The sequence below is a fragment of the Enterococcus sp. S183_ASV_20 genome (genome assembly GCF_018919685.1).
In the GTDB taxonomy this organism is placed as follows: Bacteria; Bacillota; Bacilli; order Lactobacillales; family Enterococcaceae; genus Enterococcus; species Enterococcus faecalis.
In genome coordinates this window covers 1-46,059 of sequence record NZ_JAHLRI010000022.1, presented here as the reverse complement: position 1 = coordinate 46,059, position 46,059 = coordinate 1, and the positions used below count along the sequence as shown (strand labels likewise).

The 46,059-nt window shown below is 36.1% G+C and carries 53 protein-coding genes and 3 pseudogenes; 6 read left to right on the top strand and 50 right to left on the bottom strand.

From position 1 onward, the window contains the following. From KQI94_RS09360 to KQI94_RS09275, 18 genes and pseudogenes are all read right to left on the bottom strand, one after another. The coding region (locus tag KQI94_RS09360) for a virulence-associated E family protein (protein ID WP_216454378.1) at positions 1-2,031 on the bottom strand (2,031 nt) is incomplete at its 3' end. Positions 2,032-2,049: 18 nt separating this feature from the next. Next, entirely contained in the window at positions 2,050-2,229 is a 180-nt protein-coding gene (locus KQI94_RS09355; protein WP_002417784.1) for a hypothetical protein, read from the bottom strand. 6 nt (positions 2,230-2,235) lie between these two features. Beyond that, complete coding sequence (locus KQI94_RS09350; RefSeq protein ID WP_002417785.1) at positions 2,236-2,535, bottom strand: hypothetical protein; 300 nt, start codon at positions 2,533-2,535, stop codon at positions 2,236-2,238. Between the two features lie 18 nt (positions 2,536-2,553). After that, complete coding sequence (locus KQI94_RS09345) at positions 2,554-2,793, bottom strand: hypothetical protein (RefSeq protein ID WP_002399686.1); 240 nt, start codon at positions 2,791-2,793, stop codon at positions 2,554-2,556. Positions 2,794-2,805: 12 nt separating this feature from the next. Then, positions 2,806-4,767 (bottom strand): DNA polymerase, encoded by a 1,962-nt coding sequence (locus KQI94_RS09340; protein WP_002399687.1) that lies wholly within the window; start codon positions 4,765-4,767, stop codon positions 2,806-2,808. Then, positions 4,764-5,312: a hypothetical protein gene (locus KQI94_RS09335; RefSeq protein ID WP_002418131.1), complete on the bottom strand. Its 549-nt coding sequence runs from the start codon at positions 5,310-5,312 to the stop codon at positions 4,764-4,766. The genes KQI94_RS09340 and KQI94_RS09335 overlap by 4 nt, the downstream gene beginning before the upstream one ends. Beyond that, positions 5,299-5,541, bottom strand: coding sequence for a hypothetical protein (locus KQI94_RS09330; protein WP_002416140.1), 243 nt, complete (start codon positions 5,539-5,541; stop codon positions 5,299-5,301). The genes KQI94_RS09335 and KQI94_RS09330 overlap by 14 nt, the downstream gene beginning before the upstream one ends. Positions 5,542-5,575: 34 nt before the next feature. Next, entirely contained in the window at positions 5,576-6,151 is a 576-nt protein-coding gene (locus tag KQI94_RS09325; protein WP_002418132.1) for a DUF2815 family protein, read from the bottom strand. A gap of 26 nt (positions 6,152-6,177) precedes the next feature. Then, complete coding sequence (locus tag KQI94_RS09320) at positions 6,178-6,507, bottom strand: hypothetical protein (RefSeq protein WP_010815244.1); 330 nt, start codon at positions 6,505-6,507, stop codon at positions 6,178-6,180. A 1-nt stretch (position 6,508) separates the two neighbouring features. Next, on the bottom strand, positions 6,509-7,681 hold the full coding sequence (locus KQI94_RS09315) for a DUF2800 domain-containing protein (RefSeq protein ID WP_002418134.1): 1,173 nt from the start codon (positions 7,679-7,681) through the stop codon (positions 6,509-6,511). A gap of 2 nt (positions 7,682-7,683) precedes the next feature. Beyond that, complete coding sequence (locus tag KQI94_RS09310; RefSeq protein WP_002418135.1) at positions 7,684-8,163, bottom strand: hypothetical protein; 480 nt, start codon at positions 8,161-8,163, stop codon at positions 7,684-7,686. Then, positions 8,150-8,332 carry a hypothetical protein gene (locus tag KQI94_RS09305; RefSeq protein ID WP_002392906.1) on the bottom strand — a complete coding sequence of 61 codons (183 nt, stop codon included), beginning with the start codon at positions 8,330-8,332 and terminating at the stop codon, positions 8,150-8,152. Before KQI94_RS09305 ends, KQI94_RS09310 begins: the two co-directional genes overlap by 14 nt. Before the next feature lie 43 nt (positions 8,333-8,375). Then, positions 8,376-8,669 (bottom strand): annotated as a pseudogene (locus tag KQI94_RS09300) (DUF1642 domain-containing protein); the annotation flags it as partial. A gap of 26 nt (positions 8,670-8,695) precedes the next feature. Continuing rightward, positions 8,696-8,872, bottom strand: coding sequence for a hypothetical protein (locus KQI94_RS09295; protein WP_162837300.1), 177 nt, complete (start codon positions 8,870-8,872; stop codon positions 8,696-8,698). A gap of 17 nt (positions 8,873-8,889) precedes the next feature. Then, positions 8,890-9,078: a hypothetical protein gene (locus KQI94_RS09290; RefSeq protein ID WP_002417359.1), complete on the bottom strand. Its 189-nt coding sequence runs from the start codon at positions 9,076-9,078 to the stop codon at positions 8,890-8,892. Positions 9,079-9,080: 2 nt separating this feature from the next. Then, the gene (locus tag KQI94_RS09285) at positions 9,081-9,845 is read right to left on the bottom strand and encodes a Rha family transcriptional regulator (protein WP_002418136.1); all 765 of its coding nucleotides are present in this window, start codon (positions 9,843-9,845) and stop codon (positions 9,081-9,083) included. A gap of 14 nt (positions 9,846-9,859) precedes the next feature. Next, positions 9,860-10,189 carry a DUF771 domain-containing protein gene (locus tag KQI94_RS09280; protein ID WP_002417361.1) on the bottom strand — a complete coding sequence of 110 codons (330 nt, stop codon included), beginning with the start codon at positions 10,187-10,189 and terminating at the stop codon, positions 9,860-9,862. Positions 10,190-10,200: 11 nt separating this feature from the next. Beyond that, the gene (locus KQI94_RS09275; RefSeq protein ID WP_002417800.1) at positions 10,201-10,392 is read right to left on the bottom strand and encodes a hypothetical protein; all 192 of its coding nucleotides are present in this window, start codon (positions 10,390-10,392) and stop codon (positions 10,201-10,203) included. Positions 10,393-10,681: 289 nt separating this feature from the next. On the opposite strand from KQI94_RS09275, the gene KQI94_RS09270 reads away from it, so the two are divergent. From KQI94_RS09270 to KQI94_RS09255, 4 genes are all read left to right on the top strand, one after another. Then, complete coding sequence (locus KQI94_RS09270; RefSeq protein WP_002417801.1) at positions 10,682-11,074, top strand: helix-turn-helix transcriptional regulator; 393 nt, start codon at positions 10,682-10,684, stop codon at positions 11,072-11,074. A 14-nt stretch (positions 11,075-11,088) separates the two neighbouring features. Further along, entirely contained in the window at positions 11,089-12,009 is a 921-nt protein-coding gene (locus KQI94_RS09265) for an ImmA/IrrE family metallo-endopeptidase (RefSeq protein WP_002417373.1), read from the top strand. 84 nt (positions 12,010-12,093) lie between these two features. After that, the gene (locus KQI94_RS09260) at positions 12,094-12,411 is read left to right on the top strand and encodes a hypothetical protein (protein ID WP_002417372.1); all 318 of its coding nucleotides are present in this window, start codon (positions 12,094-12,096) and stop codon (positions 12,409-12,411) included. 64 nt (positions 12,412-12,475) lie between these two features. Then, the gene (locus KQI94_RS09255) at positions 12,476-13,606 is read left to right on the top strand and encodes a site-specific integrase (RefSeq protein WP_025188598.1); all 1,131 of its coding nucleotides are present in this window, start codon (positions 12,476-12,478) and stop codon (positions 13,604-13,606) included. 223 nt (positions 13,607-13,829) lie between these two features. On the opposite strand, the gene KQI94_RS09250 is transcribed toward KQI94_RS09255, so the two are convergent. From KQI94_RS09250 to KQI94_RS09200, 11 genes and pseudogenes are all read right to left on the bottom strand, one after another. After that, positions 13,830-14,015, bottom strand: coding sequence for a hypothetical protein (locus tag KQI94_RS09250; protein ID WP_002384733.1), 186 nt, complete (start codon positions 14,013-14,015; stop codon positions 13,830-13,832). Then, positions 14,000-14,511 (bottom strand): annotated as a pseudogene (gene entV, locus KQI94_RS09245) (enterococcin EntV). Before entV ends, KQI94_RS09250 begins: the two are co-directional and overlap by 16 nt. A gap of 813 nt (positions 14,512-15,324) precedes the next feature. Then, entirely contained in the window at positions 15,325-15,777 is a 453-nt protein-coding gene (locus tag KQI94_RS09240) for a hypothetical protein (protein ID WP_002369645.1), read from the bottom strand. 113 nt (positions 15,778-15,890) lie between these two features. Beyond that, entirely contained in the window at positions 15,891-16,241 is a 351-nt protein-coding gene (locus KQI94_RS09235; RefSeq protein ID WP_228841246.1) for a hypothetical protein, read from the bottom strand. Positions 16,242-16,302: 61 nt separating this feature from the next. Then, positions 16,303-17,619, bottom strand: a complete 1,317-nt coding sequence (locus tag KQI94_RS09230) for a trypsin-like peptidase domain-containing protein (protein WP_253296164.1) — start codon at positions 17,617-17,619, stop codon at positions 16,303-16,305. 129 nt (positions 17,620-17,748) lie between these two features. Next, positions 17,749-18,063 carry an LPXTG cell wall anchor domain-containing protein gene (locus KQI94_RS09225; protein WP_002369649.1) on the bottom strand — a complete coding sequence of 105 codons (315 nt, stop codon included), beginning with the start codon at positions 18,061-18,063 and terminating at the stop codon, positions 17,749-17,751. Positions 18,064-18,091: 28 nt separating this feature from the next. Next, positions 18,092-18,766, bottom strand: coding sequence for a hypothetical protein (locus KQI94_RS09220; RefSeq protein ID WP_002369650.1), 675 nt, complete (start codon positions 18,764-18,766; stop codon positions 18,092-18,094). A gap of 106 nt (positions 18,767-18,872) precedes the next feature. Next, on the bottom strand, positions 18,873-19,316 hold the full coding sequence (locus KQI94_RS09215; protein WP_228770515.1) for a hypothetical protein: 444 nt from the start codon (positions 19,314-19,316) through the stop codon (positions 18,873-18,875). 80 nt (positions 19,317-19,396) lie between these two features. Beyond that, complete coding sequence (locus KQI94_RS09210; RefSeq protein WP_002369653.1) at positions 19,397-22,417, bottom strand: hypothetical protein; 3,021 nt, start codon at positions 22,415-22,417, stop codon at positions 19,397-19,399. Between the two features lie 268 nt (positions 22,418-22,685). Continuing rightward, positions 22,686-24,224, bottom strand: coding sequence for a helix-turn-helix domain-containing protein (locus KQI94_RS09205; RefSeq protein WP_002390027.1), 1,539 nt, complete (start codon positions 24,222-24,224; stop codon positions 22,686-22,688). Positions 24,225-24,466: 242 nt separating this feature from the next. After that, positions 24,467-24,670, bottom strand: a complete 204-nt coding sequence (locus KQI94_RS09200) for a DUF378 domain-containing protein (protein ID WP_002381996.1) — start codon at positions 24,668-24,670, stop codon at positions 24,467-24,469. Between the two features lie 193 nt (positions 24,671-24,863). On the opposite strand from KQI94_RS09200, the gene KQI94_RS16795 reads away from it, so the two are divergent. Then, positions 24,864-25,157: a hypothetical protein gene (locus KQI94_RS16795; protein WP_002369654.1), complete on the top strand. Its 294-nt coding sequence runs from the start codon at positions 24,864-24,866 to the stop codon at positions 25,155-25,157. A 67-nt stretch (positions 25,158-25,224) separates the two neighbouring features. Here KQI94_RS16795 and srtC read toward each other — a convergent pair whose 3' ends face one another. The 4 genes from srtC to ebpA form a co-directional block, all read right to left on the bottom strand. Next, positions 25,225-26,079: an Ebp pilus assembly class C sortase gene (srtC, locus tag KQI94_RS09195; RefSeq protein WP_002369656.1), complete on the bottom strand. Its 855-nt coding sequence runs from the start codon at positions 26,077-26,079 to the stop codon at positions 25,225-25,227. 93 nt (positions 26,080-26,172) lie between these two features. After that, the gene (gene ebpC, locus KQI94_RS09190; RefSeq protein ID WP_002360608.1) at positions 26,173-28,056 is read right to left on the bottom strand and encodes an endocarditis and biofilm-associated pilus major subunit EbpC; all 1,884 of its coding nucleotides are present in this window, start codon (positions 28,054-28,056) and stop codon (positions 26,173-26,175) included. After that, positions 28,022-29,482 carry an endocarditis and biofilm-associated pilus minor subunit EbpB gene (gene ebpB, locus KQI94_RS09185; RefSeq protein WP_216454376.1) on the bottom strand — a complete coding sequence of 487 codons (1,461 nt, stop codon included), beginning with the start codon at positions 29,480-29,482 and terminating at the stop codon, positions 28,022-28,024. Before ebpB ends, ebpC begins: the two co-directional genes overlap by 35 nt. Before the next feature lie 3 nt (positions 29,483-29,485). Then, entirely contained in the window at positions 29,486-32,950 is a 3,465-nt protein-coding gene (ebpA, locus tag KQI94_RS09180; protein ID WP_002369660.1) for an endocarditis and biofilm-associated pilus tip protein EbpA, read from the bottom strand. Positions 32,951-33,124: 174 nt separating this feature from the next. Between ebpA and KQI94_RS09175 the strand changes: the two genes are divergently transcribed. Beyond that, positions 33,125-34,546, top strand: coding sequence for a helix-turn-helix domain-containing protein (locus KQI94_RS09175; RefSeq protein WP_002382000.1), 1,422 nt, complete (start codon positions 33,125-33,127; stop codon positions 34,544-34,546). Between the two features lie 185 nt (positions 34,547-34,731). Here the strand turns inward: KQI94_RS09175 and KQI94_RS09170 are convergent, their stop codons facing one another. From KQI94_RS09170 to KQI94_RS09090, 17 genes and pseudogenes are all read right to left on the bottom strand, one after another. Beyond that, a complete protein-coding gene (locus KQI94_RS09170; protein WP_002358131.1) occupies positions 34,732-35,127 on the bottom strand; it encodes a DUF805 domain-containing protein in 396 nt (131 codons plus the stop codon). A 70-nt stretch (positions 35,128-35,197) separates the two neighbouring features. Then, on the bottom strand, positions 35,198-35,911 hold the full coding sequence (locus KQI94_RS09165) for a DsbA family protein (protein WP_002369662.1): 714 nt from the start codon (positions 35,909-35,911) through the stop codon (positions 35,198-35,200). A 139-nt stretch (positions 35,912-36,050) separates the two neighbouring features. Then, positions 36,051-36,497, bottom strand: coding sequence for a GNAT family N-acetyltransferase (locus KQI94_RS09160; protein WP_002390030.1), 447 nt, complete (start codon positions 36,495-36,497; stop codon positions 36,051-36,053). A gap of 369 nt (positions 36,498-36,866) precedes the next feature. Further along, positions 36,867-37,109, bottom strand: coding sequence for a hypothetical protein (locus tag KQI94_RS09155; protein WP_002369664.1), 243 nt, complete (start codon positions 37,107-37,109; stop codon positions 36,867-36,869). Between the two features lie 70 nt (positions 37,110-37,179). Continuing rightward, complete coding sequence (locus KQI94_RS09150; protein ID WP_002391595.1) at positions 37,180-37,611, bottom strand: universal stress protein; 432 nt, start codon at positions 37,609-37,611, stop codon at positions 37,180-37,182. Positions 37,612-37,663: 52 nt separating this feature from the next. Continuing rightward, entirely contained in the window at positions 37,664-37,969 is a 306-nt protein-coding gene (locus KQI94_RS09145; protein WP_002358136.1) for a hypothetical protein, read from the bottom strand. Between the two features lie 17 nt (positions 37,970-37,986). Next, entirely contained in the window at positions 37,987-38,184 is a 198-nt protein-coding gene (locus KQI94_RS09140; protein ID WP_002360617.1) for a hypothetical protein, read from the bottom strand. A 71-nt stretch (positions 38,185-38,255) separates the two neighbouring features. Next, on the bottom strand, positions 38,256-38,645 hold the full coding sequence (locus KQI94_RS09135; protein ID WP_002358138.1) for a hypothetical protein: 390 nt from the start codon (positions 38,643-38,645) through the stop codon (positions 38,256-38,258). 4 nt (positions 38,646-38,649) lie between these two features. Then, entirely contained in the window at positions 38,650-39,966 is a 1,317-nt protein-coding gene (locus tag KQI94_RS09130; protein WP_002358139.1) for a Y-family DNA polymerase, read from the bottom strand. A 151-nt stretch (positions 39,967-40,117) separates the two neighbouring features. Then, on the bottom strand, positions 40,118-41,272 hold the full coding sequence (gene emeA, locus KQI94_RS09125; RefSeq protein WP_002358140.1) for a multidrug efflux MFS transporter EmeA: 1,155 nt from the start codon (positions 41,270-41,272) through the stop codon (positions 40,118-40,120). Between the two features lie 192 nt (positions 41,273-41,464). Beyond that, on the bottom strand, positions 41,465-41,905 hold the full coding sequence (locus tag KQI94_RS09120) for a GNAT family N-acetyltransferase (RefSeq protein ID WP_002369669.1): 441 nt from the start codon (positions 41,903-41,905) through the stop codon (positions 41,465-41,467). Positions 41,906-41,953: 48 nt separating this feature from the next. Beyond that, on the bottom strand, positions 41,954-42,460 hold the full coding sequence (locus KQI94_RS09115) for a GNAT family N-acetyltransferase (RefSeq protein WP_002369672.1): 507 nt from the start codon (positions 42,458-42,460) through the stop codon (positions 41,954-41,956). Between the two features lie 72 nt (positions 42,461-42,532). Beyond that, positions 42,533-42,832 (bottom strand): hypothetical protein, encoded by a 300-nt coding sequence (locus KQI94_RS09110; protein ID WP_002390034.1) that lies wholly within the window; start codon positions 42,830-42,832, stop codon positions 42,533-42,535. 27 nt (positions 42,833-42,859) lie between these two features. Then, positions 42,860-43,426 (bottom strand): kinase, encoded by a 567-nt coding sequence (locus KQI94_RS09105; RefSeq protein WP_002390035.1) that lies wholly within the window; start codon positions 43,424-43,426, stop codon positions 42,860-42,862. 9 nt (positions 43,427-43,435) lie between these two features. Continuing rightward, the gene (locus KQI94_RS09100) at positions 43,436-44,440 is read right to left on the bottom strand and encodes a LacI family DNA-binding transcriptional regulator (RefSeq protein WP_002369677.1); all 1,005 of its coding nucleotides are present in this window, start codon (positions 44,438-44,440) and stop codon (positions 43,436-43,438) included. Positions 44,441-44,446: 6 nt separating this feature from the next. Next, positions 44,447-45,937, bottom strand: a complete 1,491-nt coding sequence (galT, locus tag KQI94_RS09095) for a UDP-glucose--hexose-1-phosphate uridylyltransferase (protein WP_002369678.1) — start codon at positions 45,935-45,937, stop codon at positions 44,447-44,449. 14 nt (positions 45,938-45,951) lie between these two features. Continuing rightward, a pseudogene (locus KQI94_RS09090) lies at positions 45,952-46,059 on the bottom strand (UDP-glucose 4-epimerase); the annotation flags it as partial.

Below are 46,059 nucleotides of genomic sequence, written 5' to 3'. Positions count from 1 at the left end.
TCCTGCTTGCCACAACTTAACGGCTTCTGCCCATATCTGATTGCGCGTTTCGTCGGTCATTTCCCACACTTTATTTTTAATCGGTTGAATGCCGACGTCTACTGGCCAAAAACGCCGATTTCCTGTTTTATCTCTCAGAAACTCGTTGTCGTTCGTTGTTCCCCAAAAGACACAACGGCGTTTAAAATAGGACTTATGCCGACCGTAAGCAACGCGGAAAATGTCTTCTTGCTTGCTAATAAAATGTTTGGTGGCTTCAATGTCTGCTTTTTTTGTCGCTGACAATTCGCCCATTTCCATGATCCAAACACCTTGCAACGCTTCGTAAGAGTCTTTCCCCGTCACACCTTCTAAGCTGTTAGAAAACCAGTCTCCCGCCAATTTTGCAGGCAATAGCGTTTTTCCTATTCCTTGCGGACCGCTAGTCACTAGCATGTAGTCAAACTTAATCCCTGGCACAAAAATACGCCCTACGGCAGCCGTTAAAAATTTTTTCGTAACAACCCGATTAAACGACGTATCTTCTGCGCCTAAGTAGTCTATTAGTAAAGTTTCTACGCGAGGCACTCCGTCCCAGTGCAAGCTTTCTAGGTATTCTTTTACGGGGTCATATGAGTTTCTTTCGATTTCTTGGACTAGCGCATCATCGATTTTGCCACGGTTCACAATACCGTAAATTTTTTCGATGTATACACGTAACCCCGCATCGTCGCTGTCCTTCCACATCTTGTCTCGATCTAACTTCCGCCAAGGCAAGTTGTCTTTCACCTCAATACGATTAGAGAAACTGTTCATAAAAATTTTCTTTTTGAGGTTCGGGTCGTTCAGCATAATGACTTCTAAATTTTTCGCGGAAGCCATAATCTGACCGTATTCATCAATTTCGAGGTCCAATTTTGTAAACCAGTCTTTGTCGTTCTCTTCCAATTCGTCTAGCTCGCCGTCAAAGTCTTCTAACGCTTGTGACAACCGTTCGCTTTGAAGTAAGGTCTTCACTTGCTTGTCTTCCATCGCGAACTCTCGCATCGCTTTAAACGATGGATAACGGTCAATCCGAGTTGTCGGTTTGACATCCTCATCTAAATCGCCAAACAAATGAATGCGGACAAGGTCAAACGCGTTCACCAGTTGATCGCCTACAGGATCCGTACCGTGGTGAGAATAAGCGAACTTATCATCATAAATCACTAACCCACCACTAGTAGAACCTTCTAAAAATGTCCAACGGTCCTCTCTTCCTGTTGATCCGTAGATGTCAGGTAAAAAGGTTTCAATCGCTGAAACAATGTCATACGTGCGACAAAACGCCCCGACAACCCCTTTTTTCTCTAATGGGTCGCCTGCTTTTTTTGCTTGTCTTTCACGAATTGAATGCCCGCGAGAACTTTCAGGCCAAAAACTCGCATCTCGCCAGTCTTCGTATTGGCTTAGAATTTCGTCAGGATCGACCCACGGCAAATCGATGTTATCGGTGAAATATTCCCCGTCTATCGAATGACTGGGCCAATACATTAAACGTTCTGCCTGATACGTCGTATCATCGAAGTTATCCATGCCGAAAAACTCCGCAAGCTTTCTCGCTAGGGGCTCATATTCTTCGGCGGTCACTGGGCGACTTAACGGAATAATCAAGCGATAACGCGGACCTTTCACTAAATGGCTGTGTGTCGTGTAGACAGCTGCGGCATGGTCAAATAACAGCTGTACATCGTCCCAAAAGTCTAACGTCGTACTGTCGGCATCTAACGTAACAAGACTTCGCTGTTGCGTGTTTCCTCTTTTCCGTCGTCCTTCTTTTAACCAACCACCAATAAACGCCCCAACGTCTTTAACTTCGCCCTGCTTAGACTTTGGCATTTTTTTGTAGTCTTCGACAGTCTCTTGTGTCACTGTCGGCGTTTTCAATCGTTGGGTAAAATCCGACCAAGACATCTGCCGATTTTTCCATTTTTTCTCGGTTTTTGAAGCACCCACTGCAAGATGGATTTCACCATCATAGGCTAATTTGATGTTTTTTTCTGGCTGTTCCATCTTTCCGCTTCCTTTCTTTTATTGTTTAAGGATGAAACCTAAACAGTCAAGCCATCCTTCTTGATAATCACTTGTGGGTAATTCCCGCTCATAATTAAGCGAAGCGCTTATCGCTTTCAGGTATTTACGAATGCCAACAAAATAGCCTAACAAAAAATAAAGCGCTAAGGCCATTAATATAAATAATACTTCTCCCATTTATTCTTAGTCCTTTCCATATTTGTACTCGTAAATTAGATTAGTTAACCAGCTATAATCTAGCTCTTGCTCTTCGTCAAACTCCTGTTCGTTGACATAAGCAGCAAAATCTACGATATTTTCGATATTTTCCTCATCATAAAAACCCCAACTCCAAATGAATGCTTTAACACGAACGAGTTCCCCAATATCTTTTTTAAAAACAAAAACGGGCTCATTGACCATTTCAACACTCATACAAAATTCACATGTCCCCACTTCTTCTTCGTGAGGATTAGTTTCAACATCAACTAGTTTTAGTTTCATTTTCTATCGCTCCTTTTTCTAATTTTTAGTGATTTTCAATTCCCAATCATCGCTATCAAAAAATACAAATTCTAATTCCTCAAAATCGTTTGTATTTTTTATCAAATCTTTAAATTTCTTATTTGAACAAATATTTCCAAAGCGTTTTAAAAAGCGGTGCTTAAAATTTTCATAATCACTGTAACTAAATTCAAAAACTTTCCCAGTTGAAAAAACTCCACCAGTTGTCAGTTCTAACTTTACATAATTTAGTGCCATTATCTGAACCTCCTAATCTTTCATGTAATATTTCGTTTCAAATCCTTCGGCGTTTAACGGCAAGCCTTCCGCCCAATCAGGAACTACAGACATGATTTTGTTCATTTCTTCAATAGATTTTTCCCCTTCTGGCACTTCGGCTACTGCCTCATCGTGCACATGGAAAACAATAGGATAGCCCTCACGTTCAAGCCTCTGCATCGCTTCTGCTAAAACGTCTCTTGCCGTTGCTTGGACAATGTTTTCCACCAATTTACCGCCGTAGGTTTGCTGTTCCGTGAAAGCGACTTTATCGCCTTGCCCTTCATAAAAAATAGCAGGACCGTAGTCACCTTCTTTTAAATGCGCTTTTGCATACGCTAGTTTTCGTCCGCTTGGTAGCTGAATAAACAAGAATCCTGCTTTTTTATAAAATTTCAACCCACGAGGGCCTTTTTTAATGCCGCCGTTTTGTAAACAGTCAATCACAGCTTTTTGGGTTTCATGCCAAAAGTTCTTAATGCGTTTATTGGCTGTACGCCAACGGTCCACAATGTCTTGTAATTCGTGTTCTTCAATGCCGTTTTCTAATGCACCCATTGCTTTAAGCGCCCCTGGTCCGCCTTGGTAACCAAGCGCCAATGTCGCCACTTTTCCACGTTGGCGCATGTCTTTACCTTCGTGGCTTTTCCAGTCGTAGTCCGTCACTTCGCCTAAATGGAACATCTGCGCCGCTGTTGCTTCGTAAATTTTGCCGTGTGTGCGGAATACTTCTAATACCCAATCTTGTTTGGCATACCAAGCAATCACTCGGGCCTCAATGGCTGAAAAGTCAGACACGATGAACCGATGCCCTTCTTTGGCAACTAAACCTGTTCGGATAAGTTGTTTCAATGTGTCTGGCACATCTTCATACATTAATTCGATGCCTTCAACATCTTTTGCTTTCACAAGCTGACGGGCAAAATCAATTTCACTTAAATAGTTTCTAGGCAAGTTCTGTACTTGTAATAATCGCCCTGCCCACCGTCCTGTGCGGTTGGCACCGTAAAATTGTAAAATGCCATGAATGCGATTATCTGAACAACGTGCATTATCCATCATCAGATATTTTTTCGTGCTTGAATTAGACAAACTAAGGCGCAATTTTAATACCTCCGCCACATTCTCGGGCAAGTTTCCTAATGCTAGAGCCTTTAACACAACCTCTTTTCCTAACTTCTCGAAAGGCGTTCCTTGTTCTTCTAGCCACTTTTTCAGTTGCGCTAAGCTGTTAGGATTTTCCAATCCTGTTAAAGCCTTCATTTCGTTTAATCCCGCTTCGCTTAAATCGGCCATAATATCAATAGCAGCCGTTGCCAATTCGTGGTCAATTTCTGCCCCTCTGTCGTTAATCCGCTGATCCAAGGTGTAAAGCTTCCACTCACTTTCGGGGACAGGGAAGCGATTCAACTTATTCGCGATAGCCATTTCTACATTGACGTCTTGAATACAATACTCTATAAACGTTTGCCATTTTTCGGGAGCGTGTTCAGGTAAATTCCTTGTACGCATGCCGTTTTTCTTGGTCGGCTTACACGGTTTAGAAAAGAAGTTAATCAGTTGCGTACCTCTTGTGTCTTTTTGCTGTTCGATGTTTAAATATTTCGCACATTGCCCTAAAGAAGCTGGCAACCCTAATTCGTTTGCGTGAACCATCGTACAGTGCCATTGTGCAGGGTCTAAGTAGTACGGAATACCTAAATACTTAGACAAACAAACGCGCTCAAATTGGGCATTAAATGCAATTTTAAGCACGTTCTTATCTGTTAGCGCAGCCACTATCTCGTCAGGTATTTCGCTAATTGTTAAGTCCTCACATTCGACAGGCTGACCATCAACCGAATAAGCAAAAAGTAAAATTTCAAAGTTGGGGCTATCAGCGTATTTATAAACCCCAACTTTGGTTAAGTCTTCATCCGAATACGTTTCAATATCAATATTTAACGTTTTCATTTGCTATCAGCCGTTTCAGATGGTAACCGCAATTTACTTTTATCAACGGCAATCATCGGAAGCTGTGCTTCTTCCTCTTTAAAAACATCAACGTTGATCCCTAGTTCTTCAAGATAAGCCACTCCTTGTTTAGCAGGCACTCTTTCTACATTTGCAATAATCGCATTGTACGTTTCTCTTACCTCTCGGATTTCTTGATCGTAAACAGCTTCTACTTTCGCAAGCCCTTTTATTGAGTTATACTTAAGTTTTTCAAGAAACCCTTTCTTATAGGTTTCAAAATCTCTAGCATCCGTATCGCGATAAAAGCTCCATATTTCCAAACTGTTTTCTTCTAACAGATCGACAAGTTCATTTTTTACGTTTTGGCGAATCTTGAGTGATTCAAAATAGTCGCGTAATTTCTTAAATTCAGGATCAATTTTCAGCCACTCTGATTCAATATGTGCACGAATAGCCTTCGTCTTTTTTGCTCTTATTTCTTTTTCCACTGAATTTTTTAAGGTGTCCACATAGTTTCTTAAACGTGCTTTAGTTGGTTTCATTTTTTCCTACCTCCTGATCTTCTACTGATGTATATTCTTGTTTAACGTAAAATGCCATATTCGGTAGTTCAGACAGTCTAAGTGAATACTCGTTTACCTGAACAAGTGAACCTTTAGCTGTAGTAAAATAAATCATATTTGATTTTCTCTCTTCAAGTAGTTCAAAAACATCGTGTAATTCTATTGGTAAATAAACTGGCCGTTTACTCATTTCAATTTCTCCTTTCAAAAGAAAAGGGGCATTTTAGCCCCTTATTCAATTTTTAGCTAAACATATCGTCTTCTTCGTCTTCCCATTCTAGGTCACCAAAGTCGGATTCAGCATTGGCACGACCGCCTAAGAAGTCCCCTTTACATAACGTTAAAATGTTGTTTAGCCCAGCAGTAACCCCTTTGTTTCCTGCGGTACTGTAAGCATAAAAGTTAATAGATGCAATCGCATAAACACCTGAATAAACTTCGTCTAGATCGTCTGTTTTTACAAGCACGCCGTCTTCACGTTTTACGACTTGTGGTTTCGTTTTACTTGATACATTGATAAACATCGCGTTTTCAAATTCTGGGCGTTCTTCGGTGTCCATTTCTTCATCACCATCGCGTAAGGTCGTTTTTAAACGGTCAAATTTAACACCTTTTAATTTGTCCCCTTTTGCGCCTTCATAGGCTGTTTTGATTGCTTCTTTCATCGCTTTAAGTGTTTCTTTATCGTCTTTTGGAATAATCAACATGCAAGAATATTTTTTCTCTTGTCCTTCTTCCATCGCATGAGGTTCTAACACATGCACAAAACTTAATCTCACTTGATTTGTAATTACTTTCGTTCCAGTTACTTTTGCCATTTTAAATTCCTACTTTCTTATATTTTTTAGTTGAATAATTCGTCTTCTTCTAAATCATCTAACGAATTAGAAGCTTGATCTGTAAAATACTGTTTAATATCTGAGATGATTTGTTCTTTCATCTCTAAAATAGATTCTTTATAGGTTTTTAGGTTCATTGTCCACGTTTCATCTACAAGCAATGAGTTAGTAACTAACGACGATAACGCCGCTTCAATCGTGTTAAAATATCCTTTAAATAACACTTTATTCTCACTGAATACATAAAGCCCAACATTGCGTGTATCTTCTCTTGTGATGTAATAACCTTTACCGCTAAAAATTACAGGCTTTTCTTTACATGCTTTTTGAGGCATTTTATTCCACCCCTTCAAAATCATTAAGCGCATTTTCTACGCTGTTTAACGCTGGTCGCTTGTCACTTTCAGGAACAAGAACAGGCTTTCCTTCTGGTTTGATGATGAAGTCTGCAGCTAATTCCGCAAATTTTTTCTTGCCGACGACTTTTTCTAATTGCCCAATGGCTTTCAATTCTTGCGGTTTTAAAATGTCTTCATCTTCAAACCCTTCGGCTTCTAAAACCATCAGCAACCCTTCATTATCTGAAATTTTTCGATTACTTCGCCCAGCAACTACTTTCCAACCAGGGAACTCTTCGCCTTCGTCACGTGCTTTCAGTAAAGCGTAAGTTTCCACATGTTCCAGCCATTTTTTTATCTCTGGCGCACGTTCTAAAATTTCAGCAATTTCTTCATTGGTTAAAAGCGGTGCTTCTTTCAGCTCGTGCTTGTCAATCAGCTGAAAATTTCTCTCCGCACGTGGCCGTAGTTGGGCACGAACTTTTGAAAACTTCACAACGTCGTCTGTAATCGTCCACTCTCCTGTACCTTCCCAAGCCTGCACTGCTCGAGGCGCCACGTAATTATCGGCCCAATAAAGCAACTCTTCTTTTTCAATTTCAAAGGTTGAAATATTGTCTAAACGAGGCTGAATAATCGTCATCCGCACGGTTTCAAATTCGTAAATGATGTCGTACTTATCCACCGCACCAAGCGCATATAACATCAGTTGAGGGTTTAAATACGCATCAACAGGAACGCCTTTGCCGTATTTCAAGTCGATAATTTCAATCGTCTTATCAGATAAGACAACCACGTCCGAAGTTCCAAATCCTTCTGGAACCCATTTTGAAAAATCTACTTTTTGTTCTAATTCGACTGTGGCATTTTCGTATTGATTGACACGTTCTTCTACTAAATCGCAATAAGCAGTGACATATTCTTTCATAGATTCATCACAATACGGATGGTCTTGTTCAAAAAATTTCAATCGAGAGTTTACCGCTCTAGCGGTTAATAGCTTAAACCGCTTCGCCAAATACAACTCTGCTAATTCGTGCGCAGTTGTTCCCTCCTCCGCATAAGAGCTGCCACGATCTTTTACTTTTTCTTCTAGTCGTGCCAAAGGTGGGCATATTAGCCACCGATGCGCACTACTCGCCCCTAATAAGGCATGACTTCCTACCGGCATGCTTATTCACCTACCAGCGTTTCTAAGTCAGTGATAAATTTGCCGTAATGCTCTTCTTTCAAGTCTGAAAGTTTTTCTGCGTTGTAACGGCCAAAGCACATTTTAATCCGATCACGATTGCCGTTTGCCATTGCTTTTTTCATTGCTGCTTGTACATCTGCTTTTGTTGCCCCTGGATGTAAATCGGCTGTTGCTGATACTTCTTCTGTTTCTGAATCAGTAGGCGCGACTTTCTCCCCAGTTTTCGATGGTTCGGTGTCTGAGGTTGAGGCCGTAGAAACTTCTTCTTTCTTCTTCGCAGTTGCTTTTTTCTTTTTTGCAGGTTCTTTCTTCGCTGCTTTTTGTACTTCTTCTGTAGCTTTTTTATCCGCTGTATTTAAAGATTGCGTTACTTCTACAACGCTTCCTGTTGCTAATTGAGATAAAATTTCTTTCATTTCTGTTGCTGAATCTGCTTCAATTGCTAAGTTAATTTTTGGCATTTTTTATTCCTCCAGTTGTTTTTAATTGGTTAATGTCTTCATCTGTTACATTGAAAATCGCTTTAAAATTTGCGTGATAATGCAACGGTGGGTCTACATTACGTTTTTCATAAACTTTTATCAGCTTCACAGGAAGCAGCATTCTTTTCGCTAATTCTTCTTGTGACATGCCCGCTTTTCGCCTAATTTTCTTGTACGGTGATAACAAAGCGTTACACTTCCTTTGCTAATTCCCGATAAAATTCAGGTACTTTTTCTTTTAGTTCTGTTTCTGTGAAACGTTGTTTTAGCCAAGTATGTTTTCTACTAGCAAACCATTTTTTATCTTTATAGCTTAGATACTGAACTTCTCCATCCGTTGTTTTTAAACAAGATAAAGGAATTTCATACATTGGTTCTTTTTTCACTGTGTAACCATCAAGAATCGCACGTGTATGCAGTTCTTGATTTTCTTCTACTTCTTCCGTCCATTCCAAACCTTTCTTGGTAAGCAACTCTTCATCTGTAGATAGCATTTACTTCACCACTTTCGTTACTTTTTTGAATTAGCTTCGTACTTTGCTTCATCCCAGTTAAAAAACCATACAACAATTAACGGCGTGCCTACTAACAACAACGCAATAAGTGTGAAGTTACTTTTTAGCGCAATGCCTAATGCAATCATCGCTAGGAAGGCGCCGAATAGTCTCGCTTGATATAATTTTTTCATCTTCATTTTCCCCTTTCTCAAGATAGTTGAACTTTATTCTCTAGCTCCATTTCACGTAAAAATTCCAACTCGCTCTGCATCCTCGATAATTCCTTATCCGTCAGTCTGCCAGATTTCTTTAATGCTTCTCTGTCTATTTGAATCATGCGGCGTTCAGCTTGAATTTGTTCATATATCCATTTTTGCTGTTCTTCGTTGTAGGACATAGCTATAAAGCTCCATTTAAAGCAACACCATGCTTAATGGCAAAATCTTTAACCACAGAAATATAGATTTCTAATAATCTGCTGTTTTCACCAATAATGTCTAACTTGTTAAGGGCATTGATTTTTGATTTCCCTACACCTTCTAGCGCCATCCTTTGTTTCCGATTTTTTAACCGTCGATTCAGGTCAGCTTTCGCACGTCGTTCTGTTTCTTGATAAATTTCCGACCGCACGAGTTGATAATTGGCACCACCATCACGTGATTGAGCAATTTTAGAAATGAGTCGTTGACTATCTCTGCGCCAGTCAACAGTATTCAATGCCACAATCTCGCTAATGTTATCCACTTTTGTTTCGATACGTTTCGTTTCCATTTCTTGCTTGGCTAATGATTGGACTACGCTATTCATGAATTGTAGTTCTGGACTTAAAGTTGATGTGTCTAATTGTTCTTTGATGTGATTTTCCATTTGATTAAAAGCCTCAATATATTTCAGTTTGAATGTATCTGCTTTTTGACCTGTGAATCCAAATGCAATAAAAGAAAAACCGTCACGATTCATGTAATACAACCTTTGTTTTCTACCTCTTGAATCTTTATATTCTCCTTCGGCAAACATATTTTGGTAATGAGCGGAATTTTCCGCCGATTTAATTTTTGTGTCAATTGCCTCTAATACATCTTTGTGTTGCTTTTCAAATACTTCTGCAACTTGTAAACTACTTGTTACCGCTTGTTGGTCTTTCATAATTACTAAATTTGTCATTCTTTTTTCCTCCTTTAAAAACGATCTTTTGTCTCCATGAACTCTTTCCAATGATTATCTATAAAATGAGCTGTCATCTTAGCGTGGAACTTCCATGGCATCCCTTTTCTAGTTGGGAACTTTACAAATCCACCATTTTTTATATCTACCTCTTCACGGTGTTTATAGAAAACAAGTTTCCAGTCACGTATATCTTTGCCGCCTAAACGATTAGTTACATCTTTCGCATTCCATGTCTGACCAATTAAGCTTTGGTTTTCCAATTCTAAAACTTTTGCCTTTTCAATAAGAATCAAATTAGATGGTATCTTGATTGAAATCTTTGATTCTATCAGTTGCGTCATCTTACTGCCCCCTATCTGATTTTGTAGTATTCAATAATTGCAGTCAGTGTTTCGTGAGCCTTTTTACTTTGATTTTTTCCAGAAAGATAATCGTTCAAGTCTTGTTTGGGAATGTTGAAGTATGTTGCTACAGATGTTAATGAAATTTTCTTATCATCAAAGTATTCACGAATTTTAGTTCTGCCTTTCGTTGTATCTGGCATGTTCTATGCTCCTTTCTTTATAATTTAGTAAGTTAATTTAATAGAAATAGAAAAATACTGTTGACTAACTACTACACTATAGTGTAGTATAAGAGCATAAGAAATAAACCTATAACAAAGCCTTTTTTTCGCACTCGGTCGCCAAACTTAATGCTAATAAGGTGTGTTTTAGTTTGTTTTATCTATTAAATTAACTTACAATAACAATATACACTATAGTGTTTCTTTTGTAAACTAAAAACTACACTTTTTTATTGTTTTTTTGTAAGAATCTAAGGAGAATATTGATATGACAGTATTTGAACGTATCAAAATACTTGCAAAAAATCGATCGAAAACTATAAAACAAGTAACTTTAGATTTAGGATATAGTGAAAACTATTTCTACAGTCTAAAAAGTGGCAAACAGCCATCGGCTGAAAAACTGAAAGAAATTGCAGAATATTTTAATGTCTCTGTTGACTATCTATTGGGAAGAACAGAAAATCCCAATATCTCTTCATCTAAAGAAGATTTTTCTCGCCTGATTAAAGACGAAGAGGAAAATGAGCTTTTAGCTGCATTTCGGATGGAAAGTGAAGACATGACCGCAGAAGAAAAGAAAAAATTCAATAATTCCCTTAAAGGCATGATGAAAATTGCTAAAGGATTATTGGATGATGATACTAAGTGGAAAGATTAGTCGGGTGACTGCCTATGACGAAATATGAATATCAACACGTGCCAACAAATGAATATTTAGATTATGCCAAAAAGGCAAACATATTGCTTTTAAATATCTCTCGCTTTCAACACGTTGAAATTAAAGAATTAACTTATCAAAATATAATTTCTTTTTTTCAATCACAGTTTAATATCCACTTTGTTTTTTTTGAAGCAGACCCTACTGAGATTTTTTCATTAGATGATGAATGGCCTTCGACTCAAAGTGACTTATCATGGATAAAATATAAAGATTTGGTCTTTAATGCAGATTTTCAATTTTTGCCTATCGACATTGTCAATAGAATTTCAGGTATCACTATTCCAAACGGAAAAAGAACATTAATAATGATTAATCAAGATCGTGTGCTTCAACGAGTTATATTTACTATCTTACACGAGTTGTGTCATTTTTATTTTCATATCCTTGATGGTAAAAAAAAGCAAGTTTTTGTTTCATTAGCCAATGAACAGGTAGAAGGACAGTATTTGCCTGAACTAATTCCGTTTGAAAACGAAGCGAACAATATTGCATCTATCCTTTTCTGCCCAACGGAACGATTAGAATATATGCTTATTAAAAAGTATAGATTTAAAGACATGTGTAGAGCTACTAAAATGAGTGAACCAGCTATGCACAATCGTCTTTTAAACTATTTTGAACATATATTACATCTTCCACATCATTTAGCTTTAAATTATGTATTCAAAATACGTAATCAAAATATCAATATTTATCACGCAATAAATTATAAGATTAACGCTAAAGTTGCAGAAGAACAAAAACGTGCAGAGGAAGCTTCTAAAATTGCATTACAAAAAGCATATATAGATAAGTATGGGAGTAAGCCATTTTGGCAAGATATCTTTGAAGAACTTGGATTATACTCTGATGATAATACTAACAAAAAATAAATAAGCCCGTGCGGTAACACGGACTCAAAAACCCATTTCGAGATTTACTTATAAATACATTATATCAGAAATGAGGATTTAACAATGAAAATAGGACCAAGAAAACCTAGTATAAAAAAATCAGTTAGTGCTAGAACAACTGGTAAAGTCAAAAGATCTGTAAAAAAAACAACAGCACCAGCTTATGGTAAAAAGGGAGCTGGCTGGATTAAAGACCCGAAAAAAGCAACATATAACAAAGCTTACAATAAAACTACTTTTGGTGTTAATCCTCTTTCATCTAATACTAATAAAACATACAATAAAAAAACTGATTCCATTTCAAATAACGACTCAACTGAAGTAGGTTGCGGCTGTTTAGGGTTAATATTAATAATTTTACTGTTTATGCTGATATTTTAGTTTTTTATTCTAAGCTATAATGTATTCAATTAGGCACTCAAAATTGAATATTGGAGGTGATATCATGGCGAGCATAAAAAAATTAAAAAGCGGATGGCAATATCGAGTCTCTTATAAAGATAAAGATGGCCGATATAAAACAAAAAGCGGTAATGGGTTTTCAACAAAAAAAGAAGCGCAATTGGCAGCCTCAGAAATTGAAGCTAGGTATTCTAAAGGATACTCACTAAAAGAAGGCGAAAAATTATTTAATGAGTATTTTCGAAACTGGTTTGAAGTTTACAGGAAAGGAAAGTTATCACAAGACAATGACGGTGATATTCGTCGGGCTGTTGATTTTAGTGAGAGATATTTTCCTGATACAAAATTAAAAGAATTGACTCGACAAGAATATCAAAAGGCCCTGAATGACTATGGGGAAACACACGCTACAGCTTCAGTAAAAAAACATCATACGTATATGCGAGCTGCTCTTAAAGATGCTTTGGAAGAAGGCATTATTCATAGAGACCCTACCTATCGAGTACAAGCTATAGGCAAAAAGAATCCTAAGCACGAAGAATTGAAATATTTGAATTATCAAGAATCTATCCATCTAGTTCACGAAATATTAGAAGGTATAAAACCCACTTATACTTCTCGATTTATTATTCTGTTTGGTATTGCGACTGGTTGCCGTTTTTCAGAAATTATAGGCATGACTTGGGACTGTATCGACTTCAAGAATAAAACTGTAAAAGTAAATAAAACATGGGACTATAAATATACACATACATTCTCCAATACGAAAAATTATCAATCAAAAAGAATAATCACTATTGATGATGATACGCTCGATTTATTAAAGAAATTACAGTTACATCAAAAAGAATATTATTTAAAATCTGGTCTACGCAACGAAAATAATTTAGTATTTTTGAATGACAATATGGAACTTATATCGAATACAGCTGTAAATAAAATCCTACGTAAATTCTGTAGAAAGATCAGTACAAAAGAATTGACCTGTCATGGTTTAAGGCATACCCACGCTTCAATAATGTTGTATAAAGGAATAAATATAAAATATGTATCTCGTCGCCTTGGACATAAGGATATTGTAACCACTTTACAAACCTATCAACACATTTTAGACGAGATGGAACAAAAAGAAAGTAATGCTGTTAATGAAGTGATGAAACAAATGTATGTATAATTTTTTTGCATTATTTTTGCATCAAGCAGTTAAAAACAGCTATAAAACCAGCATTTACAAGCTAGGTTTTACGACCGCCGTCTCCATTTTTAGAAAAGTAGAGAAAAACAAAAAAGAGCTAAAACCTTTATTTTATGAGGTTTTAGCTCTTTTTTTCTATAAGCAAGAGAAGGCTCGTTACCTCCTCTTACACTTCCTATCACATTATCTTTCTAAAACCACTTCATTTTCTTTTTCTATTGGTGATTTTGGGTATTGCATAGAACATGGCTAAAAATATTATTGTTATCAAAAGAGTTTTTAAGATTTCAATTTCTCCTGAATCTATCCAAGTATACACAAAAGCGATGATAAAAGTAATTACTATTTCCGTAACATGATCTTTTAAATTCATTAGCTTAGCCCACATTGAACTGCCCATAAAGCTAGTTGTCCAGCTACAATAATAGCATTCGTCTTTAACCCATTGGCTTTAGCGAAGCGTAATACAGTCACTGCTAATTCTTTCCAGGCTTTCTTTTGTGCAGCTTTTACAATTGCGCTGATACTAATCATTGCAAAAAACTCATCTTTGATTTTGTTAGCAACGCAACTTCCTAATGCATTCCAATTAAAACGCGCTTGAACTACTGTTGAAGCATCAGAAATATTTACATTTAACTCCTTCTCAACTGAAGAAATCTCTTGCTGAGCAAAATTATTTTTGACATAGTTTTTAAAGTTATCTTCCGTCACTCCATTCGCATACATTTCTTCCAGTCCTTTTGCTACAGCCTCAACTTCTGAATCCTCTAGCTGGTCAGATGCATAAACACTTGTACCAGCACTGATAAAAATACCTAATGTCATTAGTAATGCCATCGCCAAACAAAAAATTTAGCCTTTTTTGTCACCTGTAATTCCATAAATAAATCCCTACTTTCTTTTCCTTGTTATAATCATAACAAGGAAAAAGATAATTTATCATCAAAATCCCTATTTGATGCTTATATTTTCCTATGTATCCTAGAGCTGATTTTTCTCACTAATTCTTAAATCAACATAATACTAACAAAGATAGATAATAGTTAAGTAAAGACCCTACAGCCCTCAATCTTATGGTCAAACAGTTATTTATGATTTGAACTAATGGTTAAAACAAGTAAATCAACTAGTCTTTTTGATGCTGGATTAGGTTCTTCTATTTGCCATTTTTATCAATGTTTAAGCGTGTAAAAAAATAGCAAAATGAATTTTTTCACACGCTTAGTTTGTTTATCATTTATCAACATTAGAAAAACGGCCAGAGTTTTTCTAAGCTCTTTTGGCTTTCTAGTCACCTGATAAAATAGTCCATAAAAATAGCTACTTAAATGTATTCTTTAGTATTTACTGGTACATCTGTTTTTCTAATTTCTTATTGAAAAGAAACCTCTATAAATTTTAATGTTCTGATTTTCACCATTCCTCAAAAGTATGTGTAGTAGCCTGGTTATTAAATTTGTCTGTAACGAATATCTTTTGTAATACCTTTTTTGTGTCTATTTAACACGTGTAACTATTTTTTATTTAAATTTTAGGAAGCGCTATTCCTGTGTAACCTACCAATTAATTATTTTGTTTTTTGACTGTTTCTACTAGCACAATGGATAGTAACGCTCCTAATAATAGTAAGCCTACTGAATAAATCGTTGTTAACATAATAGCACCTACTTTCTTAATAACCAGTCTTATCGTTACTAATTTTTTTTTAACCAACATTTGCCATTTCCATAAAGTTTTTTGACATAAAGATTACTATGACTTTTCATTTTCAGTCTTCTTAATAATTCCTGTCGATCAGTGGTTTCAGAAACAATACATTGAAATGTTTGAATTTCTTTTTGTTCGTTTACCAATGTCACTGCCTCCACTGTATACATTGATGTACTTAACCAATAGTTATCTAAAAAATTCATTTCTGCTTTCTGATTAATTTCTTCCTTCGATAGTAAACAAATAGTAGTTATTAAATCCACTGATTGAACAATCATATCCGTAAAATTTCGTTGAAAAAAGGAAAGCACCTCGGCTTCTGTACCATTTCTCCAAACAACAATTTTTTGAGTAAACGTTGATTTATTTGAGTCTATCAAATTAATACAACAACACGACTTAATTACTTCTGTTGAAAATAATTTATTAATATACATGCTTCGTTTAATCCAACCTCCTCATCCTTTAAACTTTTTTAATGAACCCTATTTACATAGTGTTTAAGAATGAACAGTTTTTAAATAGTCCGCTGCTATTTTCATATTTCGTGCTACTTATTTATTTCTTCAACCGTTTTTCCATTCATTTGCAATGGTATAAATTTAAACGTCAACTTAGATTCAATATAATTTTGTTCCTCTTCTAATTTTGACAAATCCGCTGTTCCAGTAAATTCAAAGCTTATTTCTTTAATACCAGTGCCTTTCATTTGATCATAGTCCCCTTGACCATTCGCTAAGCGCACAAACTCTTTTTGGATATCATATTTATTCTTGGTGCCGCCGTTATTTACTAAAGGTATCACTGTTGTTCCCTGATACCCAGCTGAACGCTGAATGTTTAACGTATTCAATGCTGCTACACCATTACCGCCCATAATTTCATATGTTAAGATATCCACTTTGATAGGACGTCCCGACTTATTTTTAATTTGATAATTTTTAGGCGAAGTAATTTTACTTTTATTCTTTTGCTTCGACAGTTGTTTTACCATCCATTCGCAACGGTACAAATTTTAAGGTTAATTTCGATTCAATAAAATTTTGATTTTTTGTTAATTTTGATTGATCCATCGTTCCTCCAAATTCAAAATTTGTCGATTTTTCACCGATTCCTTTGAGATTACCATAATCGCCTTGATTATTTGCTAAGCGAACAAATTCTGTATTAATATCATATTTAGCTTTTTTTGCACCATTGGTAATCAATGAAACTGCTTGATTCCTTCCATAACCTGCTGTCCGTTGGATATTTAACGTTGTCAATGCAGGTACACCATCACCATCAGTTACTTCATACGAGGCAACATCGACTTTGACAGGTCGTCCTGATTTATTTTCAATTTTATAATTTTTTGGAGAAGTAATTTCAGATTTCTTCTCATCTGATTCAAAAACAACAGCAGTTGGTAATGTAATTTTCAACCAACGATCATCCCCTTCTGGCAGTGGTAGATTCGGATTCATTGCATCAACTTCTCCTAAGTTCCCTCGGGCGTCGACTTCTGCAAAAGGCTGTCCTTCTTTACCTTCAATTGTTTGGGTTTCGCCTTCAATAAGGGGGGCATCTACATTTTTTTTAATGAACTCATACAGGCTAGGTTTCAGGGGAACAAACAGCCCTTCTCCTTTTGCTGTCTTACTCGAATAGATGCCGATTAATTCATTTTTCTCATTAAAAACTGGTGAACCTAAATTTTCATTCCCAGCACTTCCACTATAATAAATCATCTCGTCCTTCTCACTTATTACTGTTCCCGTCGTTTCCCACATAGTAGCGAAAGGTTTATTTACTGGGTAACCAATAATTTTTACTAGTGCATCCTCTTGGAGGTCTGAGCTACTAATATAGCTTACAATTGAATCCTCATCACCAATATTTCCCCCTTTTTCATTTGGATTTAAATATACAATGGCTATGTCTTGATTGTCCGGACTATATTTTATTTCTTTTCCATAAAACGTGCCGTTATAGTCATCTTTGGATGTCCTTCCTTCATTTACTTTTATATTAATTGCCTCGCCATTCGCTGCGGCAGACGCTACTTCCCTTGTTGTTAAAATAGCATTTTTCCCGATGACTACACCGGAACCTCTAACGATGTTATTTATATAAAGAAAACAGATGGAGCGATAAGGGGCCTGGGTCGCATCCAAAATTTGGATTTGATCATCACTAGACAAAACCATTCTGTTTTCAATCGTCTCTCCTTCAGCATGTGCGACAGGACTAATTAAACTAACGCTTACCACAGATAACATTGTTACAAAACTATACATTTTAATTTTCCTTGTTTTCATACGTAATTTCACTTCCCACTACTGTTTTTTAACTAAAGATAAGGCTAAAAGAGACACGATTTGCTCATGTCTCTTTTAATAAATCCTTATCAGTATAATGAACAAGTTTCATTTATTTATCTTTTTATTTTTTGCATATGCGACTATTATTGTAAAGGCCATAGTTGCTCCAATTAATAATGCAATCGTATTTTTCGCTTCTCCTGTTCTAGGTAAATTTCCTTTTTTTAAAACCGTTAATTTTCTATCAAATGTTTCTTCTTGCTTCGGAGAATCTTGAGTTTCCTTTGTATCTATTGGATCCAAATTTCCAGTTACATGAATCATCGTTTCTGTACTTGCTGTTACAAAAATTGGCAATACAAACACCGCTAAACTGAGAGAGAAGATACTCATTAAGACAAATCGTTTTGTTTTGCTCACTGCTTCTCCCTCCTAGCACTTTTTTTGCTTATTTGTTTGCTTCTGCGGTTGTTTTTCCATCCATACGTAATGGTGTAAATTTAAAGGTTAATTTCGATTCTACAAAGTTTTGATCTTTTGCTAGTTTTGACTTATCCATTGTTCCTGTAAATTCGAAGTTGGTTGATTTAGCACCAGTTCCTTTTGTTTGACCGTAATCCCCCTTATTATTCGCCAAACGAACTAACTCGGTATCGATTGTATATTTTTGCTTACTCGCGCCATTTTTAACCAATGCTACTGTCTGATTACCGGCATAACCTGTGGAACGTTTAATATTCAAGGTACTTAAAGCTGCTACACCATTTCCTCCTGTTACTTCGTAAGTTGATACATCAACTTTCAAAGGACGACCAGATTCATTTTCAATTTTATAATTGCTTGGGGAAGAAATGTTTGCTTTGTCCTTATCTGATTCAAAAACCACTGCCGTAGGTAAAGTTACTATAACCCAACGATTATCGCCTTCTGGTAATGGCGTATCTGGATTTGTTGAATCAGCATCTCCCAAAATACCTCGCGTAATCACATCCGCTGTTGTTGCTTTTCCTTCTGAACCATTGATCGTTTGCGTATCGCCTTCTGCTGCCAAAACTTGACCAGCAAACCCTAAACTAAAGACACCTAACATTGCTGAACTAACAAGCATTTTTTTATTTAACATAATTTAATTACCTCTTTCTTACAGTTTTTTCAGGTTTCCACTACTATTAACTAGAATTTCTATAGTAAAAACCTTTGATATTTTAGGTTTAGCATCAAACCCCTCCTTATTCTTCTACTTCAATTTGAATTTCTGCCGCTGTTTGACCTTTGTATTTTTTTGTTTTTTGATCATAAATTGAAACATTAGCTGTACAGATATAGTTGCCTTTTGCCAAATTCTTACTTAATTTTCCCTCAGTAATTTCATAGCCTGGTTGAATTGCACCTGAATTGTAAATTACATCGCCTGTTTTATCTTCAACAATTTCAACAGCAATTGGATAAGCATTTTCGACTTCGTTACGGATGTAGATAGCTCCGATTGCCTCACCATTTTTAAAGGTTGCTTCTGGATAAATACTCAACGTGAACTTTGATTCGTCAACCTCTTTTTCATTGGCTTTTTTACGCTCTTCTTTGGACATTTTTTTCGCATCTTTTTCATCAGGCAAATATGAACCACCAATGATTTCTCGTGGCTGATTGTCAATAAATTTGTAGGCAACCACGCCTCCTAAAAGAAGAACTAACAAAATAAGAATGATTGTTTTTTTTCGTTGTTTTATTTTTTCTAAAATAGTAATTCCTCCTAATCTGCCAGTGCTTTAAATTTTAATTTAGTCTTATATTCCATAATGTTTTTTTCCGACATTTTGCCGTAGTATTGACCATCAATCGATATAGTGGTTGTAGATTGTGGTGCCAATGCTTTAATTCCTTGACTTTGAGTTGTTTCATTTAGTCCTTTAATAGCTGGCTGATTATCAATTAAAAGGTTTAGTTTTGCACTGTTTTCTTCTTTGGCTGGTTCTTTTTCTGTATTACTTAGTAGTTTTACATTGGAATGAACTTTTTCAAATTTTTCAAAAATGACATTGGTTTTTAGCTCCTCTGAATTATTTCGTATTTGATAATTTTTAGCTGTAACCTTTTTCGAACCATTATAGGTTCCAAAAACTAAGTCAGTGGGGAGTGTCACATTGATAAGTTTATCGGTATTTCTATAAAAGTATTTTATTTTAGTATTACTGCGGAATGTTTGATTTGGCATTCCAATAATTGTCTCTTGTTGTGAATTAGAATCATTTGTATAACTGTAGCCAAAATATTTATAGACTGTCCCGTTATTATCAAGAAATTTATCAGGTTTTGGCTGATAGGAGTCTGTAGAATCTAAGACAGTTATTTTTTCTTTCGATAAAGGCTTGTTTTTTTCGTCTACTGCTTGTTCCATAATTGTATAGGTTGTTCCAATTGTTACCTCATAAGAATACGTGATTGTTTTACCTGTAGTTAATTTTTCAGAAACTTCAAGTGTGCCACTAGAGGTAGGTTTACTAGTATCTGGATATTTACTAAATCCGATAATGTTTATTTTGTTGGAATCAAGATTTGTAAAAAAGCTAGTTTTAATTGAATCTAGGTACTCTTTTGAGGAATTCGCAGGAACTTTGACTTTCTTTGTGTTTAAACGATTGATTTCTAAAAGTGAATAACCTTGTTTGGTAATTTCATAGTAGAGATAATCATTATTTTTGCGAGCGAAGGATTGTTTTTGTTCATCTCCTTCATACACCCAATGACGGCCTTTTTCTGCGCCAAAGGAACGGATGATATCTCCATAATTGACATCTGTTCTGCCCCACTGATTCACTGGTTCACGTGGATATTGTTGTCCTTGGGCAGTTACACTTTTATCCCCTTTGTCAGCATCTTTTATCTTTCTGCTTGTATGCATATTAAAATAATCTACTTTGTAATAGTCTTCATTTGTAAAGTAATAATGAATTCGGCTATTTAGACCTTCACGGTTTCCCGGCGTAGCAACTATTTGCGGTTTATCATTTAACTGTAAAGTATATGCTCCCGTGGTTCTGGCTTCTGAAGAAGGAAGACTTGAAATTTCAAGTCCGCCAAAAGCAATCGATTGTCCCCAACTAACATTTACTGGAACGAGAGATTCTACCGTATTGGTACTTTGCCCCGAGGACACCCTTAAACGAATTTCATTTTTTCCAATATACTGAATTTCACTCTCTACTTGGGATAATACTGCTACATCGTATTCATTCTTATTCAGTACTTTGTTCCCCACCTTAACTTCTTGGATGAAATTTTTATAGTCAAAATTAGCGGTATACTGTCCGAGAATATAGCTAGCATCTTCTTTAAACTTCACAGTCATTTGATCTTTTACAATCTCAAAAGGTACTGAATACTCGTATTCAATAGTTTTCCCTGTACTCAATTTTTGACTCACCCTTATGACACCGTAACTATCCCCCAATTTCGTTCTTGGAGGAAACTTAACAAAACGAGCAGTTACCCCTTCAGGTAAATCGATGGATTGATCAATTCTGTTACTAATTTCTTTATCTGAAGCACCAATCGAAATTTTTTGTTTTTTCGTAGATGCTAAATTAACTTTCAATGGTTTATAGCCAGTAGGTGTAATCTCATAGTACACAGAATTTTTCCCTTGGTTGTACAATGCTCTTTGATTATCATGATAGAGCCAATTCCAATCAGGAATAGCTAACCAAGCCCTAACAACATCTCCATAGTGAACCGTTTGTTGGCGATTTTTTCCCCAAGCATCTAATTTCATACCAACGCTATCTTGTGCATTCGCTTCTACATATTTCGTTCCTTTCGCTTCTTCTGTCATCAGATAAGATGGCACATTCGATAAGTCAAACCAATTAAATGTATAATATAAATTTTGAGGAAGAATACCGTAACCTGCATATACACGTGAGTCATTATTAGTACCATTCGATAACCCAATTGCAGAAGTAATAATTGGGTTGCTGTTCGTATGGAGCGTGAATGCTGCAGCGGACCTTTCAATTGCAATACTATAATTTGTTTGATAAAGGATACTTTCTCCCCAAACGATATTAACAGGAACATCGATGAAAATTGATTTTGTTCGCCATCTGTCTGATAATTTTAGTTTAACTTGTGATTGGTGAACTGTGTTCGTTTCAGGGACAGTCACAAAGTCTACAACATAACCATTTTTATCTACTTCCTTTCCATCAATGCTAACCAGCTTTACAAAATCCAATTTATTCCACATGCTACTATCACTACCTAAAATTAAATCTTGAGGGTTTGGTTCTGCAGTAATGGTTTGTACTCGCTCTACAGAAACAGTAATTGGTTCTTCTATCTCTTTCGAATCCCCATCAAATTTCTCAATTACTTTCACTCTGACTTTTTTCTCTCCAGTTGTCTGAAATAAATTCTCTTCTGGAATAAACTCTATTGTAGAATCTTTTAGTTTGTTATTTATAATCACAGCATCTTCTATCATTTTTGAAGTTAACTCTTGATTAACTTTCAATTGAATGGCCTTTTCTTGCTGAATAGACAAAGTCATTGATGAAAATTCATTTTCTTTTGTCTTATTTTTATCGATACTATTCATTTGAGTTGTATCACTACTTTGTATTATGTTATTTGAAGAGTTTTGTACTGAAGTAGTTGTTTCTTCAACAGAAAAGTCCTTTGGTGCGATTTGTGTGTTGGCATCCGCCTCTTTTAATGGGAATACAAGAAAAAGAAAAAAAAGAAAACTCACTTTTTTGGGGTAAAACCATTTCATATTTTTTCCTCCAAAAACATAAAAATAATTCGCTTATTTGAATAACTGCTCATGGTAATTCTCAATTATCCCTGCGAAACCATTGCTATTCACTTGTTTATCAAGTATCAATATCGTAGCATGACAATAAAACTTCTAATTATCTTTCCGACGTATTTTTTTGTCCTTCTAGGATAATTTGCTTTTTCAGCCATAAAAAACTTCTAATGCCCATGCTTAAAACATGGGCATTAGAAGTTTTTTATTTAAAGTTATTTATAAAGCTCTTTTATTGTTCATTTTTTGACGAATAAGAAGTAAAAATATCATCCACAGATAAATGATGATTTTCAATAATTCTATTACTAACCAATTGATTCAAGTATGCGCCTAATTCTGTCCAAGCAGCTTGATCAAAAACATCTTTAAAGTGAAAATAATACTTTTTATCATAACCGCCAGTATCCGAGACGACAATATTTGCTTCAGTATAATTATCTGTTACTTGCAAAGAGTTGGCATTGTACATCGTTTCAATCGCATTTTCAATAATTGATTTGTACTCTGGACGATGAAAAAATTCAACAAATACTTTTTGTGGATAAGGAAATATTAAACTAAGATAGCCTAAAATGATTTGTGTTAAACTACCAACTAATTTTGAAAATGATGGTTCTTGTTGATAGTTGGCTAAGCCTTTAGCTACACATGACTCAACAAAATAGTCCATTTCTCCATTTAGTTTTGGAAACTTGAACAAGGGCATGAACTTGTATAACTGTAAGTAATGAATAACAATTACTCGACTACACAAGTTATATAATAATAGGTACTGTAGCTCTTCTGGGAAATTAATTTTCTGTTGCAATTGGTGGATTACTTCAATACAACTATTGATAATACCATTTCCTTCGAAGCCCGACATTTGTTTCCCCGCTTGAATTTTTTCATCCTTTGTTCTTAGTTCTTCTATAAAATAGTTTGCTAAAAATAAAAGATGAATTGGTTCATTGTGAGAGCTTTCCTTTCCAATATCTTTCTCTCCCAAGTAAGTTTGAAGTAAATTGATTTCATGGTGATCCGTAATGATTTCTCCCAAATCCAATATATCTTGAGTCAACGGAGCCAAGCGATGATCACTTTTCAGTGCCGATCGATAAATAGCCAAAAGAAAATTCACTTTATTTTTGCCTACTGGTGATAATTTTTCACATCTATTTGTAGGTGCATATTGGCGCGTGTTAATTATTTCTTTTTCTGTAATCGTATTTACAAGCCAATGATTTCCTTTTGTAGCAGCAACTACAGAGAGATAATGAAAAAGCCTAATAGTTGATTCACATCCCTCTAATTGCATAATTGCTTCACTCTTTTTTTCTAATTGAAAACCAGCATCAACTTGCTTAAAAAACTGTTTTAATTTGTTAATTAATTTATAAACATAGGACTCACTGTAAGAGAGACTTTCAGCAGCTTGTAAAATACTAAAACGTCTCTTTTCCAAAACAAATAACATTAATTGAAAAAAACTAGATTCAGTGACATATTTAATGCGACAATTCGTTATCAATTCAATATATTTATCTGCTTCAACTTTAAAGTTGAATTTAATAAGACCATCATTTAGGACTAAATAGATATTTTCTTCTATATCTTCATTCAATTCACTGATAAGTTCTTTAATTTGTCTTCTAGAAGTGCCCAACTCTTGTTCCATAACGGTTGCATCTACTTTCATAAATTCTAGTTTTGACAAAATTTTTAATTTCTGTATTTGTTTTTTTGTTAAAAATAAACTTGCTAATTCTTTTGGTACCAGATTGTTCACTCCTCTAATTACTTTTGTTACGAAAATGTTCTAACAAAAAAACTATTTAACTGAGAGTATACCTTTTTATATACTTAAAAGCAAAGACAGATAATCAGAGAACTACTCACTTGCTTAGACTTATAGTTTAAACTTCAAACCATCTTGTTTTATTTTTATAAAAAAAGAGTCCCCTTCCTCAAGGAAACTCTCAATTGCTAAGTCAAAATAACTTCACGTTATCTAAATCTTTTAAATCAATCCTATGGTTCGCGGAACAAAGGAGCTAAAAACTTAATAGAATAAATCGCACAAATTCCGACAATAATATAGATAATTTTTGCTAATGGTGTGGTTGCGCCGCCACTAATTGTTGCAACTAAATCAAAATTAAATGCACCAACTAATAACCAGTTTAAACCTCCGACAATCAATAAAATTAAAGCAATAATATCCAGATATTTCATTTTTAACACTCCTTCCAAATTTGATAAGCCAAGAGTAACACGTTTATTCTTTATTTACGAAAATAATGATTCAGAAAAAAACTTTTTCCAATTATTCTCTCAAATCATTTTTTCATTATTAAGAATTTTATGATATAACTAAAGAGTAGACAAAAACAGATTCATTATCTCTGATAAGAAATGGTGGTTTATTATGCGTGCTAAGTTATTTTTAATTTTGCGGAATCGAGTGTTATCCCGTGTTATCTTTGTCATTCTATTTTTACATGTGTTTTTTACCACAAATGATTTCACGGTGTTGCTGCTCCTCTTACTATTGAATTATTTACTCACGCTTGAAGATAGCGCGAAAAAAAACAGAAAAATCCAAACTTGGCAGGAATTTAAACAGTCGATTGATTGGCCCTTTGTCGCTTTTTATTCAGGGCTTGCTCTTTTAGTTATTTCGTTAATACTTCTGTTTCTCTGGTTCAATTATGCACGATAAGGAGGATTAAAAATTGAAAAGCTATTTTTTTACTCTTTTTTTTAGTATGTTTAGCCTTTTCGTCATACTACTTTGGTTTTCTGGTCGTCTTTTTCCGTCGCTTGTACCAGATGATGAAGCCGCTAATAATTAATGCACAGGCAATTAAAAGTAATGTCCATAATAGTAAATTTTGTTGTTGTACCACTTTTTTCATCCCCGCTGCTGCTTTTTCTGGTTGATATGGGATACGATGTCCTCGAACTAATAACCGATGACTGTTTATCATATACGGTGTGCAAGTTAATAAAGTGACGAGATCTTGGCCAGACTCAATGTGTAAATCTTTTGTATCAGTTGGTTCAACGGTTTTTATTTGATCCACTTGATAAGCGAGCGTCTTCCCATTGACTTCGATATAAAATTCATCGCCTTTTTTTAATTCTGGCAAATCTGTAAATAATTTGGCTTGAGGGAGACCACGATGTCCTGAAATGACCGCATGTGTATTCGCACCACCTGTAGGATAGGAGGTTCCTTCTAACAAGGAGCTTCCTTTTTCCAATAGCAATGCATTTGTTTTATCAAAAATTGGTAAACGGACATTTATTTTTGGGATGGTTAAAACACCAATCGTATGACTTTCAAAATAGGATTTGTCTGGTTTTTTCGTTGTTTTTTGCGTTTCGGAAAAAGGATCTAATCCAGGATTGCTGCCTTTTTTCGCTAATTCTTGGTTTTTCTTTTCCATTTTTTCTTGAAGTTCAGCCATTTCTTTGGTGTTCTCTTGGCTTGCTTTTGCTTGATAATGAGCGATAATTTGTTGATCCAGATAGTTATTTAATGCATCGCTAACAAAAGGATACGCAAATGCACCTATTCCAATAATCAGTAAAAGAATCATAAAACCATCAATGATACGACGTTTCTTTTTTGACTTCATTGCTTCCTCCTTAAAAATAAAGCATGAAAGCCTGGGACAGTGATTGGCCCAGGCTCTTTGTTTTTCTAAAAATTTCTTCGGTGATGCTAGAAATTAAGCATTTTCTTTTCTACGTCTAGCAAAGTAGACTCCTGCAATAAGTAGCAAGACTGCGCCACTTCCTAAGTAAACGTAGATTCCTTTGCCACCTGTTGAAGGTAAGGTACCTTTGTGTTTGTTTGGTACTTTTTCTGGTGAAACTAGGTTTTCTGTTGTGCCATATGATTGTTCATTGACCACAAATTCAATCCGATTTGTTAACAAGACATAATCATCAGGAGCTACAGTTTCTTCTAAATAATAGGTACCGTATTTAAGCCCTGTGATATCAACTAATCCATCAGCCGTTGTTGTAAAAGTAGTTGCTTCAGCTTTTGTTTTCACCCAAGTTGCTGCTTTCGTTGTTTCATCGATTTTCAAATAATTTGCTGTGTCACTGTTTTGATCACGAACGACAAAGGAAGCTCCCGCCAAGGCTTGTGTCGCTGTCACATCGCCATCGACTTTAATGAAACGTTTCCCACCTGTCACAACTTCAACAGTTGGTGGTGTTTGATCGTCGGTATGGCCATTATCAACATTCGCCTCATTTTTAAAGCCTTTCGTAGGATCTGCTTTTTCATTTAAATGCATAAAGTAAACGAATTTTAGTGTGCCGCCTGGTGTTAACGTAGGAATATACGCTGGATTAACGGCGACAGTGAAGCCATTTGCTTGTTCAGTCACTTGATAATTTTCAGGAGCAATCACTGTATCCCCATCATATAACGCATAGGCATACTCTCCAGAAGTCACGTTATCAAAAGTTAAGGCTGCATCATGTTTATCAACTAAATTGAATTTGACGTATTTATTAGCGTCGCCTTCTTTGTCTGCAATCCCCAATGGAATATTTACAGAAATTTGATATTTAATTTTTTCGCCAATTGCCACATCTTTACCATCCAAGTTTGGTGTTGTTTTATCAACTTTAGAGGTATCATTTTTGACTGTTTTTTCAACAGGTGTTTGATTGTTTGCTTCAATTGTAAATGGTGTTTTTGTTTGATTTTCAATTAATTCTGCATTATTTGGAGCTTTTACTTCTTCTAAAATATACGAACCAACCTCAAGATTTTTAACTGTTAATTCTCCCGTTCCATTCTCTGCTTCTGTGAAATCATTTTCGCCAATTTCATAACTTTTCCCAGTAATAAAGCGTTTTGCTTGTTCTTTATCCGTTGTCCATGTATATAATCCATCTTTGACTCCTTGGATATATTTTACTGTGCCTGGTGAGCCTTCGCTTTTGGAAATAACAAATTCTGCGCCATTTAATCCTTCATTTTCAGCAGTTCCTACTTTTTTCACATGTAAACTACCATCATTGGCTACCACATTTTTAGGATAAATATGAACAACCGCTAATTCTTCTGTTCCATATTTATAGGAACCATCTGCTTGCTTGATCATTTCGTAAACTGGGAACGCCACCACCATATTCGTAGCAGCAACTACACCCTCTTTTGGTTCTTCTTTAATGGTATACACTGCATCTTTACCATTTTGTTTTTTAGGTAACTGAACAGTGACATTCCCATTTGCATCGGTGGTTCCTTGAGCAACAGGTTTCCCAGGAGTTAAACTTTGGACAGCTTGTTTAGCTGCATCGACGCTTGCGCCTGCTGCTCGTTGCTCGTAAAATTCGCTCGTCACGTTATAAATACTAAACGTCACATCTGCCAGTCCTTGATATTTATCAAACTCGCTCATTTCTTTCCCGCTATTTTGAATAAGCGGATCTGGTAAATCCGTCATTTTCTTTTTGTGAATCACGAGCTGTGCGCTCTCCCCATTTTCTTCTGCAAATGCAGTTGTTGTCCCTAATACACTCGTGAAAAGTGGCAAAATTAGTAACAAGGTACTAACGGTGTACCAAACTTTTTTTAATTGCTTCATTTTCTAATCCTCTTTTTTGTTTTTGATAAAATAGCCAAATGACTACCATCCCAATGATTAGCAGGCCTGCAATCGTCAACCAAATAGAACGTTCTTCATTTGTTTTTGGTAAGAAGCCTGACTCTTTTACTTTTTTATTGATTACATGTAACGGTGCTGTTCGTTGTCCGTTCGTTGCATAAGAATTTTTTTCCACCGTAAAAGGAATTTCTGTTTGATTCAGAAGATAACCTTTTGGTGCAGAGATTTCTTCCAAGAAGTACTGGCCATCTTTTAAACCTTTAACTGAAAATTCACCGGCTTGATTAGACGTGATTTTTTTAGCTAATGCTTTTTCTTTTTGCCAACGATATCCGTTTGCTGTTTCATTGAGGTATTCCCCCGCTTGATTTTTGACGATAAAAACAGCCTCTGGCAAGGTGATTTTCGCATTTTCACTATCAACTTTGACAAAAGACTTGCCGCCTGTACGAACTGTGGCTCTTTTAGTCAAGGTATGCTTGTCCGTGACTAATTGTCCTTCGTTGTTAATCGCAGTGTCAGGCTCAGCGGTCTTTTCAAAACGCATTTGATACGACACAGTCATTGTTTGATTTGCAAAGTTTTGTAAGTCTTTAATTGAAAAATCAAGCGTAAATCCATGCTTTTGCGTCGTCAATGTGTAACCTGTAGTAACTGTTTTTCCAGCCACTTTTACCTCAATTGATTCTGGTAAAAGTGTCAACGTTGTATCCGCCTTATCTGACAAACGGAATTCCTGATATCCTAAAATATTCGCTGGAATCTGAGTCGTTAACTGATAGTTAATGTGCTCTCCTTGATTAAAGCCTTGTTGCTTATCGAGTACCGTTTTTTCAAGTGGTGGTAAGTCATAGGCATTTTCTTCATTTTTTGGATATAAATGAATATGCGTTAACGATTGCCCTTGTGGATCTTGAACAGGCAAAATCACTACTAGGTTGCTAGCTTTTTCCTTTACCACTTCCGGTGCTTCCGCTTCAACAAATAAATAGGCTTTATCTCGTTGCTGCGAATCTTTGCTAGCTAATGAAAAAGAAACCACTCCATCTTCTCCATTTATTGTCTGTGTTTTATCTTCTGCGATCGGTTTTCTATTTCTTGCACCGGTTTCTGCTAATTGACGCTGTGCTTCTTGGACCGTTTTTCCTTCAGAACGAAGCTGATAAAACGGATCCGTCACATCATAGACTTGATAAGTGACGTCATTTAAGCCCCGATAATTTTGAAGCAGCGTTCCCTCTTCCCCTGTGTTTTGCTGCTGTTCTGGTAATTGACCATCAGGGAACAATAATTTGTGCAACGTAACTTGAACGCTTGCTTGCGATGCCTCTGCTAATGCTTGCTGTGAAAACCCGAAAAGAGCGAGTAGCATGACGCAAATACTTAACCAACGTGCGTTTTTCATTGATTACACACTCCCTTCTGGTCGTCTAATAAAGAGATAAACACCCGCTATCACGAATGTACTAATCGCTATCAAGTAAAACCACAAGCGTCCTATGCCACCAGTTTCAGGTAAAGGAACCTTTGCTTGGTTCGTAACATCTAAAGTAATTTGATTATTCTTCTCTCCAGAAATTAAAACATCTGCTACTTTTTCCCCATCTATCGTGACTGAACCATCTTCGCGAATTATTAATTCGATTGGTTCTTTTAACCCCTGATATCCTTCTGGCGTAAAGGTTTCTGTTAGGACATATTTCCCTGGTTTTAAGTTTTCAAAAACAAAAGTATCCGTTTCTTTGCCATCTTTTGGTAATTCAATATCCGTATCTGGTCCTGTTAAACGGAATTTCGCTCCTTTAAGTGGCGTCTGATTATCGGCTTTTTTATGAACCGTTAAGTCAAAAGGTTTCAAATGATTTTGATGTGTCAGTGTCCATTCTGGCGCATTTTCTTCAATATTTTTGCCTGCATAGTGAATTTCCCCATATTTATCAACAGTAAATTCATAATTTCCAGCAAGAGTGTTGTAGCCTAATGGTCCTGATTGTTCCACCATTCGATACTCACCAGGTTCACTAATTTTAAAATAGCTCAATCCTGCAGTATCTGTTTTTTGAGTTGCTACAGTTTGGTAACTTCCTTGAGCATTTTTTCTTTGCAACGCAAAAGTCGCCTCTGCTAAGTTCACTTGTTTGCCATTTTGCATGGTGTATTTTCTAATTCTGATTGGCAAAGAAGAAAATTTATTTTCAATTTCCAATGGAATAACTTGATTTGTGGTGGTCACTTCTTGTCCATCGATGCTTACTTTGCCTTGCTCACTCACCTCAATTTGCCAAGTCGTTTTCTTACCTAACTCATGTCCTGCAGGTGCTTTTACTTCGGTTAATGTATAGTTTTCCCCTTTTTGTAGGCGCACATCTTTTGGCAAGGAATAGCTCCCATCTTTATTGTCCACTAATGTGGTTTGAACATTTTTACCACTCAATTCAAAGACGGCTCCCACTAAGTTTTTCTCACCTGAGGAAGAATTTTTGATTACTTTTAAATCTAAGGGCTTGAACTGCTTCGTGTTTTTCCAAGTAGTATCGTTAATTTTTTCTTGACTGTAGCCAGGAACTGCTAATTCACGGGTTGTTTGATAATTGAAAGCTTGTCCTTGATTATTGTATTGGGGAAGTCCAAGAACTTCTTGATAGCTTTCATCCGCGGTTTTGGAAAGTTGGGTTACATTTTTGCGCTCCCAACTATTGCTGGTATCATTTTCTGGTTTTGATAATTTAATATACCCAGTTTGCCAGTTGGCTGTGTCAGTTACTTGCTTTCTACTAATTTCATAAATCACATTATCTGGCCGACTTGTTGGATCTTGATCATACTCTTCCCAGATTTTTTTCACGTTTAACTTCACGCCAGGTGCTTTTCCAGAAGGAACCCCAAAATCAACTTTTTCAGGGGCCGTGGCTAATGGCTGAAACGTTGTCCGACCATTCATTTGATACCAAAAATCAGGTTTGAAGTTTTCTGACTCTGTTTGAATACGTACTTGATAATGAATTTGAATTTCTTGCCCTTTACCCAAATAAATCTCATTACTATTAATTGTAGCGCCTGTTAGCGACACTTCTGGTAATGTTTGAACCTGAACAGGACCCACACTTTTCATTGATAATGTATTTGGCTCGTATTTAAAAGGTTCAGCAATTGGATCAACTACTTTTCCGTTTACAACCGTTCCTGAAATCTGAACGGCTTTTTTCGCTAAATAATCAGAAATGTCTGGTGCATAATCCGCGGATTCATAATAAAGGTCTCCATTTTCATCGGCTGACACCATCTCACGCATTTTATCTTCAACTTGTTGTTTAGATAAATTAGCTCGTGGATCGCTTTGCAATTGAATGCCCAATCCATGTATTTCAATCCCACGTTGTTTTAAGGCCATTGCCTCACCTATCGTGGCGATAAACGTACTGTTAATTCGTTTACTGATATTGTTTTGATCTGGCGCATTATAGCTACCAGAGATATAAGAAGTGCTACCTGGTTGATCTTGTCGATTCGTAAATTGTGTCCCGTAAAAGCGACCATCCGCCTCTGTTTGAACTCGACTCACTTTATAAGAGAAGGTTGGGACGCCATCCGTTAAAAGTACAATGACTTTCTTATGTCCATTTGGCGTTGCTAACATATCACCAGCATCTCTTAATGCTTTTTGAGTGAAAGTTCCTCCTCTAGTGCTACTTGGCGTAATATTTTTAATTGGATTTTTGACTGTATCAAACGGCCCCATTTGAATGGCGTTGTTATTATAACCGTCACTTGAGTAGCCAACATAGCCCATGTTGATGTTATTGGTAATACCGCTATCTGCCAATGTATCAACAAAACGGTTCACTCCTTTTTGTACTTCACCAATCCGATTGTTTTCATTCATACTTCCGGACCAGTCAACGACTAAGACCAAATCCAATGGCGTGATTTCTTTTTGAACATTCCCACGCACATTAAGATATACATCAAAAAGCCCTGGTGTTGTTGTTTCTCTAGCATATTTTCGGATGGCATAATCGGCTTGGTCTCCTGTACCGCCATACTCAATATAAGAATTTGTGCGATTAGTAGGGTCCCCATTCCAACTCGTTTGGCCATCCCATTGGGCACCACCATCTTTATTCCCTTGATGGTTTAACACATTTTGATTGCCTGTGGGCTGCCAATTAGCTGTCGGATAAGTCCCAGAATTATCCGTCGTGTATTGTGGTGCAATTAAAGGCAGTGCCAGATTCGCTCTCAAAGTAGCTGGCGCCATTCTTGCTTCTGCAAATGGATTGGTTACCTCTTCTGTTGCAGTCGGCTGTTCTGTTTTGTCTGGAGCCGAATCATTTTTGTTAGTTTCTTTCGTATTTTCTGGTACAGTTATTTTTTCTGGTTCAGTTGATTCTTTAGCAGAATCCTCTACTGTTATTTTTTCAGAAGTAACTGAAACATCATATTCGTTGTTTTCATACAATAACTTAGGTGGCTGAGCTGTTTGAAGCGAACTTTGCTCAACAGCTAACGAAAGCTGTACCGGCTTTTTTACTTGTGCGTCCAAAGTCAGATAAAGCGTACCATTAGTCACTTGGTAAGAATATCCGTCTTTTTCAATTACAGCAGTATCCATGAACTGTGCATTTTTCAATTGAATTTCTCGTTGTAATGGCTGCTCTGTTTGGTTGAGAAGATTTAACTCGATATTAATATTCGATTTATCATTCTCATCTGTTATCATTTGAGCGGATGTAATTTCAACTTCTTTGGCTGTTTCTGCATAGCCAATGAGCGGTATGAAATAGGATGAGACAAGTAAAAAGACTACGCCGAAAACCCCAAATTTCTTTAGTAATTTAATGTCTGTTCTCTCCTTTCTTTTATGAATTAACAGTTAAATTAGAATTGCCTAGCACGTAAAATTTCATTATTCTAATCTGATAATTATTATACAGAGAAGGAGCTCATTAAATCACACCAGCTTTCATACCAAGCGGTTTCATTTCTGAAATTGCGTTATTGTTTCGATGATTGTTACATTAAAGTAAAGGACTTGGGAGGAAACAATATGATTAGGTTTTTAGAAAAAAATTATCGGAAAATGGAAGAAATCATTCGTGTCTTATCCATTTCTGATAAATGGATGACTAAAAAAGAACTTGCAAAATATATTGGTAGTTCTGAGTCTACTTTTATTCGTTATATTGAGGAGATTAAACAGCGTTGGGGCGAAAGTTTAACCATTAAAACATCGCATAAATTAGGCTATCGTTTAGAAAACTTTAATGTGTCCTTATATTTAAACGTACTGACGGATATGGCAAAAACGTCAACGACCACCCAATTGCTCCATGAATTTATCCAAAATCCTGGCAAAACCATCGAATATTATTGCGATACCATTAATATTAGTCGCTCTTCTTTTGCTCGAAAATTGAAGCAGTGTAATCAGGTCTTGGAAACTTACTCTCTTCGCGTTATCGTTGATCAAGGCTATCAATTAACTAGCCAAACAGAAGAATTGCCTTTACGTATTTTTACAACCTTTTTCTTTTTAATGTATTATGGTCATTATGAATTGCCTTATCAATTAGATAAGCAAGAAATCAAACAATTAATGCGTCGTAATCAATGCCAATTAAATATTATTAGTATGGATAACAGTTATGAACACGATTTCTTTATTATGTATTTTATTGTTGATTTATTAAGAGAGCATCAAGGATTTCAACAACGTTTCCAGAAAAAAACAGATAAAAAGAGTCCGATTAAAATGGAAGATTATCTTTTACTCAGTCGTCATTTTACTGGGCTCAGCCGTGAAACCTATCGGGAAGTTCTCCGATATTTTCAAAGAGGCGCTTTTCAGCAATACTACTCCGAAGACCAAGAAGTCATCAGTCAAAGAATACGTGAAAATTTAAAATTTAATGCTTTTTCACAGATTGAACAATTAACAGAAGAAGTCGTCGACTTCGCTGTTCACTTGTTAACCTGTCTTTATTTGTTTTCTCAATTAGTGCCTTTTGACACCTCCGAATTGACACAAAGGGCCACCTTTTTCACTCGACAAATTCATTTTACTCAGCTTCACTTATATGCACGATTAAAAGCAGAATTGCATTTCTTTTCCGCTCTTTTAGAAACAAATCTATTAAACTATTCATCTTCTTATATTTTTTGGTTGCTTAATACTTTTCCAGAAATTAACCAGAGTTTCGACTCAAAAAAGATTTTGATTATTAGCGACATGGGCCTGAATCATAGTCAATATATTGGAAACTATGTCCACGATATTTTAGCTTTGCATCGGATTCGTTCAAATACGTTAGCAATTACGGAAGAACAATTAGGTGACCATCGACTCGAAGAATTTGACTTGATTATTACCAATCAACCAATTATTGAAACCAGTGTTCCAAGTATTTTAATTAATGATGCTATCTTATTTTCTAACAAAAGAGAATTGCTCGATTTATTAAACTTTTAACGTCTTAATGGTTTTCCCTATCTACCAAAAAGATAGCCCTTTTAGCAAGAACCGCGTAATGTGAGGTGCCATCATACAGAAGATATTTTTATTTTTCTGAAATAAAAAAGAAAATAGGACATAAGTCGAAATGACTTATGTCCTATTTTCACTCTTAAGATAATCAGCTAAACGAAACCAGCAAATTAAATTTCTGATTGATTCACTGGCCATCTTGTGTGACTTTTACTTGGCAAAATTAATGTAATGAAGATCACTAAAGTACCGATAAAAGGAAGTAAATAGAATAAAATCCACCAGTTACTGTGGTCGCGATCATGCAATCTTCTTGCTCGAACAGTAAAGTTTGCCAACCAAATTAAAGCAGTCAGCAAGAAAAAGATAATGGTCACAGTATTCCATTCTTTAATGATTGTTCCATCATTGGGTGTTACTTCAATATATCTGTAAACGCCCGTAATTGCTGAATAAATCCCTAACACCAAATAATTAATTAATTGTGGCCACCAATATTGTGCTCGTGTTGCTGACGCATTCATTGTTGTAATATTATTCCAGTATTCTCTATACGCGTTAAACATATTATCACCCCCGCATTAACTATTACAGAAGTCTTTCGTTTTGTCAAAGAATAACGTTATTTTATGCTGTTTAATGACACGTCCATGTGCCTTCCTTAAACTCACACGAAGCTGACTCTTCAGAAGAAGGAGTCAATGAAACTAACGGTTGCTGTTGTTTTTCTTCTGCGAGAATTTTTTGAATAGTTTGGCTGATTTGCTGTTTCGGTACTGCACCATTAATTAAATATTTTTGATTAATGATTAGTGCGGGAACTCCTTGTAAACCATAAGCAGAAGCTAGCGCAAAATCTTCTTGAACCGCCGTCCAAACAGCCTCGGAAGCAACAGCTTCTTTCCATAAAGCAAAATCAATCGTTGTCTCTTTTACTAGCTCCTCAATTACTTCTGGCTCTTCAATATTTAAACTTCTCATAAATAAACCTTCTTGTAACTTATCAAACAGTAACCAATAAGTGTCTTGGTTGCCAATGTATCCAGCTGCTTTTGCTGCTAATAATGCATTCTTTGATGTTGGAAAATCAAATCGTTGCTTCCTCATCCCTTCAATATTAAAACGATGCTTTGAATCGTTTTGATTGGCATGCACCCAATGCGTCAAAACTTCTTCTTTTACTGCTGCTCGTGAGCCAAACATTGTTTCAAAATCGTTTGCTGACCATCCCAACGCAAACGACCGATGAATCAATTCAATTTCAGGAAATTCTTGTTGAATCTCATGCATGCGGTCAGACATTGGAAAACAAAAACTACAAATAACATCATGGAAAAATTCTATTTTCATCCTTACCCTCCAGTAACTCTTTTTTCAAAACAGATTGAACTAAATTTATCATTTTACTTACTAAAAGTAAACAAATGAAACCAATTAAAAGAAAAAGGTGAAACAAAATGCGCTATGGCTTTTGTCTCACCTGTTCTATCTACTTATTCTGATATGTCCATTCCATTACCCGCTCGCCATTCGTATCTAATTCACCATTAAATACAAAACCGAGTTGTTGATACAACCGAATTGCTGAGCTGTTCGTATCATAAACACTCAAGTATAGCTTGTTTGTTTGGTATTTTTCTATTAGCATTAACATTAAAAGTCGACAGGCTGCTTTCCCATAACCTTGTCCTTGGAACCGTTGATCAATTAAAAAGCGGTCTAACCAAACACGCCCATCTTGCCAACGTCCATACATGGCATAGCCGATTAATTGATTGCCGTCATAAATACCTGCCGATTCCCATTCTGGAAATTGGTCCGATTCTTTTAGATTTTCTGCCATTGATTCAATGAAGGTTTGTTGTTCAGCAAAAACTTGTAGGTTTTCCACTGCTTTACGATTATCGCTTGTTACTTTTTCAAAATGTATTTCCATTGTTTTCACCTAATTAGTTGTTATTTTCTGCATACTTGTATTCTTTCTTGCTTCTTATTTTAACATACTTATTTCCCTTTGCTTTCTCTAACTCTCTGTGATTATACGTTTCTCTTTTTTATGGGAAATCTTCCCTATAAATGGAGACTCTTTTCAAGAGATTTCTTTTTACACCACCCGTTTCAAATGATATAAATGATATATAGAGTGTTTTAACTATGTGCAACATGATTAAAAGTTAACTGTTGGGGAGCAGTTAACTTTTTCTTTTTAACCACAAAAGAGAGGATCCACTGTGAGAAATAACTGCAGTGGATGCTCCCTTTTGTATATTATTTATTTACTAGCCGATAATTGAAGGCTTTCCCGTTACTCAGTAGTATCGATTTTGTCTTCTTGACTATCTAAAGAATGGTCAACTTTTTCGTCGTAACTTTCCATGGAATTTTCATTTTTATGTTTCTGTTTATCGACCGTTTTATCGACTTTTTCTTTCTGTCGATCAATTGTTTTTTCCATCTCTTCGCCAGCCGAGGTACAACCACTCAGTAAAAGGAAACTTGTGAATAAAAACGCTGACAAGATAACTGTTTTTCCGATTTTTGTTTTCATAAACTCACCTCTCGTTTAATTTAAAAAAACGTCCCGATAAAACATTGTTCCCTTGATTATTTACTCACAATTAGCGAACAACTAAAACATTGCACAAAGCATGGTTAACTACATAATCTGTAGTAGAACCAATCAAGGTTCGTTGAATAGCACCTCTTCCCGTGGCACCTAGCACAATTAAATCTATGGCATAATTTTCAGAAATCGTGTTGGCAAGATAACGTTTTGGGCTCCCAAGCTCAACAATTTTTTTGACTGTTTTTACACCAATTTCACTCGCTTGTTTTGCCTTTTCAGTGAGCATCTCTTCTGACTTGTGTTTTTCTAAATCATACAATTCTTCAAAAGAAAATGGACTCGTCGTAAATTCAGCATCATTAATAATTGTAGCTAAATAAAGAGTGGCTTGTTCCTCTTTGGCAATCCTGACAGCTTCATGAAAAGCTTTTTCAGATTGATCTGAGCCATCAAGAGCAACCAAAATATGTTGATATACTGACATTTTATCCGCCTCCTTAACCAAATTAAGAATCAAAACTAACACAACAGCTGTGTTACATTTTAGTGGCTATCTGTTGTAATTTTTCCACGGTTAATGCTTGATAATTTGTTTCTTCAAGTAGTCCCGTTTGAATTTCAACAGAAACATCTTCCGTACATGTTTCTAAAAACATTGTGGCATAATCAAACTGTTGCTCTAAGAATGTTTCATACTCCAGTCGACAACGTAAAAATTCTTTCGCGGTATCTGAAACATGTAAACACATGCGGCGCTTATTCGCTTTCTTGGTTATCACAAAATAGGTTCCTTCTAAAATCGTGGTAATCTCTTCAATAATATACGCTGCATCTTTTACCATTCCGTCAATCCAGTCCTTTATTTGTTTTCAGTGTCGTTGCTTTTTTCTTTGTCGTCACTTAACAGCTCTTTAATTTTTTCACGATTGTCGTATAACTTTTTTCCTACGCCCACTAAGGCGCCGCCTGCCAATAACTTTGTTAAAAAGCCGCCATTTGCGTTTGTTTTTTTGCCATGGTGTCCTTTTAAATGATGTCCCATCCTAGCCACCTCCATAATTTTTATTTCTATTACCTATGAACATTATCTCATATGTTTTCACAAAACGCACGTATAACAATAGTTTTTTAATCAAGGCTCGACCACTTTGTAAACTCATGACTTTTAATATGCCGAATCTCTTCAAATAAAATATGTGTATGTCCAACTTTTGCATACTCCATTGAACTCATCCCTTCAAAAACACCAACAATTGGCGGTTGAACACGGCCAAAATCATCCAAAGTATTCAATTGGATTTCTAAAACTTGGTTATTTTTTAAAGACTGCTCTAAGTATTCTTCAATTTCTTCTGTTGTCTGTTGCGGTAAGCGTTCAAACGCTCTCTTAGAATATTCGTCAGAAGCTTCGATTCCTTCTTGTAACTCCCCCAATGCAAAAGCGGTCGCCCATTTCAGTTCAAAGGGCCGATCATGGTACTCATTATAAGGTGTAAATTCTTTTTTTGTTCGTTTCATGATGTTATCCTCCTAAACCGACATTTCCTCCAGCATGTCCACCGACTAATCCCGAACGATGAATTGCCGTCGCGCCTTCCAACAAAGAAGAGGCGTGGATTAAAGCTTGAAAGCCAAATTTTTGTCGGATTTTATCAATCAGATAGTTTAACTCCATTTCACTAATTTGCTCTTCTGGTTCCGAAAATAAATCTAATTGTAAAGATTCATTCCAAACTAATTTCCCATAAGAAAGCCCTAATTGCCGGACATCAGTTCCCGCTAGATAATGTTCTCTAAAAAGGGCTAATACATAGGTAATCAAAACTTTTGTATTGTTTGTTGCAGGAATCGTTTGTTGTTTTCGCCAACCAGTTCGTCCTTCACGGTCAATTTGACCTTTGGAATAACCAACGTAGACTGTGATACATTCCGTTTGACAATGCGCTTTTCTTAAACGAGCAGCCACTTGTTCTGTCAGTTCCTTTAAGACTAGTTCAATCTGATCTCTTCGCGCATAATCTCTCGGTAAAATCTGACTATTCCCAAATGATTTTTCAGCTTTATGTGGTGCTTTTTTCCCTAAAAAGGTACGATCAATCCCCCATGAATGAGCATACAATTGAAGCCCCATCACGCCAAATGTTTCTTGTAAAAGATGCGGATTCGCTTGCGCTAACTCATATACAGAATCAATTCCTAAACGATTCAGTCGTTTAGCCATTCTGCGACCAATCCCACAAAAATCTGTCAAAGAAGGCAACTGCCAGACAGTATCTGGTACACGATCATACCGCCATTCTGCAATAAAATCTGGCGAATGTTTGGCGCCATTGTCCAACGCCAATTTAGCCAGTAACGGATTGTCCCCTATCCCAACGGTCACATAAATACCCACATGATTATAAACGACTCTTTGGATAATCCGAGCCATTTTATAGGCAGTTTCACAATGAAAATAACTTAAAGAAGCCGTTACATCAAGAAATGATTCATCTACACTAAACACAGAGTGATCTTCATCTGCGACAAACTTTTTATATAAATTATTGATTTCTTGATTTTTTTTCATGTACAAATTCATTCGTGGCGGAACCACATATAAATCAGGATGAGCGGGCACTTGATTTTTACGCGTAACATTTGAAACACCTAAAACTTTTTTTGCCATTGGCGATGCTGATAAAACTAATCCCCCCGCATTTTCGGCATTACTCATCACTACTAACATCGTTTTCAACGGATCTAACCCACGTTCTGCGCATTCTACACTAGCGTAAAAACTTTTGCAATCAATACAAAGAATATCGCGACTAGGTTCTTTTTCATAATCAAATTTCATAAACATCACCTCACTTGCAAAATCATTATACGAACAAACGTTCGAATAATCAAGCGAACACTGTTTATTTTTTTGTTTTTTTCAAGAACGGTCGGTGATCAAAAAAAATAAGTATTCGGAATTTTTATATTCCAAATACTTATTTTTTCTTTTACATCTTATTTCGATTTAAAAATAACGATAAAAAGCCCGTTCCTAACAGAATTACTGCTGAAACATAATAAGGGAAAAAGTGATTGATATCAAATAAAGCTCCTGCTGCCATTGGTCCTAAAATATTACCAAAACTTGTAAATGTTGAATTTAGTCCGTTGATGGTTCCTTGTTGATCTCCAGCATGTTTGGATAAATAAGTAGTTACTGCTGGTCTAAACAAGTCAAACGCTAAAAAGACAATAAACGTTGAAAATACAACAACTAAATTATTTTTTGTAAAGGCAATCACGGCAATAAAAATGGCACTTGCAAAAAAGGTTAATTGGATTAAACCCATTTCACCTATTTTTTGGACGATTGCATCAAAGAAAAACAACTGACAAATCAACGCTAAAATACCACTAACCGTAATCACGATTGCTATTTCACTTGTGGTAAAGCCAAAATTAATAGTCGCCATAATACTATAAATAGATTCGAACGCTTGCAGGCCAAAAGAGGAAATTAAGATAATCACAAATAATGAGGTAAACATTGGATTTCTTAAAATATCCATAAATGAACCTTTTTTCGCTTCAACAGCGGCTAAAATTCGTTTCTCCGGCTCCTTCAAAACAGTTAATGTCAAAATAAAACCAATAAATGCTAAAAATGCGGCCGCAAAAAATGGAGCGCGAATGCCTAAATAAGCAATAAAACCACCAACTCCTGGTCCGATAATAAAACCACCACTAATTGCAGCTGACACAAGCCCCATCGCTTTCGGACGTTCAGAAATCGTGGTCATATCTGCCACAAAAGCTGTCACTGACGGCATTAATAAAGCGGCGGCAATCCCACCTAAACCACGAGAAATATAAAAACCGCTTTTCGCTTGGGCTAAACCAAATAATAACTCAGAAATTGAAAACACCAACATGCCCGTCGCAATCATTTTTTTCCGACCAATTTTATCCGAAAGGACACCTGCGATTGGCGATGTGATTAATTGGGCAATCGCAAAAATAGAAATCATCATTCCCATTGTGGTACCAGAAAAATGCATTTCTTCTTTTAATTGGGGAATTACGGGAATGACTAGGCCTACGCCTAGAAAAACAAGAAATAAGTTAGAAATTGCTAAGTACATCATACTATTTTTTTTCGTCATAATTTGCCTCCTCCATAAAAAAACAGCCATCAAAAATGGCTATTTCTGTTTCTTTGTATGTACTTTCTTTGACAGTGTTTCGGCTGAAACACTCGTTGAGTCATTGAGATACATTTTACACTAATTCGCTGAAAATTTCACTAGTTTTTACTTATTTTTTTAAAGGAAATTGTTATTTTTTAAAGACATAACTTAAGTATCCAAGTATTTAATGAATCGCTTTTGTTTTTTATCAGAAACATAGCCAATGTGTTCATAAAATTGATGTGCTGCTGTACGCTGTTCCCCTGAATTTAAGCGAATCGCAGACAAGTTACACTTTTTAGCTTCCGTTTCTAGTTTCGTCATTAATTGTTTGCCAATTCCACGGCCTTCTGCTTCTTTTGCCACTGCTAATCCCAGAACGTTCAATAACGTTTGGGAATAAATTGTTTCATACAGTTGCGCATGCACATAGCCTAAAATCTTCCCTGTCTTCGTTTCTTCATAAACATATAAAAACTCTCTGTCACTGGCTAGTAGTAATTTCTCAATCTGTTTACAGGTCACGTCAACGGGAACTTCATAGCCCAATTGTTCTTTATTAATGATAGTTAACGCCGCTGCATCTGTTGGCTTCATTTTTCTAATCAAGGGTAACAACCTCCCAAATGATATTTATAGAGTATTACTTTGGCTACTCTATAGTTTTTTCGATAAATAAAGAACTAACTCATCATCATTAACACACCGATCGTTTGGTTTCAGCTGCTTATTTTGAAACCAGACTCCTGAACCATCTGGCACATATCCTTGTTTGATATATAATCTTTGCGCTGCACCATAACCAGGATGCAGGCCTACTCCCAAAGAAACAGTATCTGCATAACTTTTGGCAACATTTTCTGCACGATTTAATAATAACCGCCCCACTCCTTGTTTTTGAAATGGTAAGAATACATTGAAATCAGCTATTTCAGGATATAAATTTTTAAAAGGTCCTTCCTTAGCTAATGGCAGTAACGTCAAATAACCTAACAGCGTTGCCTTTTTCTCCGCTACAAAAACCGTTCGTTGCTTGACTAATTGTTCTTCTAAATAGTTCATTAAAATCTCTTGGCGACTTGGCCAACCTTGTTGGACAAATTGAGTATCCAGCGCTAAGATATCTTTCTCTTGCATTTCTCTAATAACCACTAGCTCAGACATCAGCCTTCCCTCCCAAAAAACGTTTTCATTTTATACAACGAAGCGAATAATTCTTCGCTCCCTTATTCATTTTCAAAAACCATCGAGTTGATGATATTTGGGCAAAACAGCAACACATGTTTCTTCTGAATTAACAGCAATAACGAACCCTTGCCATAAGGACCACGTCACCGCTTCACCTAATTTCTCTTTCACTCGTTGAATCATTTCAGCTTGCGTTAAGTCTCGAGCAGGGAAATGTTGAACTTTATCGTTACTGATTAAAAAAATAAATGATTCTGAAAAAGCTGTCATGACTTCAGGTGGTAAATTTTTTAATCGTTCTTGGTAATCCATTGAAACCACTCCTTCTTTTTTATCATACCACAACATCCATTTCTCTAAAAAGCGCAGCACTTACTACTGAATATCTGCTAAAATTTGCCTGATAATCTGCTTTTCAGACAGTTGTTCAGATAACCGCTGTTCTCCCGGAAACCCTAAATAATCTTCTGGTAGCCACCAACGTTTCATTTCCACGACACCAAATTCTTGATTCTTGTTTCTCTGGCTATGTCTTTTCAGCGTTTCTTCAAAAGAAATATCAAAATAATAAACCTGAACGTTTCCTTCAAAGAGATGAATTATTTCCTGAAAAAAGGAATGATAAATGGCTTTTTGAAAAATCCCTTCAACAATCACATACTGGCATTCTTGATAACCAAAAGCTACCAACTGTTTAAACAAAGCAATACTTATATTACCTGTTTCATCTTTAACACGAAGCATTTCTCTGCGCACCACATCTTGAGAAATCAATAACGATTGTTCTTTAAGACACTGATGAAGCGCTTTAGCTATCGTTGTTTTACCACTACCAGAATTACCACGTAAAATAATTAATTTCGGTTGCATCTGTTTCCCTCCATTTTCTTGATTGTTGAAAACAAGCAGAAAAGAGCAAAAAACTTGGAAAAAACTCTCCAAGTTTTGCTGTTATTTTGATGAATGTTTCGTTGAATCTCGCTGAATGAATTCCGTTCCGACAATAATTTTTCTAGGAACTGGTGGGGTATTCAAGCATAACTCTTTCATTGTCTCAACGGCTAGCTCACCCATCCATTCAGTATGAACTTTGACTGTTGTTAATGTGGGTGAAACATATTTTGCGACACTAATATCATTAAAACCAATGATAGAAATATCTTCTGGCACACGAATGGCTGCTTCTTGTAACGCCCGCATTGCACCAATCGCCAATGTATCACTTGCAGCGAAAAAAGCGGTTGGACGAGTGTCCGCTTTTTCAATAAAGTCTTTCATCGCTTGATAGCCTTCTTCAACAGAAAAAGCTGCTTCGACAACCCATTCTTGATGATAAAGGTCCAGATCTTTTAAGGTTTCTTTAAAAGCGACAAAACGTGGATCAACCAATGCCACGTGGGACTCTTTCGTATATTCTTGCCCAGAAAGTATACCAATTTTCTGATGCCCTTGCGCCAAAAATTCTTGCACAATTGTTTTAACACTTCCAGCAAAATCAACAACAATGGAGTTTTGGCCAAAAGCCATTGCATCAAAGTCTACAAATAGAAGAGGTGCGCCTAAGGCGGCTAAGGCCGCCACTTGCTTTTCATCAAATTTTCCTAGGGCAATTGTCCCATCAAATCTTTTTTGAGACAGGTTTGTCAGAGATTCTTTGACTAAAAGAAAACCCAATTCCTCTGCCCGCTTTTCAACACCTAAACGAATCGATAAATAGTAAATATCATCCAGTTCTTCTGGATCGCTGAACCATTGGACAAACCGAATTTTCTTTTTGCCTGCTTGTTTTTTTCTGGCTCGCTTTTTATAATTTAACGTTTCTGCTGTTTCAAATATTTTCTTCTTCGTTTCATCACTAACTGATAATGTTTCATCATAGTTCAAAACTCTCGAAACTGTCGCTGAAGAAACACCGACTTGCTCTGCTATATCTTTAATGGTTACGATGTTCCTCACCTCAAACTAATCATTTTCTATACATTGAATAAATCGTTCAAAAGCACGACGACCTTCTTCGTCACGTTTAAAGACGCCGGCATCTGTTAAAATTTGAACAAAAATTGTCCCAATTCCTTGTTGGATCACTTCTTTGACATTGGCTTCAGTGGTGGTTTGCTGACTGAGTTCATCCGCCCAAGCTCGATGACTTTCAGCAATTTGATTGGGTTGCTTTAATAAATACTTTTCGACTTCTCTTAATTCTTGTGCCAGCCTTGGTGGCAAAATAGCTAGTCCCATTACTTCAATTAAGCCAATATTTTCTTGCTTAATATGTTGTACTTCTGGATGTGGATGAAAAATACCATCTGGAAATTCCTCCGAAACATTATTATCTCGTAAAACTAAATCCAATTCAAATAATGACCCTTTGCGTCGAGCAATTGGCGTAATCGTATGATGCGGTGTGCCATCTTCTGAATAGGCCCGAACTGAGACTCGTTCATCAGAATAATTGCGCCATTTGGTCAAAATTAATTCGGCCGCCTCAACGAGTTCCTCTTGATGATTACTTTGAAGACGAATCACAGACATCGGCCATTTTAAAATACCCGCAGTTATCGCAGGATATTTTTTCAAAGAAAATCTTGTTTCCATTGGTGCTAAATCCATTGGAAATGTATGACGTCCTGCTTGGTAATGATCATGAGATAAAATAGAACCACCAACAATTGGTAAATCTGCATTAGAGCCCACAAAATATTCAGGGAATAACTCCGTAATTTTAAGGAGCCGCTGGAACGTTTTTTTCTCGATTTTCATTTCTCGATGTTGTTGGTCCAAGAAAATCGCATGCTCATTATAGTAAGCATATGGCGAATATTGAAAGCCCCAAGCTTCGTCCTCTAAATTTAGTCGGATAATCCGATGGTTTGTCCGTGCTGGATAATTCACACGACCATAATAGCCTTCATTCTCCATACATAACATACACGCTGGATATTTTTTTTGACTCATTTTCTTTTCAGCCAAAATTTTTCGAGCATCCTTTTCTGGCTTCGATAAGTTAATGGTAATTTCTAGTTTACCATAGGGTGAGTCCATTGGGAAAATAATATTTTTGGCGATTGCTTTCGTTTTAATGTAGTTATTCGTTTTACATAACTGATAAAAATAATCCGTTGCTTTTCGTGGAGACTCTTGATAATAGTCCATAAACTTCTGATTAATAGTGGTTGGGGTCGGCGTAATAAAATCCATTAACTCCGCTTCTAGTTGTTCTGCTTCCGTAATTGAGTCATCGATTTGGTGATTGGCTTGTGCAATGTTTAAAAGCTGTTCCACCACATGCAACGGTTCTTGTTCACAAGCAACCGCTTCTGGTTGTTCAAAAAAATCACAGCCAACTAGTTTGGCAATCCGATTCGTCAAATAATAGCGGTCTGTTTCCGTCCAATCGCCATTTTCTATGATTATCTCTACAAATGCAGCAATCCATTTACTACTTTCTTTCATCATCTGATGTTCTCCTATTCATTATAGCCTTGAGGATGTTTCACATGCCATTGCCAAGCGGTGGCGATAATGTCCTTGACCTCAGTTACTTCTGGTTGCCAGCCTAAAACTCGTTTGGCTTT

Coding starts and splice junctions, on each gene's coding strand:
- KQI94_RS09355 (WP_002417784.1), bottom strand. CDS start 2,229: ATGGGAGAAGTATTATTTATATTAATGGCCTTAGCGCTTTATTTTTTG.
- KQI94_RS09350 (WP_002417785.1), bottom strand. CDS start 2,535: ATGAAACTAAAACTAGTTGATGTTGAAACTAATCCTCACGAAGAAGAA.
- KQI94_RS09345 (WP_002399686.1), bottom strand. CDS start 2,793: ATGGCACTAAATTATGTAAAGTTAGAACTGACAACTGGTGGAGTTTTT.
- KQI94_RS09340 (WP_002399687.1), bottom strand. CDS start 4,767: ATGAAAACGTTAAATATTGATATTGAAACGTATTCGGATGAAGACTTA.
- KQI94_RS09335 (WP_002418131.1), bottom strand. CDS start 5,312: ATGAAACCAACTAAAGCACGTTTAAGAAACTATGTGGACACCTTAAAA.
- KQI94_RS09325 (WP_002418132.1), bottom strand. CDS start 6,151: ATGGCAAAAGTAACTGGAACGAAAGTAATTACAAATCAAGTGAGATTA.
- KQI94_RS09320 (WP_010815244.1), bottom strand. CDS start 6,507: ATGCCTCAAAAAGCATGTAAAGAAAAGCCTGTAATTTTTAGCGGTAAA.
- KQI94_RS09315 (WP_002418134.1), bottom strand. CDS start 7,681: ATGCCGGTAGGAAGTCATGCCTTATTAGGGGCGAGTAGTGCGCATCGG.
- KQI94_RS09310 (WP_002418135.1), bottom strand. CDS start 8,163: ATGCCAAAAATTAACTTAGCAATTGAAGCAGATTCAGCAACAGAAATG.
- KQI94_RS09305 (WP_002392906.1), bottom strand. CDS start 8,332: ATGTCACAAGAAGAATTAGCGAAAAGAATGCTGCTTCCTGTGAAGCTG.
- KQI94_RS09295 (WP_162837300.1), bottom strand. CDS start 8,872: ATGAAAAAATTATATCAAGCGAGACTATTCGGCGCCTTCCTAGCGATG.
- KQI94_RS09290 (WP_002417359.1), bottom strand. CDS start 9,078: ATGTCCTACAACGAAGAACAGCAAAAATGGATATATGAACAAATTCAA.
- KQI94_RS09285 (WP_002418136.1), bottom strand. CDS start 9,845: ATGACAAATTTAGTAATTATGAAAGACCAACAAGCGGTAACAAGTAGT.
- KQI94_RS09280 (WP_002417361.1), bottom strand. CDS start 10,189: ATGACGCAACTGATAGAATCAAAGATTTCAATCAAGATACCATCTAAT.
- KQI94_RS09275 (WP_002417800.1), bottom strand. CDS start 10,392: ATGCCAGATACAACGAAAGGCAGAACTAAAATTCGTGAATACTTTGAT.
- KQI94_RS09270 (WP_002417801.1), top strand. CDS start 10,682: ATGACAGTATTTGAACGTATCAAAATACTTGCAAAAAATCGATCGAAA.
- KQI94_RS09265 (WP_002417373.1), top strand. CDS start 11,089: ATGACGAAATATGAATATCAACACGTGCCAACAAATGAATATTTAGAT.
- KQI94_RS09260 (WP_002417372.1), top strand. CDS start 12,094: ATGAAAATAGGACCAAGAAAACCTAGTATAAAAAAATCAGTTAGTGCT.
- KQI94_RS09255 (WP_025188598.1), top strand. CDS start 12,476: ATGGCGAGCATAAAAAAATTAAAAAGCGGATGGCAATATCGAGTCTCT.
- KQI94_RS09250 (WP_002384733.1), bottom strand. CDS start 14,015: ATGTGGGCTAAGCTAATGAATTTAAAAGATCATGTTACGGAAATAGTA.
- KQI94_RS09240 (WP_002369645.1), bottom strand. CDS start 15,777: ATGTATATTAATAAATTATTTTCAACAGAAGTAATTAAGTCGTGTTGT.
- KQI94_RS09230 (WP_253296164.1), bottom strand. CDS start 17,619: ATGTATAGTTTTGTAACAATGTTATCTGTGGTAAGCGTTAGTTTAATT.
- KQI94_RS09220 (WP_002369650.1), bottom strand. CDS start 18,766: ATGTTAAATAAAAAAATGCTTGTTAGTTCAGCAATGTTAGGTGTCTTT.
- KQI94_RS09210 (WP_002369653.1), bottom strand. CDS start 22,417: ATGAAATGGTTTTACCCCAAAAAAGTGAGTTTTCTTTTTTTTCTTTTT.
- KQI94_RS09200 (WP_002381996.1), bottom strand. CDS start 24,670: ATGAAATATCTGGATATTATTGCTTTAATTTTATTGATTGTCGGAGGT.
- KQI94_RS16795 (WP_002369654.1), top strand. CDS start 24,864: ATGCGTGCTAAGTTATTTTTAATTTTGCGGAATCGAGTGTTATCCCGT.
- srtC (WP_002369656.1), bottom strand. CDS start 26,079: ATGAAGTCAAAAAAGAAACGTCGTATCATTGATGGTTTTATGATTCTT.
- ebpC (WP_002360608.1), bottom strand. CDS start 28,056: ATGAAGCAATTAAAAAAAGTTTGGTACACCGTTAGTACCTTGTTACTA.
- ebpB (WP_216454376.1), bottom strand. CDS start 29,482: ATGAAAAACGCACGTTGGTTAAGTATTTGCGTCATGCTACTCGCTCTT.
- KQI94_RS09175 (WP_002382000.1), top strand. CDS start 33,125: ATGATTAGGTTTTTAGAAAAAAATTATCGGAAAATGGAAGAAATCATT.
- KQI94_RS09170 (WP_002358131.1), bottom strand. CDS start 35,127: ATGTTTAACGCGTATAGAGAATACTGGAATAATATTACAACAATGAAT.
- KQI94_RS09165 (WP_002369662.1), bottom strand. CDS start 35,911: ATGAAAATAGAATTTTTCCATGATGTTATTTGTAGTTTTTGTTTTCCA.
- KQI94_RS09160 (WP_002390030.1), bottom strand. CDS start 36,497: ATGGAAATACATTTTGAAAAAGTAACAAGCGATAATCGTAAAGCAGTG.
- KQI94_RS09155 (WP_002369664.1), bottom strand. CDS start 37,109: ATGAAAACAAAAATCGGAAAAACAGTTATCTTGTCAGCGTTTTTATTC.
- KQI94_RS09150 (WP_002391595.1), bottom strand. CDS start 37,611: ATGTCAGTATATCAACATATTTTGGTTGCTCTTGATGGCTCAGATCAA.
- KQI94_RS09145 (WP_002358136.1), bottom strand. CDS start 37,969: ATGGTAAAAGATGCAGCGTATATTATTGAAGAGATTACCACGATTTTA.
- KQI94_RS09140 (WP_002360617.1), bottom strand. CDS start 38,184: ATGGAGGTGGCTAGGATGGGACATCATTTAAAAGGACACCATGGCAAA.
- KQI94_RS09135 (WP_002358138.1), bottom strand. CDS start 38,645: ATGAAACGAACAAAAAAAGAATTTACACCTTATAATGAGTACCATGAT.
- KQI94_RS09130 (WP_002358139.1), bottom strand. CDS start 39,966: ATGAAATTTGATTATGAAAAAGAACCTAGTCGCGATATTCTTTGTATT.
- emeA (WP_002358140.1), bottom strand. CDS start 41,272: ATGACGAAAAAAAATAGTATGATGTACTTAGCAATTTCTAACTTATTT.
- KQI94_RS09115 (WP_002369672.1), bottom strand. CDS start 42,460: ATGTCTGAGCTAGTGGTTATTAGAGAAATGCAAGAGAAAGATATCTTA.
- KQI94_RS09110 (WP_002390034.1), bottom strand. CDS start 42,832: ATGTTGTGGTATGATAAAAAAGAAGGAGTGGTTTCAATGGATTACCAA.
- galT (WP_002369678.1), bottom strand. CDS start 45,937: ATGAAAGAAAGTAGTAAATGGATTGCTGCATTTGTAGAGATAATCATA.